Below are 57,671 nucleotides of genomic sequence, written 5' to 3'. Positions count from 1 at the left end.
CAGTGAACTGGCCGCGCAGGCGGAACGCGGAGCGCCGGACGCCGGGCGATGGTCGCAGGCCGAGCAGCTGGCCGCCGCGATCTACGACCGGCTCGGCTGGATCCAGTACGTCCTGGTCCGCGCGAACTTGGACCCCAAGGCGAAGCCGCCGGACCCTCCCGAGCCGCTTCCCCGGCCGGGCGTGACATCGCGGGCCGTGAAGCAGCTGTCGGAAGCGAAAGCCGAGCGGCTGTTCAGGCTGATCAACGGGGGCGCCGTGTAGCGCTGCGAGGGGGTGCCCCGTGGCGATCAGTGTCGGATCCGTCGAGGTCGACATCGTCCCCAACACCCGGGGGATCTACAGCCGCCTCAAGACGGCCCTGGTCGACGCCGGTACCAGGGCCGGTAAGGACGCGGGTGACGCCGCGGGGCGGGCCTTCGGCCCGGCCATGCAGTCCAAGGTCGGCGACATCGGCCTGTCGATCGGTACCCAGATCGGCGAGCAGATCGCCAACCGCGTCAGGGACGCGCTCGCCGACGCCATGAGGAGCGGTGTCACCCTTGGCGGCCAGAAGGCCAAGGGCGCCGCGAGCAGGCAGGGCGAGGAGACCGGCGGCGCCTTCGCCCGCACTCTGCGGGCCAAGCTCGTCGAGGCGTTCCGGGCCATGCCCAAGCTCGACATCAGCCTCGCGGACACCGGCGTCGATGCCGAACTGGCTCGGCTGCGGGCCCGGATGGAGACCCTGTCGGGCAAGCGGATCGGCGTTGACGTCGACGTCGCCGCGGCCGACGCCGAGGTCGCGGACATCTCCGAGCGTCTCCAGCGTCTCGGCGCAGCGCACCCCAACGTCGCCGTCCGCGCCGACACCGCGGCGGCCCGCACCGCCCTGGAACAGATCCGCGAGGAAATCGCACGGGTCTCTGCGCAGCGCGGTGTCGTACGGCTGGAGACCGACGGGTCGTTCGGAGCGCGGATGCGTGCCGCGGTGCAGGCTGCGCAGGCATCGCTGCCGAACATCAACGTCGGTGCCGACACCACCCCGGCGCAGACTGAACTGTCGTCGCTGAGGGCGCAGTTGACGTCGCTGCGGGACCAGCGCGTCGGCATCGATATCGACGCCGCGGCGGCGTCGGCGCGGATCGACGAGATCAGGGCGCGGCTCGGCAGGCTGTCGGCCACGTCCGCGGACATCGCGGTCCGTGTCGACGCGGCCAGGGCCGAGGCTCAGCTCGCCCAGGTTGCGGCGATGTCCGACGCTCTGGACGGCAAGAAGATCAACTTGCACGTCTCCAACAGCGAGGCGTTGTCGGCGGTCCTTCAGCTTGCCATCGCCATCGGCGCCCTGGCCGCGATCCCCGCCATTCCCATCCTTGCCGCCGGTGTGGGCGGCGTGGTCTCCGCGTTCACAGCCGCCGGTGTCGGGGCGGGTGTTTTCGCGGCCGCGGCGATCCCCGCGCTGACCAGCATCAAGGGCGCCTTGGCCGCGCAGAAGGCCGCCCAGGACGCGGCGACCGCTTCGACGGCGAAGGGCGGGCAGACCGCCGCGCAGGCGGCGTCGAAGGCGCTCCAGCAGGCGGGCGCGCAGCAGGCCCTGGCCAGTGCTGAGCGCACCGCCGCGAAGCAGATCGCGGCCGCGCAGCAGCAGGTTGTCCAAGCCAAACGGGCTGTGGGTGATGCGACAGCGCAGGCCGCGCTGCGGCAGGAGCAGGCGGCCCGCGCTGTCGCGAGCGCGGAGAAGCAGCTCGCCCAGGCCCAGAAAGACGCCAAGCAGGCACAGCTCGACCTGACCGCCGCGCGGAAGACCGCCGCGGAGCAGCTGGTCGACCTGAACAACCAGTTGGTCGACGCGCAGCTGTCGCAGCGGCAGGCCGTCCTGAACGTCACGTCGGCGCAGAAGCAGCTCGACGCCGACAAGGCCAAGGGCACCAAGGTCACTGCGGACCAGCTCGCGGCCGATCAGCTCGCGTACGACCAGGCGGTGCAGCAGCTCGCCGAGCAGCAGATCCAGACGAAGCGGCTTCAGGACCAGACGGCGGCGGCGAACAAGGCCGGAGTCGAGGGATCGTCGACTGTCCGGAACGCGCAGAACCAGGTCGCCCAATCACAGCAGAAGGTCGCCGACCAGACGCAGGCGCTCAAGGACGCGCAGGCGGACCAGGCGCGCACGCAGGTCGCGAACGCCCGCGCCATCGCGGACGCCCAGGCGAAGGTCGCCGACTCAGAGAAGGGCGTCGCGGACGCCCAGGCGTCGGCCGCGGACTCGATCGCGTCCGCGCAGCGGCAGATCCAGTCCGCTTCGCTGTCGGCGGCCGCAGGGGTGGACTCCTCGGCGACCGCGGCGGCGAAGTACCGGGAGGCGCTCGCGCAGCTCACCCCGAGCGCACGGGCCACGTTCAACGCGTTCGTGTCGCTGAGGGACGCCTTCAAGGCGTGGTCGGCCGATCTCCAGCCGGACATCATGCCGATCTTCACCCGCGGTATCGACGGGGCGAAGGCGAGCCTGCCCGGTCTGACGCCCATCGTCCTCGGGGCCGCCCGCGGGATCAGCACGCTCCAGGACGACGTCAGCCGCGGCTTCAAGTCCCCGTGGTGGCTGAGCTTCAAGAAGGACTTCGCGGAGTCCGTCGGACCGGCGCTCGTCGGCGTCGGCAGGACCCTCGCCGACATTTTCGTCGGCACGGCCGGGCTCGTCGACGCCTTCCTGTCGCACCTGGACGGCATCGACACCCGGATGAACCGCATCACCAGCAGGTACGCGAACTGGGGAAAGAACCTCAAGGGCAGCCCCGACTTCGAGAACTTCCTCAGCTACTCCGCTCAGGAGGCACCGAAACTCGCCGACGCCCTCGGGGACATCGGCCGCGCCTTCCTCAACGCGTCGAAGGCCGCTGCCCCGCTGTCGGGCCCGGTCCTCGCGGCGCTCGGCGGCATCGCCACGGTCATCAGCACCATCGCGACCACCACGCCCGGTGCGATCCAGCTCCTGTACGGGCTTTTCGTCGCTCTGAAGCTGGTGACGCTGGCGACGGCATCCGCGGCGGGCGCGACCCTCGTCTGGCGGGCCATCACGATCCTCAGCACGCTGGTCACCGAGGGCTGGACAGCCGCGACTCTCGCGTCGAACGCCGCTTTCGAGGCGAACCCGATCGTCGCCGTCGTCACGATCATCGTCGCGGCCATCGCCCTGCTCGTCATCTCGATCATCTACGCCTACAACCACTTCGCCTGGTTCCGGGCCGGGGTCCAGGCGACCTGGCGCGGCATCCAGGTCGGCGCCCTGGTCATGTGGAACGTCGTGCTCCGGCCCACGTTCGCCGCAGTCGTGGCCGGTGCGCTGTGGCTGTGGAGGTACGGAATCAAGCCCGCCACCGACGGGATCGTCGCCGCATTCCGGTTCGTGGCCATGATCGCGACCTGGCTGTGGCAGGCAGTCCTCGCACCGATCTTCAAGATCCTCGTGGTGATCGCCGGGGTCTGGTGGGCCGGCATGAAGATCTACTTCACCGCTGTCATCACGATCGTCCGAATGGTCGCCGCGGTCTCGCTGTGGCTGTGGCACCAGGTCATGGACCCCGTCTTCAAAGCACTCGGGGGTCTGGCCAAGCTGTGGTGGACCGGCGTGAAGCTCTACTTCTCGGCGGTCATGACGATCTTCCGGGCGCTGGCTGACTCCGCGGCCTGGCTGTGGAAGTCGGCCCTCAAACCGGTCTTCCAGGGCATCGGCGAACTCGGCAAATGGCTCTACGAGAAGGCGCTACGGCCCGCGTTCGACGGAATCCGGACAGGAATCCGGGCCGTCGGGGACTCCTTCGTCGCCGCGAAGGACCTCATCGCCTCCCAGTGGTCACTGGTCTCGGACCTGGCCAAGGCGCCGGTCAAATTTCTCGTCGACACCGTCTACAACAAGGGCATCATCGGGATCTGGAACAGGATCGCCGACATCGTCGACGGCCCGAAGCTGAAGCCCGTCAAGATCAAGGGGTTCGCGCGCGGCGGCGTCACCGAGACCGAGGGAGTCCGGCCGGGCTACACCCCCGGCCGTGACACCCACCTGATCGCGGTCGGCGGCGGCGAAGCCGTCATGCGCCCTGAGTGGACCCGGGCGCTCGGCAGCAACTACGTCGACACCATGAACGCCGCGGCCCGCTCCGGCGGCGTCGCCGGTGTTCAGCGTGCGCTGGGCATGCCCGGGTTCTTCGGCGGCGGCATCATCGACACCGTCACCGGCGGCGTGAAGAACGCCGCGGGCAAGGTCAAAGGCGCCGTCGACAAGGGCGTCGACTGGGCCAAGACCGGCATCGACCTGATCGCCCACCCCGGCAAGGTCTTCGACAGGCTCATCGGTCCCGTGAAGGACCTCATCGCGAAGATCGGCACGTCGCAGTGGGCGAAGCTGGTCGAGCGGCTGCCGCTGAAGGCGCTCGGCGACCTCAAGGACAAGGTCCTCGGCCTGGTCGGTCTCGGCAGCGGCGGGGGCGGCGGGAAGATCCCGACGGGGCAGCATGCGCAGATCATCAGCCAGGCCTTGGCCGCGGCGCACGTCCCACCGCCCGGCACGATGGCGCAGTGGCTCGCCGGGATGAACACCCTCATCAGCCGGGAGTCGAGCTGGAACGCGAGCGCCATCAACCTGTGGGACTCCAACGCCCGCGCGGGGCAGCCCAGTCAGGGCCTCGCGCAGACCATCCCCGGCACCTGGGCGCACTACGTCCCGGCGTCGCTGAAAAGCCGCGGCATCCTCGACCCCGTCGGCAACGTCGCCGCGGCGGTGCGCTACATCGTCAGCAGGTACGGCAACATCACCAACGTTCAGCAGGCCAACGCCTCCATGCCGCCCGCCGGTTACGACAGCGGCGGCTGGCTCATGCCCGGCCAGCTCGGCTTCAACGGCCTGACCAAACCCGAAGCGGTCCTCACCCCACAGCAGTTCGCTGACCTGCACGGTGCGGCAGCAGCCGGGGGAGGCGGCAACACCTACCACTACGAGATCAAGCCCCGGACGGCGGACTTCAGGATGGCCGACCTCCAGACGCTCCAGCGTCAGCAGGAGGCCCGGCAACGGGTGGGGAGGCCGTACTAAATGCCCATCCTCGCCAAACCGGTCATCGCACCACCGCCCCCACCCCCGCCTCCTCCTCCGCCCCCGCCACCTCCGGTGGTGCTGCCGGATATCGGCCTGGCGTCGGCCACCTACTACGACCCATCAGGGTTGCCGTGGCCGCTCACCGACAACGGGCCGTCCCGCGGCTGGTTCACCCTCGCAGACGGTGTCTCCGGTCTCGGTGCGGCGCCGATCGCGCTCGCGACCGATCCGTATCCGCGAGGCGGGGCCAGGGTGCGGCACATCCAGCCGCAGCCAAGGACGGTCGTGTGGCCGCTGCTCGTCTACGGCAGCACCCACATGGAGTTCCTGGGCCGGTGGCGGCGGCTGGCACGGGCCCTGACCGACACCTCCCGCTACGGCCCCGGAATCCTGGAGATCGCCCGCCCGGACGGCACCCGGCGCCGCATCCCGGTGTACTACCAGGAGGGCTGGGAGGGGCAGGCCCAGCAGGGGTACGGGCGGGTCATCGACAGTGCGGTGATCACCTGGTTCTGCGAGGACCCGTACTGGACGGACCCGGTGCCGGTCACCGAGCATCGCGAGTCCGGGACCGGAGCGAGCTTCCTCGACCCGTACCCGCAGGTGTCATCGAGTCAGGTCCTGGGGGCGACGACGCTCACCAACCCGGGGGACACGTTGGGCTGGCCGGTCTGGACGATCACCGGCCCGGCGTCGGCGGTCACCTGCACCAACAACGACACCGGGGAGTCGTTCACGCTCACCCCGTCGGACGCCGGCCACGGCAACCTCCTGGCCGGCGAGAAGGTCACGGTCCGCACCAACCCCATGCAAGTCCGCTACCAGAACGGCGACGTATGGACGCCCGCCCTGAACTGGCCCGCGGCGCAGCTGTGGGGCCTTAACCCGGGGCCCAACGCTGTGACGTTCACCCTGGCGGGATCCGGGACCGGGTCCGCCGTCGATGTGAGTTTCGAGGCCCGGTACGAGACGGCGTGACCGGATCGGGGGTGGCCGGTGGCGATCGACCTGCTCGTCACCGACCGGAACCTCAACGTCCTCGGTGATCCTCTGGACGGCTGGACCGACCTCAGCTGCGACATCAACTTCTGCACCCCCGGTTCCGGGTCGGTCGCCCTTCCCGCCAGGCCGCAGTACGCCGAACTGCTCCAGCCCGGCAACCGTCTGGTCGTCATCCGCGACGGCGCCATCTGGACCGCTGGGCCCATGGAGCAGCCGCAGCAGTTCGAATGGTCCGTCGACAGCGAGCAGGACCCAGGGAAGATCGCCGTCGCGTTCTCCGACGACCTCGCCCGCGTCGCCGGATATCTCACCTACCCCGACCCGTCCGTTGCCCTGACCTCGCAGGCCACCGCGACGGACGCGGTGTACCAGCTCACAACGGTCAATGCCGAAGTGGTCATCCGGACGCTGGTGAACCTCAACTGCGGGCCCGGGGCGCTCGCGGGCCGCCGGATCGAACAGCTCGTCCTCGATTCGCTTGCGGGCGTCGGCAGCAACATCTCGATCAGCAGCCGCTTCGAACCGCTCCTGGACTCCTGCCGGACAGCGGCCAGCGGCGACGGCCTCGGCTTTCGCACCTACCAGGACGGCGACCAGATCAAGTTCGCCGTCTACGCCCCAGCCGACCGCACCGGCACCGCCCGATTCAGCCGCGATCTCGGCAACATACGGTCCTTCAACTTCACCCTCGCCGCGCCCACCGCCACGTCTGAGCTGGTCATGGGCGGCGACGAAGCGGCCCGCGAGTACGTCGAGATCACCTCGGGCGCGGCCACCGACTGGTACCGCGTCGAGAAGTTCGTCGACCAGTCCGGCACGACCGACGACAACGGTGAGCTGACGCAGGCCGGGAACCTCGAACTCGGCAACGACAACCCGCAGGCCTCGCTGTCCACCGTCACGGTCGACACCGAAGACCTGAAGGCCGGCCGGGACTTCTTCCTCGGCGACAAGGTGACCGTCGTCCTCGCCCCCGGCTTCGAGGTCGCCGACCTCGTCTACACGATCCGCCTCGAGGCGACGCCCGACAGCGGGGAGCTGGTCACCTCCGTGATCGGCAAGGGCGACCAGACCACCGACACACGCACCGTCCAGCAGATCCGCGCGCTCGCGCGTCGGGTCGGACGCATCGAGACCCGAAGGTGAGTGATGCGCCGTGGCGCAATCGAGTTGGCCGTCTCCGGACACCTCCCGCGTCATCGATGACCTGGCCTACGAGCGGCTGGTCGCCGCTCAGTACGTTGACGGCCTCGTCGGCAGCATCGCCGACAGCGCCTTGGCGTACGCCGACGGCTCCGGTCGGCAAATCTTCCTACGGGCGAACCGTATCGCCCAGGTCCGCGGCCACGGCTGGAGCTCTGGCGGCAGCACACTGACCCTCCCCATCGGTGCCAACACGTCCGGAAGCACCCGCGTCGACCTCGTTGTTCTCGGGCTCGACCGCTCTACCTGGAACGTGACCGCATACGTCAAACCCGGCACGCCCGGCAGCGGTGCGCCGGCGCTCCAACTGGACATCGGCGACACGGGTGTCTACGAGATGCCGGTGGCGGAGGTCACGGTCGGCAACGGCGTGACGGTCATCGCGGCTGACAAAATCACGCCGCGGGCCTGGTACTCCCGCCCCGACGGAGCGGCGGCCCCCGGCTCAACGACCACGACCAGGCCGCCCAACCCGGTCTCGGGGATGTCCTTGTGGCAGGCCGGCGTGAAATACATCTACAACGGCAGCTTTTGGGAGCCGATCTCCGGCCTCACGCCCGCGCAAACAGCCCAGACGACGACCTACCAGGGGACGTCCGGGCCCAGCGGCATCGGCGGAGACGGTGCATGGCACCGCTTCGTCGTGGACTACTGGCCCGTACTGACCTTCACGGTGCCGCCGTCCGGCCGGGTCCACATCACCGTCGGCGGATTCATCGAGAACCGGCTGACAGCGTCCTCCGTGATCTGGCTGAGCTGGGGCGCCAGCGGCGGCGGCCTGGCCAGCACGATCAACGACACGATTCTGGGACCGCGCGGCATCAGCGCCCGCAGCGGGCGGGCGGTCGGGAGCCGCCGCACGCTCTGCACCGGCCTGACCCCCGGGGCGGCCGTCGCGATCACTCCGTACTACCTGTCCAGTGCCGCCAGCCCGTCAGGCGACATCACGAGCCTGCGCGACGGCACTCTGGAGGTGGAGCCCGCATGACCAGGCACGTATTCGGCCAGGGCCCCAGCGACTGGACCTTCAGCGTCGGAGCCGGAAATTCCGCTGTCCTCGCTGGCGGCGTCGGTCTCACCTTCTGGGACAACCCGACCGGCGGCACACAGCTCACCGACCTCCTGGACGCCTCCGGCATGGCCATCACCACCGTCACCACGGCGAACGGCACCGGGTCGCTGCCGCTCGGCACCATCCCCCGGTTCTCCGGTCCGGACGGGGTCCGCGCCCTGTGGGCCGACGGCGGTGGCGGATCCCGCAGCCAGATGGTCGCGCTCGACCTGGGCACGGACATCAGCACCCTCCAGACCTCCACGGCAGGGCACGCCGCCGCGGTCAACCCGCACGGCACGCGCCTTCAGGACCTGCCCGACGTCTACAACCCCAACATCACCGACTACCTGGCCAGCGTCCCGTTCGTCGGCGCCCACCGCGGCTCCGGCGGCGAGTTCCCGGAACACACCCTCCGCAGCTACAGGTCGGCCCTCGCCGCAGGCGCGAAGGCCATCGAGATCAGCGTGCAGCTCACCGCCGACGGTGTGCTGGTGTGCATGCACGATCTGACCCTGGACCGGACGACAGACCACACCGGGCCGCTGTCCGCCTGGACGTTCGGGGCGCTCCGGGAAAAAGTGAAAGTCACTCAGCAGTCACTGCTCGGTGCCGGATGGGGAAACCAGGATATTCCCACGCTGGAAGAGGCGCTGAATGCACTGTACGGGCGCTGCGTAATTTTTCTGGAAGCGAAAAGCAATGACGCGATCGTCCCATTGCAAAATCTGCTGCTGTCTCGGTATCCGGGCTGTCAGCGCTCCGTGATCTGGAAGAATTTTTTCCAGTCCACGAGCTTTTCCTGGGCGCGTACGAACGGATTTTTCATCTGGGGCTATGTCAACGCCGACACGGTTGACGTGGATATGAACGCCGTGGACAGCAAGGTCGACATGTGGGGCGTGCCGATCGCCATGTCAGATGCCCGCATCGCCGCAATTGCGGCACGCGGCAAACCCGTGATGTGCTGGGACGTCCACCGACGGATCGACATCGAACGGCTGACCGGGCTGGGCGTCAGCGGCTTCATGGAGGCGCAGTGGCTCTACCTCAACAACAGTCCCGCGCTGACGAATGACCTGTTCGCGGCGCAGATTTCCCAGCCGGGCACACTGGGAATCGCCAGGTACGACCCCACGTACGCCCTGAAGTACGACGGTGCAGGGGGTGCCTACGTACCGGTGGTGCCGAACTGCGCGGTCATGATGGGCGGGCACCGCGTCCCGAATGCCACTGCCCACACGATTAACTTCTCTATGAAGTTCGACACCGTGCCCGCCTCGACGTTGCATGCCGACGTGGCGTTTTGCAGGGTCAAGGACGATCCGTGGCAGTTCGCAAACAACAACAACGGTTACGGCGCCCTGGCCTCACCGGGCGGGTATCACGCGCTGGTCCGCGGCGACGGCACTATCCAGTTGTATTCGCATGTTGCCGGCTCTACCACCGGTACGCAGCTCGGAACCATGTCGACCGCGGCGCCCGTGGCGGGCACCTTTATGACCTTCCAGATCGTCGTCACGTCGACGCAGATCGTCTTCAAGCGGACCGACGGCGCGGGCTGGACGCTGACCGTCACCAACTCGACCTACCGCGGCCGGTACTTGCACATCGGCAACGGGTCGATCACCAGCCTCACCAACAAGCCGACGTTCAAGGCGATCAGCGTCGCCTGAACCGCCTGCCCCGAGCCCGTTGGCCGGGGCTTTCTCATGTCCGGGAGGGCTCTGTGGTCACCAATATCTCCCATGGCCTGGATGTCTCGTCGTACCAGGGCAAGCAGGACTGGAAGTCCCTGGCCGGGAGCGGCATCACCTTCGCCTTCGCCAAGGCCAGTGAGGGGCAGCATTCCCACGACGAGCGCTTCGGCGTGCACATCGGCGGCATCATCGACGCCGGTCTCGTGCCCGGCGCCTACCACTACGGGTGGCCCAGCCAGGACGCGGCCACGGAGGCCGCCAACTACGTGGCCGCAGTACGGGCGTACGCGGGCCAGGGGTTCGTGCACATCCTCGACCTCGAACGCCGCACCGACGGCGCCAACTACGCAGGCCGCAGCGCCGCCCAGATCCGCGCCTACGCGTACGCGTGGATCGATGCCGTGAAGAGGGCCTTCCCCGGGGAGCGCGTCGGGATCTACACCTCCGCCTCCGACATCGCCGCCGGCCACCTGCCCTCGAATTCGGCCTTCCTGTGGTACCCGGCGTATCCGGCGGGCGCCATGTCGTACGCCGACGCGGAGAAGCGCGCGCGGCCGTCGCCGTCCGGACTGCACCCGCTGTTCTGGCAGTTCACCAGCACCCCGCTGGACCGAAACCTTGCCTATCTCTCCCCGGCCGACCTGCGCACGTGGGCGGCCAACGAACCGGAGGAGGCCGACATGGCACTCACCACCGACGACAGCAAGACCATCTGGTCCTACAGGAACGCCGCCCAGGCCAAGAAGAACCCCCAGCTCCCGGACGCCTACGGCTACCTCCAGCAGATCGCCGCCCAGGTCGGGGCGCTCACCGCCACGGTCGCGCTCCTCGCGAAGGGCGGCCCGCTCACGGTCCAGCAGGTGCAGGCCGCCGCGAAGGCCGGCGCGCTCAGCGCCCTGTCCGAGTCCGTCGTGCACGTCGATGTCCACGTCGACGGCTCCACAGCCCAGAAGGAGTCCTGACCATGACGCGCACCTCGACGAAGTGGGCCATCGAGGCCAAGGTCGCCTGGTCGACGGCATCGTCGGCCGCCGTGGGAATCGCTGCCGCCGTTCTCAACGACGTGGAGAGCGACAGCTCGATGCTCGGCGGCACCCCGGCGTGGGCACAGGCCCTCATCCTGGTGGTGATCCCTCCGGTGGCCACGTTCCTGGCGGGCTATCAGGCCCGGCACACCCCGCGTACGACCCCGGCCGCCCCGCTGCCGCCGACCATTCCGAACGACGCGCCCAGCGCCTGACCCGACAGGGGCGGTAGGTGCCTGATGACCCGACGTTGGGCGAACTGGGCCGTCGGCTGGACGACCGGATCACCGACGTCCGCGACGATATCGCCGCCCTCGGGCGGCGCATCGACGGCAAAGTCGCCGCAGACGTTTACCAGATCCAGTACGACGCCCTGGTGGCGCGCGTGAAGACCATCGAGACGCTCCGCGTTCAGGACGCCGCACGATTGTCAACGACGCGGCGATGGCTGATCGGCGCCGTTGTTGTTCCCCTCGTCGCCGTATTCCTGCCGCTCCTCCTCACCACGATGGGAGGCCACGGATGACGGGCCCCGCGCTGCCCGGGAACGACGCCCGCACGGACGACCGGCGACGCCGCCGCGGTGACTGGGCAACCGTCCTCCTGGCACTCGCCGTCGGCGGATTCCTCGCCTGGGTCATCCTCAGCGTCCAGGGCCTGAGCCACGACCTCCACAACGCCAACAACGCGAGGGACCAGCTGGCTGCCCAGGTGCAGCAGCTCGGCGCGAGCCCGGTCGCGGGACCGCCCGGCTCGCGCGGCGCCCCGGGCACTGCCGGGCAGCCCGGCCAGGCCGGAGCCCCGGGGGCGACCGGGCCCGCCGGTCCTCCGGGTCCCAGCGGGCCGCCCGGAAAGGCCGGTAGTGCCGGCACACCGGGCAAAAACGGTGCGGACGGCTCCGAGGGCGCGAGCGTCACCGGGGCGCCCGGCCCGCCCGGCGCCGCAGGGCCGACGGGCGCGCCGGGCGCGGCCGGTCCTGCCGGCCCCCAGGGGCAGAAGGGGGACAAAGGCGAGCCCGGCCAGCCCGGCCGCGACGGCCAGACGTGCCCGACTGGCTACTCCCTCCAACCCGCTGTCGACGACCCGTACGCCCAGGTGTGCCGGCAGAACGGAGCGCCTTCGCCGACACCGTCTCCTACCACCGGCCAGCCAGCCGTCATCGAACGCCGCCGCAACTAACCGAACCTCGCATTGATGCCCCGCCGCCTCCGGGCGGCGGGGCGATTTCGTGTGCCCACCTCCCGCGTAAACCACGGGCGTTGCGGGCTGCCCGCGGTATGCTTTCACCACAACTTCATGCACCTCCCGGTGCGCAGGCCCGCGGCTACTTCTTGCAACGAAATGTGCCGCAGGCCGTCCTTGATCTCGGGAGGCACAGCATCGGGGGTGCCCGGTGCGCAGGCGCGGGTTACTTCCACTGTTAATGGGGCGGTTCCGGGTTCGAGTCCCGGTCGGCACTTCGGTTCCGGTAGCTCAATCGGCAGAGCACCTTGTCACCCGCACCGATTCTGATCTCGGGCACCCCACTGCTGAGCTTCCCCTCCCACGTGAGGGGCTTTTCTATGTCCAGGTTCAACACTCGGGCGGCCAAGCCGTCCGCCAGCTCGCCCGTGCAGTCAACGGGGGAGCGCACCGTCAACGCAGAGGGCGGCGCTGGCTACCTGCGTGACGCCCGGTCCGAACTCTTCCTGCTGGCCGTCTCCAACCTCGTGGGCACCGACACCTTCTACGAGAAGGGCGGCGACCGCGACGACCGGTACACCCAGCTCATCCACCAGCTCGCCGTCGAGGACCCCGAGTGGACGGCGCAGATGCTGTCATGGCTGCGGAGCGACGGCCACATGCGCACCGCGGCGATCGTCGGCGCGGCCGAGTACGTCAAGGCCCGCCTGGACGCGGCCCAGTCGCGCGAGCGGCGCATCCATGAGCAGGGCGCCGACGCCGAAGCGACCGTATGGTCGGGCGACAGCCTGACCTACTCGGTCGCGGCAAACCGCCGCGTCATCGCCTCCGTCCTGAAGCGCGCCGACGAACCGGGCGAGCTGCTCGCGTACTGGACCTCACGCTACGGGCGCCGAATCCCCAAGCCGGTCAAGCGCGGTATCGAGGATGCCCTCGGCGCCCTCTACAACGAGCGGAACCTGCTGAAGTACGACACCGACTCCAAGGGCTTCCGGTTCGGCGACGTCATCGAGCTGGTGCACCCGGCGCCGAAGGCCGTGTGGCAGGGTGATCTGTTCAAGCACGCGATCGACCGCCGCCACGGCCGTGACGAGGAAATCCCGGACTCGCTCAGGCTGATCGACACCCGCGCGCAGATCGCGAAGTGGCCGATGGACAAGCGGCGCGACCTGCTCAAGCGCCCGGACGCGGCAGAGTTCCTCACCCACGCGGGCATGACGTGGGAGGCACTCGCCGGGTGGCTCCAGGGGCCGATGGACGCCGCCGCCTGGGAGGCAGTGATCCCGTCGATGGGGATTTTCGCGCTGGTCCGGAATCTGCGGAACTTCGACCAGGCGGGGGTGCCTGACGAAGTCGCCGAGCAGGTGGCGGCCCGCATCTCAGACCCGGAGCAGGTGGCGGGCTCGCGCATGCTCCCGTTCCGGTTCTGGGCGGCGTACAAGCACACGGAGTCGCTGCGGTGGGGCCACGCGCTGGACAAGGCGCTGAACCTCTCGCTCGCCAACGTGCCCGCGCTGCCCGGCCGCACGCTGATCCTGGTCGACCGCTCGCCGTCGATGTTCCCCGGCTTCGGCTTCTCCACGCCGAACAGCTCGGATATCACCCTGGCCGAGCAGGCCGCGGTCTTCGGCGCCGCCCTGGCGGTACGCGCTGCTGACCCGACACTGGTCGAATTCGGCATCGCCAACAAGGTGATGCGGGTTCCCAAGGGCGGCAGCGTCCTACGGCTGATCGAGTCGTTCGGCCGGATCGACGGCACGGACATCCCGTCGGCGGTGAAGGCCCACTTCCGCGGCCACGACCGGGTCGTCGTCGTGACGGACGAGCAGACCCGGCCCGGCTGGTTCCCGTCGAACGGCGGCGCCTACGGCGGCATGCAGGAGACGGAGATCGACGCCCTGGTGCCGAAGAGCGTGCCGGTCTATATGTGGAACATGGCTGGCTACAAGGGCGGGGCGACACCGTCCGGGGGTGCCAACCGGCACACCTTCGGCGGGCTGACGGACGCGGCGTTCGGCATGATTCCGCTGCTGGAGGCAGGACGAGATGCCCGCTGGCCCTGGGAGAACTAAGTAGGAGCTGGAGTTGGGCCCCGTCACCTTCGGGTGGCGGGGCCCTTCCGTGTCGTACCCAGGTGAGACGCTTCCAGCACGGTCGCGCCCGTTGCGCGAAGTGGTGTCGGGCCCCACCGCGCGGGCCCGGCATCACCACGTCGGCCGATCTGCGCTGCACCCGCCGGACCGCCCGTGGCGGTGGAACGGTCACTCGACGAGTTCCACCTCCAGGGCCGCATGGACGACAGGTGTGCCATCGTCATCGGCCTGATAGACCGTGGTGACGTCCATGACCCTGACAATGGTGCCGTGGAGGCTGATCTCCTGGCCTACCGCGGGTGCCGAGATGGGACCATTTGCGGCGAAGCGCGCGACCGAGATGCTGCCCCCGGACTCGAAACTGAAGAGGAACTCCACGACGTGCCGGACGTAGGGCGAGACGCGCCGAGGACGCTGCCGCTCGGCGCTGATGATGGACTGGATGCGGCCGGGCAGGTCGTCCACAGGTTCTCCTCGGTGTTCGTGCGCGTCACTCAGCCGGGGACGGTACCGATACTGCGGGGGCGCGCGGAAAGGGCGCGCGATAGCGCGGCCAGGGCGTAGTTCACGGGCGAGCGACGCCGTCCTAGGCGGGCTCATCCAAGACGGGGCCCGCACATTCCGTGCACGCCTCCGCCCGGCCGCTGGCGACCAGGGTGCGGGCCTGGGCCTGGATGTCTCCGCCGGATTGTTCGTCGATGATCCAGGGGACGCGTGGCCGCAGGTCCTCGCGCTGCTCTTGGACTCTGCGAGTGTCGTCCTGGTTGGTGACGTCGGTCCGGTGCCGGACCAGCTCGCCCAGCGTATCGCTGCCCGCGCCCGCCGCGGCGGCGGCACTCTGCTGTCCGCGGGGCCATGGCCGACGGCCGCGCTACGACTGCGCGTGGCCTCGACGGCGTGGGACGGTCTCGGAGCAGGTCATGGGGTGCTGAGGGGACGCCGCGTCAGCGTCGTCACCAGCAGCCGCGGCGTGCCCGCATCCCGTTATGCGCAGGTGTGGCTGCCCGACCGCAGGGGCCACGTCGGTGCGGTCGATGAGCAGGACCTTCTCTGGAGCGGCCAGGGTCGGGCGGCGGGTCATCCGCTGGCGTCCAGGCTCTGACCGTCGAGCGGGCCGTCGGCGTGTGCCCGCTCGACGGTCAGCGGAGGCGGCTTCGGGCTGCGCTCGGAGCGGAGGCCGCACGTCGGCCGCGAGCTGCCCGCCGCGCCCGGCCTGTCCGCCCGGCTTCGGCGGCGGTGCGCGCCTCGTCGGCCTTCCTTATGATCATCGCCAGCAGCGCGGGCGGCACCGGCACCTCGGCGACGACGGCGGCGCACCTCGGGTTCGCGCAGTGAACCGTACTGGCAGTCACACCGGACGCCGGGTACTGCATCGACTCGGGGGGCAGGTAGCGGACTGCGCACGCCATGCACACGTATACGGATCGCATCGCGTCCTCCTTCAGCCGACCTTGCCGCTGCCATGACATGTGCTGCACGACCCGGTCCACGACCGGGTCACCGGCTTCTGCGTGCCATCCGGCTGGGTCTCGACGGTGTGCTCGGTCTTCTCCGTCAGGCCCGTGCCGCTGCAGGCGGAACACGGCAGGGGCTCGGGTTGGCCTGTCATGGTCCCAGGGTGACACGAGGGGACGTGACAGCGCAGCTACGCGGCGCAACCCCTCACCGCAGGGGCCGGGTCAGTTCGAGGTCGGGCCTGCACCGGGCGCACACCGCAATCGCCCCGGTCCGATCGTCCAGGGTGAGCATGGCCTGCTGCCGGTCGAGGAGGGGCTGGCGGGCGGCGTCGACGCAGTCTGCCTGGTGGAGGATCGCGTCGCCGTACCGGTCGGTGGGCTGGAGCCGCCAGGAATGCGTCGGCGGCGTGCCCCGTTCCCGTTCGCGTTCTCGGGCGCGCGCCCCTTGGAGGGCGCGGCCGACGAGGGTGAGGTGGCGCTGGAGGTACGCGTGGATCGCCTCCAGGCTGGCGGCATCGTCCGGCAGAGGTATATCGAGCATGCGTTCGATAGTAGTCGGACTGCTTGGGACCGGCGAAGCCCCCAGCCCCCATGGTCGGAGGTTTCGTCGTTCCCGCTGTCCGGCCCCCCGGCTACGCTGCCCTCATGCCATTCGAGCTGACTGCCTGTTGGGGGCCTCCGCCTACAGCGCGGCAAAGGCCATAGGGCTACTTCTCGTAGGTGCGCAGTGCCAGGCCGATCGCGAAGAACTAGGAGCCCTGCCACGTCAGGATCGAGAGCCCGATGGAGATGAATCCGGCGGTGTAAGCGTGCTCGGCGCGCAGGCCGGCGTCGTGCAGGGACTTGATGATCACGGAGTCCTCCTGTGGCAGGGGTGTCCAGTGCAGCATCAGCCGTGGCGGTGGGCTGTGCCATCGGTGGTGGGCCAGGTGGACGCAGAGCCGCCTCGGGGGCTACTTGCCGCCAGCGTCCCGTGCGCTCGCGCGGATGTCCCGCTCCGTGTCGAATGTGCTGACGATCCCGGCGGCGGCCATGGCATCCCGGCGGGCCTCGGACGCGGCGACCGCAGCGGCGTGGAACTCGGCGTACCGGGCGTTCTCCTCTTCGGTCCACTCGCGCCTGGGCCGGGCGGTGAAAGCGGGCCGCCCGGGCACATCCGGGGTGTCCGCCGCCCGCTCCCGCTCCATCGCCGCCCGCCACTCCGCCTGGAGCCGGGCCAGCTCGGCGCGGGCCTCCGCCGTCCAGGCCGTACGGCCTTCGCTGAGCCGCCGGATCCGCGCGTTCAGCTCAGCCGCGTCAGGGCGCGCGGCAGCAGGGGTACAGGACGGACAGGGCATGACACCAAGCATATTGGCCGATAGGGCCTCTCTCGGCGCAACTTCCGGCCAGACCGGGTCGATCGAGTTCCGGTCGCTCGCGCTCCCAGCGCGACTCCCACCGTGCCAGTGCTGGCGATGTCGGCTGGTCTGGCTTCTGGGCCGCGATGGGACGGTCCCGCCGCGCGGGCTGTGCCTGGTGGGCGGTGCCGCTGCCGTATGAGTGGGCTTGTAACGCCCAGGGGCAGCCGGGAAAGGGGAGTACTTCACCGCGGCGGAGAAGATCTTGACCAGTGCCGCGCCAGTAGCAAAGGTGGCCGGGCGTGTTCTTTCCTTACGTCGATGTGCCTAATGTCGACGGGTCCTGTGAGGTGCGCTTTCGATCGGGACTTTTCCGACAGTCGCCCCACAGCGGGTTCCGGCCCGCGTAGTGTGCTGATCGGCCTGGCGATCCCTGCTTCTCCTGCCGCCGCACATCGCGTGCGGTGTCCGGAGATGGGAGAAGCATGGTGGCAAAGCACCGGAGCCCGAGAAGGGCCCGGCGTCCCGGCCGCTTACGTAGCGCGTGGACTTTAATCCAGATCGTGGTCTGGCTTCACGAGCACTTCAGCGGCCGGTAGCCCGGCTGGCGGGAGCTGTCTTCGTTTGCGGCGGGGGCAGCTCTCGCTCCTTTCGGGTTTGATCCTGTGCTTCCCACATCGAAGAAAGCAACCAAAACGCCAGTATAGGAATGTGACTCTGGCATATGCCAGAGCGAGTGGCATATGCCTTTTGAGGATCCTGGGGCGCGGCTGGAGCTGCTGAACGCCCCCGCTGGCGTCGTGCGAGGTCTGCGCTCGCCTATACACGCCGTGCCTGGCTGATCTGAGTGGTCCAAGGGCGTGCGGGTGAGCACCTGAGGCGGTTGGTCACGCTCCCGCACGGCGCACGGTCACCCGTGCCGTGCACGTCGCCGGACCGCACTCCGGTGCTGATGCCGTCCCGGGGACGGCCGGTGTACGTCATAGGATCGGCCCATGATCCGAGCGGTGGTGTTCGATGTCGGCGAGTGCCTGGTGGACGAGACGCGCGAGTACGGCACCTGGGCCGACTGGCTGAGCGTTCCGCGGCACACCTTCGCCGCCATGTTCGGCGCGGTTATCGCCCAGGGGCGCGACTACCGCGAGGTGTTCCAGGAGTTCCGGCCCGGCTTCGACCTCACCGAGCAACGCGCGGCCCGGGCCGCCGCGGGGCAGCCGGAACAGTTCGACGAGTCCGACCTGTACGCCGATGTGCGCCCCGCCCTTGCCGCGCTTCGCGGCGACGGGCTGTGGCTGGGAATAGCAGGCAACCAGACCGTCCGCGCCGGCCAGATCCTGCGCAGCCTGTTCACCGACGACGTCGATCTGATCGGCACCTCGGACGACTGGGGGGCCTCCAAGCCCGACCCCGCCTTCTTCGCTCGCGTCGCCGAGGTGGTGCCGTTCCCGGTCTCCGAAATCCTGTACGTGGGCGACCGCCTCGACAACGACATCCGGCCCGCCGTCGAAGCCGGGTACGCCACCGCGCTGATCCGGCGCGGTCCCTGGGGCACCATTCAGGCCGGAGACCCGGCCGCCGACGCCCTTCCCATGATGCGGATCGACTCGCTGCTCGACCTGCCGGAGAAGATCGGCAAATTCAACGCTGGAGAGCGCTGACCGTGGTACCCCAGTCGTACAGCCGGTCATCGAGGGCCCGCACGCAGGGTTCGTGCTGCCAAGGCGCGAGCGCGCGGCGTACTTCATGGATGCGATCCATGCCTGTCGCGTACCAGTGGGTCGCGAGCTGATCGAGGGCCTGAGCCGCGTAGTCGCAGGCCGCCTCAGCGTTCCCGACCGCAGTTTCGACGGCTGCGAGGTCACCGAGTACGACCGAGCGCTGCTTCTCCGATGTCAGGGGAAGCCGTTCGAGGACGCCCAGCAACGTGCTGCGGGCCTGCGGCAGATGCCGCGCCTTCAACTGCGTGTTGCCCTTGAACGCTGCGAGCCGTACGGGCGAGAACCAGTCCATCCACTCCGGCAGCTCGCCTTCGCCATCGCCGAGGATGTCTTCAGCGTGGCCGATCAGGTGGAGAGCGGTACGGGTGTTGCCGCAGCGCGTTTCACATTCGGCCTCGACGGCGTCCAGCCATGCCAGCAGGAGCGCCGGGGGGTCGCCCCGTCGGGCATAGGCGCGGGCCGCACGCATGCGCTCGGCTGCGGTCTCGCGGTCTTCTGCCCACCCTGGGATGAATGCGCTGTGCGCGAGGATCGCTGCCCCGAGGAGTGCGTCGTCCGCTTCGGCGGCGGCCTGAAGGGCGCGTACCCACGTGTCGGCCGCAGCTGACGGCTGCTGCTGGTCGAAAAACTGTATGCGTCCGGCGAGCAGGTGGGACTCGGCGAGGGCGGAGGCCAGGATCGCGCGCGGTGCCCCAGCGAGCTGAGGGAGCAGCGCGTGGCCGAGACGGGCGTGTTCCAGCACCGTTGTCAGGAGCTGGTCTGGCGCGACCGACCAGTACAGGCGCCGGTGCGCCCGCGTGATCGCCAGGAAGTCCGCGCCGACGCTCGCGGGTTGAGCTCCGGCCGCGATACGGGGCACCGCTCCGAGACCGGACACCGCAACGGACGCCGTCGACGTGGCGCGGCGGTCCGGGGCATCCGAACCCCAAGGCGGGGTGAAGCCGAGCTCTTCCAGCCCCAGGCCGAGCAGGTGGGTCAGGGCCCGCTGGGCGTCGGGCTGCGGCCAGGGCGGGTCCTGGGACTCCCACCGGCGCACCTGGCGGTCACTCACGACGAGCCCGCGAATGCCGAGGCTCTCCGCAGCCGCGGACATGGCGTCAGCCAGGGCCTGCTGGGAGGTGTAGCCCGCAGCGACGCGGGCGGACTTCAGCCGGTGATTGCCAGTCGTGTTGGTCATCGAGTCCTCCTGCGCACGGTCGGTTCCGCCAGTATGAGACCGCATTTGACGCCCTGTCACCCACACGGTGCATAGAACGTCCGCATTCCGCCACCCTAACGTCCGGTTGGAGTCCTCGTGATGACCTCGGTTCCCGCACACGATGTCCTCATCGGTCGACAACGACGAAGGGCAGCCCATGTCACGCCGCGAGACTCGCGCCATCGACACGGCAGGGGACTGCCAGCTCCAGGCCGCCGGATACACCTGGGACGCGATCCGTGTCCCGCTCGCTGTGGGGACCAAGGCGCTGACGATCCTCGGGCACCGGTCAGGCGCCGCTCTCGCAGATCCCACCGCCAGGTACCTGTACTACTTCGTACGCCCGGGGACCGCTGCCGCATGGGCGCTGTGCGGCACCACCGCTCTCGGACGGGGCGTCAGCGTTGTGGTGCCGCTCGACCGTAAGACGGCCCCGCCCGGGCCGTACTGGCTCGTATGCCCCGGCGACGGCGGCCTCCTGACATCAGCCGACGCCCTGCTCGCCGCTCTGCAAGACGCACTCGACGTGCCCGCGCCTCGTAAGGCGACGGCGTGAGCACGGAGGGCGAGCCGCACCCGGCGCGGGCGATGACATCCACCGTCGGCACCCTGGTCATCGTCGACCGCGCCGGTCAGTCGAGGACGGTGCCCATCACCATCGTCCACCCGCGTGATGTCGCTCCGCTGACCGAACTTACCCACCTCTGTGGCAGCACCTGCGCCCGCCTGCGCGGGCCTGAGACTGCGCCGGCCCGGACGGAGGGCGGCGGATGACCGAGGACACGGACAACCGATCCACCCGAGAGGCAGTTCCGGCCGCCATGCCCGTGGTGTGCGGCGCAGACACAGCCCTCCCGATCGCCACGGTCGCACGTGCACTGGAACTGGTACGCCCTGACCTCACCGAGCCTCGGGACATCCTGGAAACTCCCGTGTGCAGCCTCCAGTCACACGAGACCGGTGCCCACCACGCGTGCGTTCTTGAGCTGGACGCGCCGGACTTGAGCGCCGTATGGGTCCTGTGGAGCGACACGGCCGAACCGCAGGTGCTCGTGCTCACCGACTGCGGGCTGGCCACCCCGGACGGTATGGACGCCTGCGGGCTCTTCGCGGCCCACCCCGGCGGTCACAGCTTCGAACTGCACGACCCGGCCATGGCCCTCGCCCGGCAGGCCATCGCCTATGCCTACGACCCGACTCGGCGAGGTGCTCATGCCGAACCGTCCTGATGGCCGGGTCACTGGTGTCTCCAAAGTTCCTGTCCCGGTCAGCACCCGTGGGGGGCGCGGCCGGGACAGGTTCACCATCCAGGAATATCTCGATGCCCAGCTGGGATCGACCGCCCGGCTCCGCGAACTGGATTTGCTGTGCGGCCAGTTCGAAGCTCGCCACCTGGACGCTACGGTCACCGACCTCCGAGGGGTCCTGAGCGCCACGTCCGTAACCGGAGAGGACTACCGGCGGCTGCACATCTTAATCAGCCACCTATATCACCGGTGCGGCGCGGATGTTCCGCTTACGAGGGCACTGCGGGCAGAGGTGGGCGACGCGCTCGCCCGGCGTATCGCAGCAGCCACCCGAGTTTCTTGAGAGGAGGAAGGCCATGTCGTGTCCCACTGAGGGCTGCCGGAAAGGCGGCTGTTCTACTGAGCCCAAGCAGCAGCAGTCCGGCGCCCCGAAGCGCTGATCCGGACGGTACGCCGCCGAAGGCCGGTGTCTCCTGGCGTCCGGTCGCGTGCTGTTGTAAGTACACGAAGGAAGGTCTCGAATGGCTGACGACGATGACGACCGGGTGTTCGACCAAATAGCCGACCTGGGCGCTGCGATCAATGCGTCGCGCGATGACACGCTGCCGCCGACGATTCAGCAGGCGGCACAAGCGGACGCCGAGTCTCTCGCCGCGGACCTCACGGACGAGCATCGGCCCCGCTGAAACTCAACCCGCGCAGCCCGCTCCGGTCGGCCGTCACCGCCGTGTGGACGACCGGGGCGGTTGCGGCCGCCGTCAGAAGCGGCCCGGCATCTCCGGGAACTGAACCCCCGGCGGGGGACGCTCCCCGCTCGCGACCAGTGAGGCCAGGTCCGCGTCGAGTACGAAAGCGATGAGCACGAGGTCGCTGATGCGCGGGTCGCTCTGCCCTCGCTCAATCCTCTGGTAAGTCGTCCGGTCGATGCCGGTCGACTCGTACACCCAGCGCTGCGTCCTGTTGCGGGCGGTCCGAAGAGCCCGGATCCGGTTGCCGAGACCGCGGCGGTAGTCGAGCACCCAGACGGGAAGTGGATCACGAGGCACGCGCCTGACGATTCAGGGCGCCCGCGCGTGCGTCAGCATCAGCAGCCGTGCTTTTTTTGATCTTGATTCGGGAGTAGCGTCCGCAAGGATGCGGTAGCAAGGTGGCTCCGCCAAGTGCGGGGCCACCTTTGCTGTTCCTGCACGTGGGGGCGCATCGTCCGGGTCCCGTCCCGGTCGGCACCCGTGGGGGGCGCAGCCGGGGCGGGACGCCGGCGTCCCGCCCCAGTTGGTCCTCCATTGCGACCCGGCGTTGGGCTGGGAAAATGCCAGGGTCGTGCCCAATCGAACACTGATCGCACTCTGAGTCACAATCCGATGACAGGGTTGCCCGTCATGTTCGCGACGAAGACCCGGCCCAGCGCCAGATAGCTGAAGGCGTCGACCAGCCCGGTCACGACGGTGAGCCCGAGCAGCAGCGGCGGCAGCGGCCCGTGCCGCCCGCCGAAGTCGGGTACGAGCGTGTCGCGGGCCTCGCGGAGCGTGGAGTTCACGGCGGCCGTCCTCCGATCATGCGTTCCCTGGGCGACCCATGGTCCCGCCCCGCAGCCCGTCAGACCCCCCGCCGCGCGGGACCTTCCGGCGTAAGCGGGCCGTTGCCCGTACGAACGCCGTGCCGCGCCGGTACGAAGATCGGGCTGCGCCCGTATGAAAGTCGGACCGCGCCGGTCCGAAAGCCAGGCCGCGCGGGTCCGAAAGCCAGGCCGCGCCGGTCTGAAGATCGGTCCGCGCCCGTACCGACAAGCGGACCGCCCACAGCCGTGCCGGCGCCCGCTCCCGCGCCCGAACGGGCACGTCAGCCGTGCCGCGCGTGGCATACGGGGGACGCGCGGGCTGTCGGCGCCGTACGGGCCCGCGCCGGTGTGAGACTGGCCCGCGACGTGGCGATCCTGGAGCGCGCGAGCAGCGGCGCGGCATGACGGCACGTCAAGGGGGCAGCCGCGCAAGGGTCGGGCCGTCGGCCCGGCTCGGACCGGGCTGTCGGACCGGCTCACGTCGAGCCGTCGGTACGGCTCATGAAGGAGGGACCCATGGCGTCAGCGCCGGAAGCCGCGTCCGGCGGCACGATCACCACCGACGTCCCCGCGCGCCTCGACCGGCTGCCGTGGTCGCGCTGGCACTGGATGATCGTGATCGGCCTGGGCACCGTGTGGATCCTCGACGGCCTCGAGGTGACCACCGTCGGCAACATCGCCGGGCGGATCTCCGAACAGGGCAGCGGGCTGTCGATCACATCCGCCCAGATCACGGGCATCGCCGCCGCGCTCTACGTGGCGGGCTCCTGCGCGGGCGCGCTGTTCTTCGGCTGGCTGACCGACCGCTTCGGCCGCAAGAAGCTCTTCATGGTCACCCTCGCGGTCTACCTCACCGCGACCGCGATGACCGCGCTGTCCTTCCAGCCCTGGTGGTTCTTCACCTTCCGCTTCCTGACCGGCTTCGGCATCGGCGGCGAGTACGCGGCGATCAACTCGGCCATCGACGAACTGATCCCGTCCCGATTCCGCGGCCGGGTCGACCTGATCATCAACGGCAGTTACTGGCTCGGCGCCATCGGCGGCTCGCTGCTGTCGATCGTCGCGCTGAACACCGACATCTTCCCCAAGGACGTCGGCTGGCGGCTCACCTTCGCCCTCGGCGTCGTCCTCGGTCTGGTGATCCTGGTGGTACGGCGGCACGTGCCGGAGAGCCCGCGCTGGCAGTTCATCCACGGCTACGGCGACGAGGCGGACCAACTGGTCGGCACGGTCGAGCGGGAGATCGAGGAGGAGAAGGGCGAGCGGCTGCCGCGCGCCAAGAACTCGATCACCATCCACCAGCGCAAGAGCATCGGATTCGGGCTGATCGCCAAGACCGTCTTCCACAAGTACCCCAAGCGCGCGGTGCTCGGCCTGTCGCTCTTCATCGGCCAGGCATTCCTCTACAACGCCATCACCTTCGGGTTCGGCTCCATCCTCACCACCTTCTTCGGCGTCTCGACCGGCAAGACCGGCTACTACTTCGCGGTCATCGCGGCGGGCAACTTCCTCGGCCCGCTGCTGCTCGGCAAGCTCTTCGACACCGTCGGCCGCCGGATCATGATCTCCTCGACGTATCTGATCTCCGGCATCCTGCTGTTCGGCACGGCGTGGCTCTTCCACCGGGGCTCGCTGGACGCCACGACGATGACGGCGTGCTGGTGCGTCGTGCTGTTCTTCGCCTCCGCCGGTGCCAGCAGCGCGTATCTGACCGTCTCGGAGATCTTCCCGATGGAGACCCGCGCGATGGCCATCGCCTTCTTCTACGCGATCGGTACGGCCGCCGGCGGCATCAGCGGTCCGCTGGTCTTCGCCGACCTCACCAAGTCCGGTGTCGTGGACGACACCGTGCTGGCCTTCGTGATCGGCGCGTCCCTGATGTGCGCGGCGGGCCTGGTCGCGGCGGTGCTCGCGGTCAAGGCCGAGGGCCGCTCGCTCGAGGACATCGCCACCCCGCTGTCGTCCGCCGAACCGGCGTCCGCCTCCGCCTAGCGGCGGGCCCCGCGGGGCGAATCGAGTGGACGCGGCCGGATTCCGGTCGCGTCCACTGTCTTGTCCGGGGCCCGGAGCCGGTGCTACGTTCACCGCCAATCGAACGAATCGAATCAGTTCGACAGTCGAGGGACTCGGAGTCGGTCATGACGGTGACGATCGCGGATGTGGCGCGGCACGCGGGCGTTTCGCGCAGCACGGTGTCGTACGTCCTGAGCGGCAACCGGACCATCTCGCCCGAGACCATCAGGCGCGTCGAACTGAGCATCGAGACGCTGGGGTTCAGGCCGCACGCCGGGGCGCGGTCCATCCGCACCCGCCGCACCGGTGTGATCGCGATGGCCCTGCCGATGGTCTACGGCCCGCACAACCAGGTGCAGATGCCGTACGTCTGGGCCGCCCTCACCGCGGCCCAGGACAGCGGGCTCAAGGTGCTGATGCTGACCGACGACGACGGTGAGGCGGCCATCAGGGACGCGGTCGCCAGCGCGCTCGTCGACGGCGTGATGCTGATGGAGGTGCAGCGGCAGGACCCCAGGATCCCGCTGCTCACCGAGCTGAAGTGCCCCGCGGTGCTGGTCGGCACGCCGGACGACCCGCACGGACTGCCGCGCGTCGACTTCGACTTCGCGCTGGCCGCGCGGGCCTGCGCGGAGCATCTGCACGAGTCGGGCCACACCCGGGTCGGCTACCTCGGGCAGGCGCCCGAGGCGTTCGGCCGTGACGTGGCCTACGCGGTGCACGCCCGCGAGTCGGTGCTGGCCGCGCTGGAGAGCGGGGGCAGGACCGCGGTCTGGGCCGCGTGCGAGCCCGCTCCCGGCGGGGTGGTCCGCGCGCTGGACGACCTGCTGACCCGCGAGCCCGAACTGACCGCGCTGATCGTCTACAACGAGCGCGTGCTGCCGCTGGTGATGGACCGGCTCGCCGGTATGGGGTGCGCGGTCCCGCGCGACATCTCCGTCATCGCGATCTGTCCCGACGACGAGGCCGAGCGGTGCACCCCGCCGCTGACCTCGGTGTCGCTGCCCGCCGAGGAACTGGCCAGGGCGGCCGTACGCAGCCTGGCCCGGCGGATCAAGGGCGAGGAGCTGCCCGCGAGCACGCTGCTCGCCCCGACGCTGAAGGTGCGCGGCAGTACGGGTCCAGCCCGCTGAGGCGCGTCCACCGGCGCTTACCGCCTCCGCTCTGACCGGGGCGTCACCCCTCTGACTCGGTGTCACCGCACCGACCCGGTGTCACACCGCACCACCCTCTGCGTTTCCTTGCCCACACTCCCTCACGCACGGCGCGGACCGGTGGGCGGTCCCGTGCCCGCGGCGCCACTGTCGAATCAATTCGAAAGGCACGTCGATGAGCCGCTCCCTCCCCTTCCCCCGCCTCTCCCGCACCGCCGCCCGACCCGGCACGCTGGCGGCGCTGGCCGCCGCCGGGGTGCTCGTGCTGGCCGCCTGCGGCACCGGCTCCGGCAGTTCGGGCTCCGGCTCCGACACGCTGACGGAGATCGACTACTACGACGCGGCGCCGCAGAACACCCAACTGCCGCGGATACTCGACGAGTGCGCCGCCAAGTCCGGCGTGCACATCAAGCACCAGCAGGTGCCGCGCGCCCAGTTCATGCCGAAACTGCTCCAGCAGGCATCGGCCCGCACCCTCCCCGACCTGGCGCTGATCGACAACCCCGACCTCCAGCAACTGGCCGCCACCGGGGGCCTGGTGTCGCTGTCGAAGGCCGGACTGACCACCGAGGGCCTGTACCCGTCGATCGTCGCCGCGGGGCAGTACGACGGCCAGACGTACGGGATCGCGCCGGGCGTCAACGGCCTGGCGCTCTACTACAACAAGGACCTGTTCACCCGGGCGGGGCTCACGCCGCCGAAGACCTGGGACGAACTGACCGCCGCGGCGAAGAAGTTGACCAAGGGCTCCCGCTACGGCGTCGCGTTCAGCGCGGTCGGCACCGAGGAGGGCAGCTTCCAGTTCGAGCCCTTCTTCTGGACCGCGGGCGCCAGCCTGAAGGCACTGGACTCGCCGCAGGCCGTCAAGGCGCTCACGCTGTGGAAGGACCTGGTCGGTACGGGCTCGGCCTCCAAATCGGTGGTCACCTGGACGCAGGCGGACGTCAACGACCAGTTCCTCGCCGGGAACGCGGCGATGATGGTGAACGGCCCCTGGCAGCTCCCCACGCTCAACGCGGCCAAGGACCTGCACTTCGGCGTGGTGCCCATACCGGTGCCCGATCCCTCCGCGAAGCCGGTCGTACCGCTGGGCGGCGAGGTCTGGACGGTCGGACACAGCAACGCGGCGCGCGAGGCCAAGGCCGTCTCCGTGGTGAAGTGCCTGCTCGGCCAGGAGGAGAGCCTGAAGTGGTCCAAGGACGCGGGCTACATCCCCAGCAACCAGCAGGCCGCCGCGCGACTGGCGACCAGTCAGCCGCAGTTGGCGGCCTTCGTGGCGGAGGTCGGCACCGCGCGGGCCAGGACCACGGAACTGGGCACCGACTACCCCAAGGTCAGCCAGGCGCTCGCCGACGCGATCCAGGCCGCGCTCGCGGGCGGCACCAGCCCGCAGTCCGCGCTCGCCCAGGCGCAGCGCTCCGCGCGGAACTAGGCGGGGCCGACCGATGTCCACCACTGTCCGCAACGCCCCGGTGGCACGGGCGAAGCCCGTCGCCGCCCGGCAGGACGGCCACGGCCGCCGCCACGGCCGCCGCCACGGCCGCCGCCCCGGGCGCCGCACCGGCCGCTGGGCGGCCTTCGCCTTCATCGCCCCCGCCTGGCTCTACGTCCTCGGCTTCTATCTGTACCCGCTGGCCGGCAACGTCCGGATGGGCTTCCAGAACTACACCGTCTCCTCCTTCTACACCGGCGTCGCGCCGTACGTCGGCTGGGACAACTACACGGCCGTCCTCCACGACAGCCACTTCTCCCGCATCGTCGTCAACACCGTGCTGTTCACGGCCGGTTCGCTGGCCTTCCAGTTCGCCATCGGCTTGGCCCTCGCGGTCTTCTTCAACCGGTCCTTCCCGCTGGGCGGCCCGCTGCGCTCACTGCTGCTGATCCCCTGGCTGCTCCCGCTGGTGGTCTCGGGCACCGCCTGGCGCTGGATCCTCGACACCGACTCGGGCGTGCTCAACCACGCGCTGCTGAGCCTGGGTCTGACGGGTCATCCGATCCCGTGGCTCGCCAGCACCCACGACTCGCTGATCGCCGTGACGCTGGTCAACATCTGGGTCGGCATCCCCTTCAACATGGTGATCCTCTACGGCGGACTCCAGAGCATTCCGGGGGAGCTGTACGAGGCCGCGTCGCTGGACGGCGCGAACGCCTGGCGCCGCTTCCGGCACATCACGCTCCCGCTGCTGCGGCCGGTCACCGCCGTGGTGCTGACGCTGGGGCTGATCTACACCATCAAGGTCTTCGACGTGATCATGATCCTCACCCAGGGCGGCCCCGCCGGGTCCTCGCAAACACTGACCACCTACGCGTACAACCTCTCCTTCCAGCAACTGCTGTTCGGGCGGGGCGCGGCGGTGGGCAACCTGCTCATCGTGGTCGCGGTGGTCTTCGCCGCGGTCTATCTGCGCAGCACCCGTGAGCAGCGGCAGGCGGGACGGTGAGCGCCCCCGCCACCGGCGCGCGCCGGTTCACCCGCCCGCTGAACACCGTGATCGCGCTGCTGATCCTCGCGGTGATGCTCTTCCCGCTGTACTGGATGCTCAACGCGTCGCTGCTGCCCTCGACCGATCTGGTGAAGAGTTCCCCGACCTGGTTCCCGCTGCACGGCACGCTCCAGGGCTACCGCAGGGCGCTGTCCAGCCAGGGCGGCCACCTCCTGGTCAGCCTCGGGGTGTCGGCCGGGACCGTCCTGGTGGTGCTGCTGATCGCGGTGCCCGCCGCGTACGGTATGGCCCAACTGCGGGCGCCCGGCGGCCGGATGCTCACCTTCGCCTTCCTGGTGGCGCAGATGATCCCCGGCGTGGTGATGGCCAACTCGTTCTACACGATGGCCAACAAGCTCCAGTTGCTGAATTCGCCGCTGGCGCTGATCCTGGCCGACTCCACACTGTGCGTGCCCTTCGCGGCACTCATCCTGAGCACCGCCATGCGCGGTGTGCCCGCGGAACTGAGCGAGGCGGCGGAACTCGACGGCGCGTCACGGCTGCGCACCCTGCTGTCGGTGATCCTGCCGGTCAGCAGGAACGCCGTGGTCACCGCGAGCCTGTTCTCCTTCCTCTTCGCGTGGGCCGACTTCCTGTTCGCCGTCACCCTCACCACCCAGGACGACCGGGCGCCCGTCACCGTCGGCATCTACCGCTTCATCGGCGCCCATCTCAGCGACTGGAACAGCGTGATGGCCACCGGGATCATCGCCTCGCTCCCGGCCGCGGTGCTGCTCGTCATCGCCCAGCGCTACGTGGCGGCGGGCGTGACCAGCGGCGCCGTCAAGGACTGACCCCCAACAGCCCTGCCCCGCCCGGCCCCGCGACCACGACCGGACCCTGCGACCCCGCCCGGCCCCGCGACCCCGACCACCGAGGAGAGACCTTGCCGTCCGCGTTCACCCGCTCCCCGAACCGCCTGCGGTGGCGTCACGGCCACCACGTGCTGGAGATCCAGCCGTGGGGACCCGACAGCGTCCGCGTGCGGGCCGGTGTCCACCGCGTCACCGACGGCCTGCCCGGCGCGCTGGAGACCGCGCCCGCACCCTCCGCGTGCGAGATCGACGTCCACGACACGCACGCCACCTTGACCAACGGCCTGCTGCGGATCACCGTCGCCGCCTCCGACGGACTGCTCACGGCCGTACGCGCCGACACCGGCGCGGAGTTGCTGCGCGAGGAGCCGCCGCACTTCTGGTGGCCGGGAGCACGGCACTTCGAGTCGGCGGGCGGCGGCAAGTACCGGATCGAGCAGCGCTTCGCAGCGTACGACGACGAACGGATCCACGGCCTCGGCCAGCACGGCCACGGCCGCTTCGACCAGAAGGGCACGGTCCTCGAACTCCAGCAGCGCAACGGCGAGGTGACCGTCCCCTTCGCCGTGTCCAGCCGAGGCTACGGCTTCCTGTGGAACAGCCCGGCGGTCGGCCGGGTGGAATTCGCCGCCAACGGCACCCGCTGGGTCGCCGACCGCGCCCAGCAGCTCGACTACTGGCTCACCGCGGGCCGCACCCCCGCCGACGTCCTCGGCCACTACGCCGCCGCCACCGGACACGCCCCCGCCTTCCCGCGCTGGGCCTCCGGACTGTGGCAGAGCAAGCTCCGCTACCGCGACCAGGACGAACTCCTCGCCGTCGCCCGCGAATACGCCCGCCGCGGCCTGCCCCTGTCGGTGATCGTCGTCGACTACCTGCACTGGCGCAATCTCGGCGACTGGGACTTCGACCGCCGCGACTGGCCCGACCCGCGCGCCATGGTCGAGGAACTGCGCGCGCTCGGCGTCGAGTTGGCCGTCTCCGTCTGGCCGTCGGTCAGCCCGCTGTCCACCGGCTACGCGGCGCTGCGGGACGCGGGCCAGCTCGTCGCCACGTACAACGGCGTGACCTCGCACGGCGACTGGCCGGACACCGAGGACGCGGCCGAGGGCATCGGCGTCGCCTTCTACGACGCCACCGACCCCGCCGCCCGCGCCGCCCTGTGGGACCGGCTCCAGGAGCACTACTACAAGCTCGGCGTCCGCGCCTTCTGGCTGGACGCCTGCGAACCGGAGATGCGCCCCGGACACCCGCACAATCTCAGCTACGCGGCGGGCCCCGGCAGCGAGGTCGCCAACCTCTACCCGCGCGAACACGCCCGCGGTGTGTACGAACACCTCGCCGAGCAGGGCGAGACGGAGATCCTGTCGCTGGTCAGATCCGCGTGGGCGGGCTCGCAGCGGTACGGCGTCGCGCTCTGGTCCGGCGACATCCCCGCGACCTTCGACGCGCTCGCCGACTCCATCAGGGCCGGGCTCAACGTCGCCATGAGCGGCATCCCGTGGTGGACCACCGACATCGGCGGCTTCCACGGCGGCGACCCGGACGACGAGGACTACCGCGAGCTGATGGTCCGCTGGTTCCAATTCGCCGTGTTCTGCCCGCTGTTGCGGCTGCACGGCCACCGCGAGCCGCGCGTCTTCCACGGCCCGATCGGCACCGCCGGCGGGCCCAACGAGATCTGGTCCTACGGCGCGGTCGCCGAGCGCGCGATGACCGGCGCGCTGGCCCTGCGCGAGCGGCTGCGCCCCTACCTGCACGCCCAGTTGGACGCGGGGCGCGAGGACGGGCTGCCGCTGCTCCGCCCGCTGCTGCTCGCATTCCCCGACGACGCCACCGCCTGGTCGGTGGACGACCAATTCCTGTGCGGACACGACCTGTTGGTGGCTCCGGTCACACGCCCCGGCGCCCGTGAGCGCCGCGTCTACCTCCCCGCGGGCGCCGACTGGACGCACCTCGAAGGCGCCGGGACCCCGGACCACCCCACGACGCCGACACCGACGCGGTACGCGGGCGGCCGGTGGGTCACCGTCCCCGCCCCGCTCGACGCCGTACCGCTGTTCGTGCGCGACCGCGCCGAACCGCTCGGCCCACCTGCTGACGTACCCCCCACCCCACCTGTCAAGGAGGACAGATGAACCCGTCCACGGCACGACCCCGGTGGCGCGCCACCGCACTGGCGGCGGCGGCGCTGGGCGCCGCCGTCCTGGCCTGCGCCACCCTCGGCCCGTCCCCGGCGGCCGCGGCCGACACCACCGTCTCCGTCGACCTCGGCAACCAGGGCGCGGTGCCCAACCAGGCCGGCTCCGGCTTCCTCTACGGCCTCAGCCAGGACGGCTCGGGGCCCGCCGACAGCCTGCTCCAACCGCTCAGGCCCACCCTCTTCCGCGGCGGCGGCGCCCGGATCGCGGGCGGCGGCTGGCTGGGCGACGGCTACACCGCGGGCTCCGGCTACCGGATACGCGTCGACTCCGCGCTGTCCCAGGCCCGCCGCGTCACCGCCGCGCCCTACCGCGCCACCTACCACCTGCTGGTCTCCGACGTCTGGGGCGCCGACACCACCCAGCCGTCGAACACCGTCTACCCCTGCGACAACGGCGACTGCTCCAACTGGGCGGCCTTCATCGACCGGCTCGTCGCCGACGTCCAGGCGTCCGGGGTGCCCGTCAGCTACGACATCTGGAACGAGCCGGACGGCACCGGCTTCTGGCAGCGCGGTGTCAACAGCGCGCAGTACTACCAGATGTGGGACACGGCGGTGCGCGAGATCCGCCGCCTGGTGCCCTCCGCGCAGATCGTCGGCCCCTCCTACAGCGGCTACAACCACGGCTGGCTCGACGACTTCCTCGGCCGTACCAAGGCCGACAACACCCTGCCGACCGTCGTCAACTGGCACTTCGGCAACGACCCCGCGGCCGACGCCGCCGACGCCCGCGCCCTGCTGTCCGCGCACGGCATCGCCCCGCTCCCGCTGACCATCAACGAGTACCTGTTCTCGCAGCAGCAGAACGCCGCGTACACCGCCTGGTTCCTCGACCGGCTCTCCGCCTCGGGCGTCGCGTCCGCCGCGCACGCGATCTGGACCGACTGCTGCGGGGCCGGGACGCTCGACTCCCTGCTCGTCGGCGGCCAGCCGACCGGCCAGTGGTGGGTCTACCAGGCGTACGCGCGGATCGGCGGCCATCTGCTGGGCACCACGGGCAGCGGCGGTATCGCCGTCGCCGCGGGCGCGGACACCACCGCCCACCAGGTCCTCGCGCTGATCGGCAACAACTCGGGCCAGGGCGGCACCACCACGGTCACCTTCCAGAATCTGTCCGCCGCCTCCTGGCTGCGCGGCGGCAACGGCAAGGTGCACGCCAAGATCCAGCGCATCCCCGACCAGTCCCCGCTCGGCGCGCCCGCCACCGTCCTGGACTCCGACCTCACCCCAGACGGCAACACCCTGCGCGTCCCCGTCACCCTCACCAGCGGCACCGACGCCTACACGGTCACCCTGACCGCGGGCAACGGCTCCACCGGACCCGTCGACCCGGTGACGACCGTCGTGGACGGCACCGCCACCAACTCCGGCGACGCCAACTACTTCCAGTACGGCGCCAACTGGGGCGTCGCCAACGGCATCACCGACATGTACCAGCAGACCGCCAACTGGACGTTCACCGCGGGCGCCTCGGCGACCTTCCACTTCCACGGGAGCACCGTCGCCCTGCACGCCGTCCGCGACACCGACCAGGGCATCATGTCGCTCTCGGTCGACGGCGGTTCACCCGTCAGCGTCGACAACTACGCGGCCGCCCGCAACGCCTCGGGCACCGTGTGGACCAGCCCCGCGCTCCCGTCCGGCAGCCACACCCTGACCATCACCAACACCGGCGCGCGCAACGCGCACAGCACCGGGAACAACATCGCCGTCGACCGCGCGGACGTCTCGTAGTCCCGGACGCCCCCGCGGCGCACACCGGCCCGTCCGCGACCCCCGGCCTTCCGGCCACGGGGCCGCGGACGGGCACCGATCACACGGCCTCGCCGCCCACCGGCTGCCGAAGGACCAGTCGCAACGCGTAAGCGGGCTCCGTCTCCTGGCGCGCCCAGCCGACCGAGGCGACCGTGTAGGAGGGCCCCTCGCGCAGCCAGTCCGTGGCGGCCTGGAAGAGCTCCGCGGCGTCGCCACCGGCGAGGATCAGCACCCCGTCGTCCTCCACCGTCACCCACATGTCGACATGGCTGTTCACGAACGCGCCCGCCCGGTCGCGCAGTTCGTCCGACACCGACTGGCTGTCACTGGCAATGGTCATGGACCGCACCCCTTCGTCATCCGTCATCCGGATCCCTCATCCCGCAATCGTCAACTACCCCTCGCATTCCCCGTTCACTGTCCGTCACACACTTCACGTGTCGCGCAATCGACGGGGGAGCGGTACGGGCAGGCGTGAACGGCTGAGGGGCCTCCCGGTCCGGGAGGCCCCTCAGCCGTTCGTCGTGTTCGCTGCCTGCTTCCGGCTGCCTACTTCTGCGTCATCAGGCCCGCGCGCAGGCCGGCGATGGTGCGGCTCAGCAGCCGCGACACGTGCATTTGCGAGTAGCCCAGCTCCTCGCCGATCTGCGCCTGCGTCATCTCCTCGCCGAAGCGCATCTGGAGGATCTGCCGGTCGCGCTCGGGGAGCTTGGCGATCAGCGGGGCCAGGCTCTGGAAGTTCTCGATGAGGTCCATCGCGTAGTCGCACTCGCCGAAGGTGTCGGCCAGCGTGCGGCCCTCGCCGTCACCGCCGCTCTCACCGTCGTTGTACGGCGTGTCCAGCGAGCCCGCGGTGTAGCCGTTGGCGGCGACCAGGCCCTCGATGACCTCTTCCTCGGTCAGGTCGAGGTGCGCGGCCAGCTCGGCCACCGTCGGGTCGCGGTCCAGCACCAGCGCGAGCGCTTCCTTGGCCTTGCTCAGCTCGACGCGCAGCTCCTGGAGGCGGCGCGGCACGTGGACGGCCCAGGAGGTGTCGCGGAAGAACCGCTTCATCTCGCCGACGATGTACGGGATGGCGAAGGTGGTGAACTCGTTCTCCCGCGACAGGTCGAACCGGTCGATGGCCTTGATCAGGCCGATCGTGCCGACCTGGACGATCTCCTCCATGTCGGTGGCCGGCCGGTTGCGGTAGCGCCCGGCGGCGAAGTGCACCAACGAGAGGTTCATCTCGATCAGCGTGTTGCGGGCGTACTGGTATTCACGGGTGCCCTCCTCGACGGCCTGGAGCCGGTCGAAGAAGAGCTTCGACAGCGCCCGCGCGTCCTTGGGGGCTACCGCCGTGGCGTCGTCGATCCGCGGAAGTTCACCAATCAAGCCGCCCTCGGATCGCGGTGATGCCTCAAGCGTCGCCGTTTCGTACGCGCTGTCCGACTGCTGAACCTGTGTGGTCACGTCATCGCCTCGCCTCGGTAAGACTGTCCACAAGCCGCATGCCCGCTGTCGAACGTCCTATGCCAACTTTTTTTCGAGCAATTTTTCCGGGCCCCGAACGGGTCCGAGCGGCGGCCTGTTTCGCGTCCTTGTCCGTGTTCTGCCGGGTCCCGTCGCGCGTCCCGTCTCCGGCCGCGCGCCGCGACTACTGCCCCGCACGGTAGCGCAATCCGTCCATGAGCAGGTCCAGCAGGCGTCCCGCCTGCGCCCTGCGCTCCGGACCGGCCGCCGACAGCGCCACCCCGCCGAGCCCGACGAGCACGTCTTCGGGGTCGGCGTCCGCCCGCAGCGTCCCGGCCTCCGCGCCCGCCCGCAGCAGGGTGCCGACCGCGCCGAGCAGCGCCTCACGGCTGTGCGCGAAGGGGTCGCCGCCGGACGCGATCACGGCGCGCAGCGCGTCGGCCATGCCGCGCTTGGTCGTCATGTAGTCGATGAAGTGGTCCATCCAGGCGCGCGCCGCCACGTCGGGGGGAGCGGCGGTGAGCAGCCGGGGCGCGGCGTCGCACAGCCGGGTCAGCTCGTTGCGGTACGCGGCCTCGACCAGCGCCTCGCGGGTCGGGAAGTTCCGGTAGAGCGTGCCGATGCCGACCCCCGCGTCCTTGGCGATGGCCTCGAGCGTCACCTCGGGCCCGTCGTGGGCGAACGCGCGCACGGCGGCGGCCAGCAGCCGGTCGCGATTGCGCTGCGCGTCGGCGCGCAGGGGGCGGGGTGAGGTGCCCGGCACGGTGTCTCTCCTCGGTGGGACGCGGATCGTCGGGGTACGGGGGCCCGGCGAATTTGCAAGCGGAGGTTCCTCCACTTACGGTGGATCTGAGCGGAGGTTCCTCCGGTTTTTATCGTACCGGCAGTGCCATGCCCTCCGCGCTACCGAGGAGACGCACGGATCATGACGTCAAACCCCCTCATCACCACCCCCTTCACCAGGGAGTCCACCGCCGCCGACGTGCTGGCGGGCATCGATCTGACCGGCCGCCGCGCCGTCGTGACCGGTGGCGCGTCCGGCATCGGTGTCGAGACCGCCCGCGCCCTGGCCGCCGCCGGGGCCGAGGTGACGCTGGCCGTACGGGACGCGGAGGCAGGCCGGCGGACCGCCGAGGACATCACGAGGACCACCGGGAACGAGCAGGTGCGGGTCGCTCCGCTCGACCTGGCCGACCAGGCGTCCGTCGCCGCCTTCGTCGCGGACTGGCAGGGCCCGCTGCACATGCTGGTCAACAACGCCGGAATCATGGCCTCGCCCGAGATGCGCACCCCGCAGGGCTGGGAGATGCAGTTCGCCACCAACCACCTGGGCCACTTCGCCCTGGCCACCGGCCTGCGCCCGGCGCTCGCCGCGGCGGGCGGCGCCCGCGTGGTCGCGGTCAGCTCCAGCGCCCATCTGCGCTCGCCCGTCGTCTTCGACGACATCCACTTCCGCGAGCGGCCCTACGAGCCCTGGTCCGCGTACGGCCAGTCCAAGACCGCCAACGTGCTGTTCGCCGTCGAGGCCACCAAGCGCTGGGCGAGTGACGGCATCACCGTCAACGCGCTGATGCCGGGCGGGATCAGGACCAAGCTCCAGCGCTATGTGTCCGACGAGGAGCTGAACCGGCTGCGCGCCGAGCGCGGCCCCGACCTCCCGCGGTGGAAGACCCCGGAGCAGGGCGCGGCGACCTCGGTGCTGGTCGCGGCCTCTCCGCTGCTCGACGGCGTCGGCGGCCGGTACTTCGAGGACTGCGACGAGGCGGCGGAGAACCGGCCCGGCGCCCCCGACGGCGTCGCGGCCTACGCCCTCGACCCGGAGGCGGCGCGGCGGCTGTGGGAGGTGTCCGAGGCGACCCTGGCCGCCGGATAGCGCGGCGGGGACATCTCCGGGGACAACGGCTACGGACATCTCCGGGAACGCACGGAGACTTCCGTATATACGGTGGCGCCGCGGTACGTCACGCACCGCGGCGCCCGGCCGATGGCCGCTCACCCGCGCTTCTGACCGCCTTCGCGCCCGGTGCGGTCGGGGTCGGTGGTGCACCCGCCTTTACGGCAGTTCACGTCGGAGCATGACATCGTGGATCACCTCCTCTCGTCCGGCTCGGTCCCCGGCAGGTCGCCGGGGACGCAGTCCAGCAGGAGTTTGTCGACGCGCCTGCCCTGCCACAGCGCGGCGCTGCGCAGCCGCCCGGCGTCACGGAAACCGGCCTTGAGGTAGGCGTGCACCGCGGCGGTGTGCGGAGCGAGTACCTCCAGCCACACCGCGCTCAGCGACGCGATGGTGAAAGCCCAGTCGAGGGTGAGTGCGGTGGCCTCGGCGGCGTAGCCCAGGCCGCGGTGCTCCGGGGCGATGACAAGGGTGTACTCGGCGCTGTTGGCCGACTGGTCGACGCTCAGCGCGGTGGTCCCGACCGGAATGCCACTGTCCGTGGTGATCACTTCGAAGAGTTGGTAGTGGGTGGAGGTATGGCCACTGTGGAAACGAGCCTGGAAGACTTCCCAGGACACCGGCCAGCGGGCCCCGAATCCGACGACGGTCGCCGGATCGGTCTCCCACCGGTGGTAGTCCTGCATCATCTCTTCCCTCGCCAGTGCCAGCGCCAACCGTGCCCCGCTGCGCAGCGGAACGGGTGCGGCGGAGCGGCTGTTGGTCATCACGCGCGGTCTCTCCTCCGTGTGCCCTGTCCGGCTCCGGACAGCCGTCCGTAAAGCGTCATTCCACTTTCCGCGTCACCTGGGCAGATCCGCTGTATTGGCCATCGCCCGGTGGGCCGTGTGCTTGCGCCCCCGGCACGCGGGCGGCCCGGCCGGCCCCGGCGCACGTCGGCCGGGCGGCCCGCCGGATCTGGCGGGAAAACGATGCACCTGTTCCGCGCACGCCCGCCTGCGCGTGCCCCTGCGTCGTACGCGGTGCGGGTGACCGGTGTGACGCGTGGTCCAGTGCGATCCGGACGATTTCCCGCAGAACGGCCGCACCGCCGTCCGAGGCCCGCGCGACGCACGCCCGTTCGGGGGAATGCCGGGCCAGGGGCTCGCGTTCGCGGATACGGAGAACGGGCCGGCCGCTTGGCTAAGGTGACCGGTGGGACCCGTATTGACCACATCTGTCAGGAGCGGTGAATGAGCGACGGCGACGACTTCAATGCCCGGATCACGGCCGAGTTCCGGGCCAACCACGGGAAGGTCGGCGGCCCCTTCGAGGGCGCGCCGATGGTGCTGCTGCACACCCGCGGCGCCCGTACCGGCATCGAGCGCGTCAACCCGCTGATGTACATGGCCGACGGGGACCGCTATCTGGTGTTCGCCTCGAAGGGCGGCGCCGACACCCACCCCGCCTGGTACCTCAACCTCCTCGCGCACCCCGACATCGACATCGAGATCGGCGACGAGACCATCCCCGTGCACGCCGAGGAGCTCAAGGGCGCCGAGCGCGACGAGAAGTACGCCGAGCAGGCGTCCCGCTTCCCCGGCTTCGCCGACTACCAGAAGAAGACCAGCCGGGTCATCCCGGTGATCGCGCTCAGCCGCCGCTAGGACCGCGCGCGGCGGGTGCGACCTGCCGTCGGACCGCGCGGGCGGCGGAATTACGTCACGCTCCCGCGCGGTAGGCCGCGTCCAACCGGGGAAGGCAACAGGGGCACACGGTTGTCGACGGCAGGAGGTCTCGGTGAAGGTGGGTCTGTTGACCCGGGAATATCCGCCGGATGTATACGGCGGAGCCGGGGTCCACGTGGAGTTCCTGGCCCGTGAACTGCGCTCATTGGTGGATGTCGCCGTGCACTGCTGGGGCGACGGGGCGGACAGCCCCGACACCGGGGTGACCCGGCACCACGCCCCGTCCACGCTCGACGGCGCCAACGACGCGCTGCGCACCTTCTCCGTCGACCTGGCCATGGCCGCCGGTCTTCAGGGCCGCGACCTCGTCCACTCGCACACCTGGTACGCCAACCTCGCGGGCCATCTGAGCAAGCTGCTCTACGGCATACCGCACGTGCTCACCGCCCACTCGCTGGAGCCGCTGCGGCCCTGGAAGGCGGAGCAGCTCGGCGGCGGCTACGCCCTGTCGAGCTGGGCCGAGCGCACGGCGATGGAGTCGGCCGACGCGGTGGTCGCGGTCTCCGACGGCATGCGCGGCGACATCCTGGGCTGCTATCCGGCGCTCGACCCCGACCGGGTGCACGTCATCCGCAACGGGATCGACACCGCCACCTACCGCCCCGACCCGCGCACCGACGTGCTCAGCCGGATCGGCATCGATCCGCAGCGCCCCTACGTGCTCTTCGTCGGCCGGATCACCCGGCAGAAGGGCGTGCCCCATCTTCTGCGGGCCGCCCGCGAACTCGACCCGTCCGCGCAGCTCGTGCTGTGCGCGGGAGCGCCGGACACCCCCGCGCTCGACCGCGAATTCCGCGCGCTCTTCGACGAGCTGAACGCGGTACGCGACGGCGTGCACTGGATCCCGGCGATGCTGCCACGCCCCGCCGTGGTCCAACTCCTCACCCACGCGGCGGTGTTCGCGTGCCCTTCGGTGTACGAGCCGCTGGGCATCGTGAATCTGGAGGCGATGGGCTGCGGCACACCCGTGGTCGCCTCCGCGGTCGGCGGCATCCCCGAGGTCGTCGAGGACGGCGTCACCGGGCTGCTCGTGCCCTACCGCGAGGAGGACCCCGCCGCGTTCGAGGCGGGACTCGCGCGGGCGCTCAACCGGGTGATCGGCGACCGCGCCGAGGCGGAGCGGATGGGGGCGGCGGGCCGGGACCGCGCGGTGCGCGAATTCGGCTGGGACACCGTGGCACGGCGTACGGCGGAGCTGTACGCGTCGGTGCTGGCGCAGGGCCGGTAGGCGGAGTGAGCCGGTGAACGCCGGAACACGGGACCGGGATCAGGCACGAGAACGGCACGAGGAGCAGATATGAGCGGCAGAGACGACAAGGGGGGGTCTCGATGCGTGGAGGACCTTCGGTACTGGGCATAGTGCTGGCCGGTGGCGCGGGAAAGCGGCTGATGCCGCTGACCGCCGACCGGGCCAAACCAGCGGTGACCTTCGGCGGCACGTACCGCCTGGTCGATTTCGTCCTGTCGAACCTGGTGAACGCGGACATCCTGCGGATCTGCGTGCTGACGCAGTACAAGTCCCACTCGCTCGACCGCCATGTGACCACCACCTGGCGGATGTCCAGCCTGCTGGGCAACTACGTGACGCCGGTACCGGCACAGCAGCGGCTCGGCCCGCGCTGGTACCTCGGCAGCGCGGACGCGATCCTTCAGTCCCTCAATCTCGTGCACGACGAACAGCCGGACTACATCGCGGTGTTCGGCGCCGACCATGTGTACCGGATGGACCCCCGGCAGATGCTGGCGCAGCACATCGAGCACGGCGCGGGCGTCACCGTCGCGGGAATCAAGGTGCCCAGAGCCGACGCGGCGGGCTTTGGCGTGATCTCGCCCGCCGCCGACGGCATACAAGTGGAACGCTTCCTGGAGAAACCCCTCGACCCGCCGGGGCTGCCCGGCGACCCCCAGCATGTCTTCGCCTCGATGGGCAACTACCTGTTCAGTACGAAGACCCTGATCGACGCCCTGCACGAGGACGCGGAGGACCCGCAGTCCGTGCACGACATGGGCGGCAGCATCCTGCCCCGGCTCACCGACCAGGGCGTCGCCCAGGTCTACGACTTCGACAACAACCACGTGCCGGGCGAGACCGCCCGCGACCACGGCTACTGGCGCGACGTCGGCACGCTGGACGCGTACTACGACGCGCACATGGACCTGATCTCCGACCAGCCCGCCTTCAGCCTGCACAACCGGCGCTGGCCCATCTACACCCATTCCGGGCAGCTCCCGCCCGCCAAGATCGCCGCGGGCGGCATCGTGGGCGAGTCGGTGGTGAGCCCCGGCTGTGAGATCCGCGGGCAGGTCACCCGCTCGGTGCTGTCGCCCGGCGTGGTCGTGGACACCGGCGCCGTCGTCCAGGGCTCGGTACTGCACGACAACGTACGGGTCGGGCGCGGCGCCATCGTCAGGGGCGCGGTGCTCGACAAGAACGTCGACGTGCCGCCGGGCGCCACCATCGGCGTCAACCCGGACCGCGACCGCGAGCTGTACACGGTCTCCGCGGCGGGGGTGATCGCGCTGGGCAAGGCCCAGTTGGTGCTCTGACACGCACCGCCCGTACGCGGAACGGCGGCCACCCCTCGCACCGAGGGGTGGCCGCCGTTCCCGTGCGGCCGGGGGAGCGCCGCCTAGCTGCCGTACACCTCCAACTCGTAGATCCGCGCCGCCGGATCGGTGTTCTGGGTCGGCGTGATCACGCTGAGCCGCACATAACGGGCCGTGGCGCTCACCGCGTTGGTCGTGGAGTCAGCGGTGTTGCCGCGGACCTGGGCGACCGTGGTCCAGGTGCTGCCGTCGGCGGAGACGGCGAGATCGAAGTCCTTGGTGTTCCAACTCGGGTCCTCACCGCCCGCCCCGGCGTGCCGGACGGTCAGCGAGGACAGCGCGTGCGAGGCGCCGAGGTCGACCTGGAGGGTCTTGGTGCCCGACACCTTCGAGCACCACTTGTCGCTGTTGCCGCCGGTGTAACTGCCGTTGACCGCCTTGTCGGGCGTCTCGGTGGTGCCGCACGCGTCGGAGCCGGTCGCGGTGCGGCCGAGCGCGAGATCGGCCTGGCCGCCGCCGTACACCTCCAGTTCGTAGAGCCTGGCCGCCACGGTCGAGCCGGCCGCGTCGTTGACCGGCGAGGAGATGGCGACCTTCACATAGCGGGCCTGGCGCGCCGAGACCGGGTGGTAGGTACGGCTGGAGCGCGAGCCCGTGACGGTGGCCGCGGTGGTCCAGTTGGCGCCGTCGGTACTGGTCTGGATGGTGAACGCGGCCGTGTTCCAGCCGGTGTTCTCCCCGCCGAGCCCGGCGTGCTTGAGCACGAACGACGACACGGTCTGCACCGAGCCGAGGTCCACCTGGAGGGACGGATTGGCCACCGTGGAGCACCACTTGCTGTTGTCCTTCAGCGTGCCGTCCACGGCCTTGTCGCCGGATTCCGCGGTCGCGCACGGCGCCGAGGCCGTCACCGGCTTGCCCTTGGCCAGGTCCGTGCCCAGTTCGGGCGCGGCCGGCACCGGGGTCGCTCCGTCGGTGAAGGACGGCGGGACGTCGCCCGCGCCCGTTCCCCAACTCGCGCTCGGCGTACCGCCCATGGTGAAGTTCAGCGTCCCGCCGCCCGCCACGTCCGGGTAGCGCAGGTAATTGTGGCTGGTGGCCGTCCCGTTGACGCTGACGCCCTGCACATAGCCGCCGCTGCCCGAGGAGTTGATGGTGATGTTGCCGCCGGGCCGCTGGAGCAGCACGGACGGGAACTGCGGGCCGTGGATCGCCAGTGTGTCCGCGCCGGGCGTCGCCGGGTACACCCCGAGCGCGGCCCACACGTACCAGGCCGAGGTCGCGCCCAGGTCGTCGTTGCCCGGCAGGCCGCCGGGGCCCGTGGTGTACGACTCGGTCATCACCTTGCGCACCGCGTCCGAGGCGCCCGCGGGGTCACGCGCGTAGTTGTACGCCCACGGCACACCGTGCTCCGGCTCGTTGCCGATGTAGTAGTACGGCAGGCTCTGGCCCGCGTTGACCTGCGTGAAGTGGTGGTCGAGGCGCTGCACCGCGGTCTGCCGGCCGCCCATGTCGTTGATCAGGTCGGAGAAGTCGTACGGCACCATCCAGGTGTACTGCGACGCGTTGCCCTCGGTGAAGTTGTTCTGGCTGGCCGGATTCAGCGGCCACGCCCAGCTCCCGTCGGAGTTGCGCGGCTGCGTGTAGCCGGACTCGGTGCTGTACGTGTTGCGCCACCACTGCGCGCGCGTCATGTGCGTGGAGTAACTGGACGTGTTCCCCAGCGCCTTGGCGAACTGCGCGACCGCGAAGTCCGACGCGGAGTATTCGAGGGAGTCCGAGGGCGCGCCGGGCAGATAGTGCAGGTTGGTGTACGTGCCCTGATTGCCGCGGATCGGCGAGCCCTGCATCGTGCCGCCGTTGGACGCCTTCTCCATCAGCGACAGCGCGCTCGCGGTGTCGAAGTCCCTGGCCCCGAAGGCGTAGAGACTGCTGACGATGATCGGACCCGGATCGCCCGTCATCACGAAGTCCTCGTTGGTCTGCTGCGACCACTTCGGCAGCAGACCGCCCTGCTGCCCGTCCAGGACCATCGACTTGGCGATGTCGCTCGCCTCGGTCGGCGCGATCAGCGCGACCAGCGCCGCCCAGGACCGGTAGATGTCCCAGCCCGAGTAGTTCTGGTAGACCGGCCGGGTCGAATTGTGCAGCGCCCCGTCGAAGCCCCGGTAGTCGCCGTTGACGTCACTGGAGACGTTGGGGCTCTGGAAGACGTGGTAGAGCGAGGTGTAGAACTTCTTCAGGTCGGCGGTCGCGCCGCCGGTGACCTGCGCCCGGTTGAGGATCTGGTTCCACGAGGTGTCGGCGGCCGTGCGCACCGCGCCGAAGTCCCAGCCGTTGTTCTCCGCCACCACGTTGGCCTGCGCGTTCGCCACGCTCACGTAGCTCAGCCCGACCTTGAACTGCACGGCCGCGTTGCCGGTCGTGTCGAAGGTGACGTACGCGCCGGTGTTGGTGCCGCTCGCGCCGGACGAGTCGTCGGTGACCGTGCCGCCCGACCAGGTGCCGTGCCCGGTCGGGGCGCGGTCGAAGCGGATGTCGAAGTAGATCTGGAAGGTCTTCGTGGAGCCGCAGAAGCCGCCCGCGGTGACGCTGCCGGTCACTTCGGAACCGTTGACGTTCACCGTGCCGCTGCGGTTTCCCGTCGCGCTGCGACTGGTGTTGATCAGCAGCCGGGAAGCCGTGGACGAGGGGTAGGTCAGCTTCCCCATGCCGGTACGGGTGGTGGCCGTCAGCTCGACATTGGTCGCGTACTTGTCCAGCCGGTTCTTGTAGTAGCCGGGAGCGGCCGACTCGTTCGCCTTGGTGTAACCGGACGCGTAACTCGTCCAGTTGGTGCCCGGTGAGCTGCTGACCGCGCCGGTGACCGGCATCAGCGGCAGGTCCTCGTTGTTCGGGCAGCCCGCGCCGTCGAAGTGCGTGAGGCTGAAGTCCTCGATCGAGGTGTCGGAGTAGCGGTAGCCGGAGGGCGAGGCCGTCGGGGTGTCGGGGCTGAACTGCACACCGCCGAAGGGCACCACCGCGCCCGGATACGTACTGCCGCCCGCGCCGCCCGGCACGGGGTTGGGGGCCGAGCTGTCGTCGGTGCCGACGAACGGGTCGGCGTACTGCGTCAGCGGCAGCGTCGCGGCGTGCGCGGGGGCCGCGGCCAGGCCGCCGACGCCGAAGGCGGCCAGTAACAGGGCGCTCGCGGCGCCGACGGTTCTGATGCGGAACGGAGTGGGGGGCACGGAGGAGACCACCTTCTCGCGGAGGCGGCGCGCCGTCGTCCTTGCGGGCCGCCTCGGGGCACGGGGGGCTGCGCGAAGTGCATGTGAACGTTACCAAGCAGAACCGAATTGTTGAGGTGTACCTGACTGGATGTCAAGGGTGCGGACCAGGCCGGGACATCGGGTGTTTCCGGCCGTACGAGGCCCGTGCGGAGCCGCCGACGAGGTCCACGCGAAAGCGGCGTGACGATGCGTCGGGTCGAACGCGCGAGGGCCTGACATTTTGTGTACGTTACCAAGCACTCCACCACGGACGATGGTTGTCCGCGCCGTGGCCTGACATCATCGACACCAGCCCGTACGGCGGTCGGCCCGAAGCACGCCGAGGAGGAGGCCCGTGAAGCGCCCGACGATGAAGGACGTGGCCCGGACCGCGGGGGTGAGCCCCATGACGGTCTCCCGCGTCGTCTCGGGCGAGCCGGGCGTCTCGCCGGACACCGCCGCCAGGGTCGAGCGGGCGGTCAGGAAGCTCGGTTACCAGCGCAACGACAACGCGCGCAATCTGCGCCAGAAGAACCTCGGCACCTCCACCATCGCGCTCGTCGTCGACGACCTCGCCAACCCCTTCTACGCGCTGATGGCCCGCTCGGTCGAGGACGAGGCGCACCGCCGCGGCTACGTCGTGCTCGTCGGCAGCACCAACGACGAACCGCGGCGCGAACGCGAGGTCATCGCCGCCTTCACCGCCCGTCAGGTGGACGGCCTGATCATCGTGCCGACCAGCGGCGGCCACGGTTTCCTCAAGCAGCCCATGGAGGGCGGCACCCAGGTGGTCTGCGTGGACCGGCCCGCCAAGGGCCTCGCCGTGGACACCGTCACCGTCGACAACCGCGCGGGCGCCGAACGCGCGGTCAGCCACCTGCTCGGCCACGGCCACACCCGTATCGCCTACCTGGGCGACCGCTACGGCATCTGGACCCAGCGGGAGCGCCACCTCGGCTACCTCGACGCGCTGGCCGCGCACGGCATACCCGAGGACCCCGACCTCGTCCGGCACGAACTGCGCTCCCACCGCGAGGCGCGCGGCGCGCTCGCCGGGCTGCGCGCCCTGCCGGACCCGCCGACCGCGCTGTTCGCCAGCAACGACCTGATCACCATGGGCGTGCTCGACGGCCTCGACCACCCGGCCCCGGTGGCCATCGTCGGCTTCGACGACCTGCCGCTCGCCGAACGGCTCAGCCCGCCGCTGACCGTGGTCAGCCAGGACCCGGTGGCCATCGGCGGCACGGCGGCCAATCTGCTCTTCGCCCGGATCGGCGGCGACCGCTCCGCACCCCGCTCCGTGGTGCTGCTGACCCGTCTCGTGATCCGCGGCTCCGGCGAATTCCGCGGCCTCCGGCCTCCCCAACCCGCCCCGGATCAGCGGTGATTACCGTCAGCAGCGGAAGTCCACTGTCGCGTCATTGACATGCACACCATTCCCCATCAGGGTGAGAGCGCTCTCAGAACCGCTGCGGAGGAACGGATTCCGCGATGTCCGGCGACGTCTGTCCTCCGCGGTGCCCCAACTGATGAGGAGTACAGAGCGTGTACATCACCAAACGGAAGCTGTTCGTACCGCTGGCCGCGGCCACGCTGATCGGCGGCGGACTGACCGCCGCGGGGCTCGCGTCGACCGCCTCGGCCTCGGTGCCGGACACCATTCCGCTCACCTTCACCAACAACTCCGGCCGCGGCGACCAGGTCTACGTCTACGACATCGGCACCAACCTCGCCACCGGAGAACAGGGCTGGGCCGACGCGGACGGCGCCTTCCACGCGTGGCCGGCCGGCGGCAATCCCCCCACCGAGGCGCCCGACGCGTCCATCGCGGGCCCCGCCGACGGCCAGTCGCTCACCCTGAAGCTCCCCAAGTTCTCCGGCCGGGTGTACTTCTCCTACGGCCAGAAGCTGGTCTTCAAGCTGACCACCGGCGGCCTCGTCCAGCCCGCCGTGCAGAATCCGGACGACCCGAACCACGACATCCTGTTCAACTGGACCGAGTACACGCTCAACGACTCGGGCCTGTGGATCAACAGCACGCAGGTCGACATGTTCTCCGCCCCCTACGCGGTCGGCGTGAAGACCGCGGACGGCACGACGAAGACCACGGGACACCTCAAGCCCGGCGGCTACAACGGGTTCTTCGACGGCCTCAAGGCGCGGCCCGGCGGCTGGGCGGGCCTGGTCGAGACCGCGCCCGACGGCAGCGTCCTGCGCGCGCTCGCGCCCGGCCACGGCATCGAGTCCGGCGCGCTGCCCGCCTCGGTGATGGACGACTACATCAACCGGGTCTGGGACAAGTACAGTTCCTCGACCCTGACGGTCACGCCCTTCGGCGACCAGCCGGACACCAAGTACTTCGGCCGGGTCTCCGGTGACGTCATGAACTTCACCGACTCCTCGGGCGCGGTCGTCACCAGCTTCCAGAAGCCGGACTCCGACAGCGTCTTCGGCTGCTACAAGTTGCTGGACGCGCCGAACGACCAGGTGCGCGGCCCCATCTCCCGTACGCTGTGCGCCGGTTACAACCGCACGACGCTGCTGACCAACTCCGAGCAGCCCGATGCGGACGCGTCCGGCTTCTACCAGGACGCGGACACCAACCAGTACGCCCGCGAGATCCACGAGCAGATGGCCGACGGGAGCGCGTACGCCTTCGCCTTCGACGACGTCGGCAACCACGAGTCGCTGGTCCACGACGGCGACCCGCAGGAGGCGTCGATCACGCTCGACCCGTTCGACTGAGCCGCGTCAGCGGCCCGGTGGGGTGACGACGACGGCCGCGGCGGCGGGTGCTGTCGCCGCGGCGTTGTCGTCGTTGTTCCCGTTCCAGTCGGTCACGGTGTCGCCGACGATGTGGCCCGCGAGACCGACCGCCAGGAAGACCCCGACGAGGACCTTCGCCGCGGTGCTCATCAGCAGCGGCCGGGTGGCGGAGGCGAGGGCGCCGGGAACGGCTCCGGGCACCGCCCCGTAGGTGTCGCCCGGCACGGCGCCCGGCATGCCCGGCCGCACCGCGCCCGGTACGGCCCCAGGCGCGTCGCCGTCGCCGAAGAGCCGCTTGGGGTAGGCGGAGGTCAGCAGGAGCACGTAGGCGCTGAACCGCATGCTGTAGCGCAGCGTCGCGGCGCTCGCCTCGAACAGCGGCCGGGGCATGCGGCCGAGCACCAGCGTGATCAGCCAGATGATGAAGGCGAGCGCGTACCAGCCGGAGGTCACCAGGCCCTGCACGATGCCGGCCGGGATCATCAAGATGATGCGGAAGAACACCGCGAGCCGGTTCAGCGGTCCCGGCCGCAGCTCGATCCGCACCGGATAGTGCTCGGCGGGCCGCAGCGCGAACGGCGGATACCGGTCGACCAGCAGCATCGCGCTGGCGTGCACACGCGTCTCGTACGCCAGGAACGCGCCGAGGTAGCGGGCCACGCCCTCGGGCAGGTGCCCGGTGAACAGCGCGGCGAACCAGCCGACGATGACGGTGAAGAACGCGCCGACGCCGAGCACGAACACCACGATGAACTGCGGGATCAGCAGCAGCCAGCGCAGCAGCACCGTCAGCCGCCGCTGGCGGCCCGGGTCCGGCATGTCCAGTTCCGGCAGCCACTCCACCGGCTCGGCCCCCTCGGGCCTCGCCCACATCGGTTGCGTCATGCCCGGCGCTCCGTCCCGGGGCGTCCACGAAGACGCCCTCGTGGACGAACCTCGCAGTACGGAGCACCCCTCGCATGTCCAGCAGGGCGGCCGGGTGACGCCCGGACGGGCCGCACCGCCGTGCGGGCGCTCCCGCGGGCGGTGACCATGGAGCGCGAAGGGGGGCTTCCGTGTAGGCCCGCACGTGCCGGGCAGGCGCGGGAACAGGGGCGCCGCGCGTGACCCGCGGGCGCCGCCGCAGCGATGACGACGACCGAGAGGTGCGAGCCATGCCCAGGGGATCGAGTGCCAAGCGCGAGCGCCAGTACGAGCACATCAAGGAGAGCGTCGAGGACCGCGGCGGGTCCGAGAAGCGGGCGAAGGAGATCGCGGCGCGCACCGTCAACAAGGAGCGCGCCCGCTCCGGCGAGGCGCGCACCGCGAGCCGCAGTTCCACCCACGACATGTCGTCGGGCCGCCGCGGCGGCCTGCGCTCGCACTCCGGCGCGCAGGGCCCGACGAAGGAACAGCTCTACAACGAGGCCAGGCAGCGGAACATCAAGGGCCGCTCGTCGATGACGAAGGCGGAGCTGTCCAAGGCGCTCGGCCGCTGACGCCCGTCCGCTGACGCCCACCGGGCGTCGGACGACTCGGGTCCAGGTCCAGGTCTAGGTCCAGGTCCAGGTCCGGGCTCAGGCTCGGGCTCAGTTGAAGGTGTCCGGGTCGGGGCCCGTGCGTTCACCGCGGTCGAGTGCGGTGATGGCGGCCATGTCGGCCTCGGGCAGTTCGAAGTCGAAGAGCCGGAAGTTCTCCTCGACGCGGGCGCGGGTGACCGACTTCGGGAAGACGATGTCGCCGCGCTGGATGTGCCAGCGGAGTGTGACCTGGGCGGGTGTGCGGCCCAGCCGTTCCGCGGCGGCCACCAGCACCGGGTCCTTGAGCACGTTGCCCTTGGCGATCGGGGACCACGCCTCGGTCGCGATCTCGTGCTCGGCGTTGAAGGCCCGTACGTCGTCCTGCACCAAGTACGGGTGCACCTCGATCTGGTTGACCGCGGGGACGACCGTGCACTTCTGGAGCAGGCGGCTGATGTGCGGCGGCTGGAAGTTGGACACCCCGATGGCCTTGGCGCGGCCCGAGGCGTAGATCTCCTCCAGCGCCCGCCAGGTCTCGGTGAAGTCGCCCACCGCGGGCCTCGGCCAGTGGATCAGGAAGAGGTCCAGATACGGCGTGGCCAGGTCGTCGAGCGAGCGGGCGAAGGCCGTGAGGGCGTCGCCGTACGCGTGGTAGGAGTTGTCGAGCTTGCTGGTGACGAAGACCTCCTCGCGCGGCAGGCCCGATGCGCCGACGGCCTGGCCGACTTCCTTCTCGTTGCCGTACATCTCGGCGGTGTCGATGTGGCGGTAGCCGATCTCCAGGGCGGTGGTGACCGCCTCCCGGGTGTCCTTCGGCGGGATCTGGAACGTCCCGAAGCCGAGCTGGGGGATGGCGACGCCGTTGTTGAGCGTGAGAGCGGGCACAGCAGACATGTGCGCGACTTCCTTGCGTGTCTCGGCGGATGATTCCCGGTGGAGCCGCCTGACCTGCGGCGACGAGCCCGGAGTGACAGGGCGGCCTTCACCCACCGTAACTTCTGCCGACGTATCCGGCCTGCCGACGGCAGACCCCGGCGCGCGGACCCTGAGCGGGTCATGAGGGGCGCCCAGCCGATACGACCGGACGACGGGGGGGGATGCCGCCGGCCGTATCGGCTTGTGAGGCGGGGGGGTGCCTCAAAGGTTCGGGTGCCCGGGTCCCGCACCGCCAAACACCCCGAATCCGGGAGCGTGCCTAATTCGCTTCGGAGAGCGCTCTCTCGGGAGGGGTGTAACCCGTTACGCTGTGCCTGTTCCGTGCCACGCCGCCCCGCGTGAAGGAGACGTCCCTTGTCCGACCCGAGCTTCGCGCCGCGTCCTACGCTGGAGGCCGTCGCCGCGCGGGCCGGGGTGTCGCGTGCCACCGCCTCGCGGGTCGTGAACGGGGGAGCGGGAGTACGGGGACCGCTGGTGGAGCGGGTGCGCAAGGCCGTGGACGAGCTGGGGTATGTGCCGAATCAGGCGGCGCGTACGTTGGTGACGCGGCGCAATGACGCCATCGCGGTGGTGGTGGCCGAGCCGGAGACGCGGTTCTTCACCGACCCGTTCTTCGCGCAGCAGGTGCGCGGGATCAGCAAGGAACTCACCGCGCGGGACAATCAGTTGGTGCTGCTGCTGACCGAGGGGGCCGCGGATTACGAGCGGGTCGGCCGCTATCTGGCGGGCGGTCACGTGGACGGCGCGCTGATCTTCTCGCTGCACACCGACGGTTCGCTGCCCGTGCTCTCCAGCAGGGGAGACGTGCCGATCGTCATCGGCGGCCGTCCCACCTGGTCCGATCAGGAGTCCGGCCGCCGCGCCCTGTACGTGGACTGCGACAACCGGGGCGGTGCGCGGGACGCGGTACGTCACCTGCTGGGCATCGGCCGCCGCCGGATCGCCCACATCGCGGGGCCGCTCGACCAACTGGCGTCGGTGGACCGGCTGGACGGGTTCCGTGACGTGCTGCCGGAGACCGACCCGCGGATGATCGCCGAGGGCGACTTCACCCCGGAAGGCGGCGCCCGCGCCATGGCCGAACTCCTCCAGCGCTGCCCCGACCTGGACGCCGTCTTCGCCGCCTCCGATGTCATGGCCTCCGGCGCCCTGCGCGTCCTGCGCACCTCAGGACACCGCGTCCCCGACGACATCGCCGTCGTCGGCTTCGACGACATGGTCTCCGTCGCCGAATGGACCGACCCGCCCCTGACCACCGTCCGCCAGGACATCGAGGAAATGGGCCGCCTCATGGCCCGCCTCCTCCTGCGCGCCCTGGAGCCCGCGCTGGCCGCCGAGGCCGTTCCGGCGCTGTCGTCCATCGTCACCCCGACCCGGCTGATCGTCCGCGCCTCCGCCTGAGGCCGCCGGACCGGATCAGCCGGACCGGATCGGTCGGACAGGATCAGACGGGCCGGACCAGTCGGGCTCGCTCGGCCGGGCCGGGATCCGACGGACCGGATCGGCCGGATCAGACGCGTCGGACGGACTGGTCCCGCTCGGCCGGGGCGGGATTCGACGGACCGTCACCACTCCACCGCGCGGGCCGAATTGCGGCACTCCTCCCGTATTCGTCGTGCGACGGCTCTTGACGAGGGGTCGCCGGAGCGGGCACGCTCCTTCTGGTGGCCTGAGAGCGCTCTCAGACGGAGCGGCCCCCCGACTCTCGGCGCACCGAACCCGCCCGTTCCGCCCGACCGTCGCGTATTCGCGACCCACCCGCTATGGGAGCGCTTCCAGATGACCGCTGTCGACGACCACGCCACTGCCGAGGAGCTGCGGTTCCCGGCCGGATTCCGGTGGGGGACGGCCACGGCCGCGTATCAGATCGAAGGAGGCGCGACGGAGGACGGGCGGACACCGTCGATCTGGGACACCTTCAGCAGCACGCCGGGGCGGGTGCGCAACGGGGACACCGGCGACATCGCCGCCGACCACCGGCACCGGATGCCCGAGGACGTCGAGCTGATGCGCGAACTCGGCGTCACGGACTACCGGTTCTCGGTGTCCTGGCCCCGCGTCCAGCCGACCGGCCGGGGCCCCGCGGTGCAGCGCGGCCTGGACTTCTACCGGCAGCTCACCGACCGGCTGCTGGAGGCGGGAATCCGGCCGGTGGTCACGCTCTACCACTGGGATCTGCCGCAGGAGCTGGAGGACGCGGGCGGCTGGCCCGAGCGCGACACGGCGGCGCGGTTCGCGGACTACGCGGAGCTCGTCGGCGAGGCGCTGGGGGACCGCATCCCGCTGTGGACGACCCTCAACGAGCCCTGGTGCAGCGCCTTTCTGGGCTACGGCTCCGGCGCGCACGCGCCCGGCAGGACCGACCCGGCCGCCGCGCTGCGCGCCGCGCACCACCTCAACCTCGGGCACGGCATGGCCGTCGGCGTCCTGCGCGCACTGCTCCCCGACACGGCCGCGGTCTCGCTGGTGCTCAACCTGGCGGCAGTGCGCGGCCGTTCCGACTCCGCGGCCGACCGGGACGCGGTGCGCAGGATCGAGGCGCTGGCCAACCGGATCTTCCTCGACCCGGTCTTCCACGCGCGCTACCCGCGCGACCTGATGGAGGACACGGCGGCGCTCACCGACTGGTCGTTCGTACGGGACGGCGACCTCGCCGAGATCTCCCGGCCGATCGACGTACTCGGCCTCAACTACTACAGCCCCACCGTGGTCGCCGCCGCGGCGGCCTCGCCCTCCGCCGTGCCCGGCCGCCCCTCCCCGGCGGAGCCCTCGCCGTGGCCGGGCACCGACGGCGTCGTCCGCTTCCTGCCCGCGGAGGGCCCGCGCACCGCGATGGGCTGGCCGGTCGACGCCGAGGGCCTGACCGGACTGCTGCGCCGCCTGGGCAGGGAACTGCCCCGCGTGCCGCTGATGATCACCGAGAACGGCGCCGCGTACCACGACTACGCCGACCCGTCGGGCGCCGTCCACGACCCCGAGCGGATCGCCTACCTGGCCGGCCATCTGGCCGCCGTGCTGGAGGCGGTGCGCTCGGGCGTGGACGTCCGCGGCTACTTCCTCTGGTCGCTGCTCGACAACTTCGAGTGGTCCTACGGCTACAGCAAGCGCTTCGGCATCGTGCACGTCGACTTCGCCAGCCAGCGCCGCACCCTCAAGGACAGCGCCCGGTGGTACGCCGACCTGATCGCGGCCAACCGCGCCGCGCCCGGCGCGCCGGGACCGCGCCACCCGCACCGCCGCCGTGCCGGAGTCCGCGCGGTGTGAGGCGGGCGGTGCGCGCGGGGGTCGGTCAGCGCGCGGCGGGCCCGGCCGGGTCGACGCGGTGCCGCTGTACGTGCTCGTACGCCATCGTCGTCTGCACATCGGCGATCTCGCGGCGCTCGGTGAGCCGGTCGATGACGAAGGCGTAGACGCCGTTCACGTCGGGGACCGCGATGTGGATCAGGAAGTCGTGCGGGCCCGAGGTGACGAACAGGCCGATCACCTCGGGCAGCGTGGCGGCCCACTCGCGGAAGCCCTCGATGACCGGCCGGGCGGGCGGCCTGACCCGTACCGCGATCAGCGCCTGCACCGGGCGGCCGATCGCTTCGAGGTCCAGGGTCGCGTGGTAGCCGGTGATCACCCCGCGGTCGCGCAGCTGCTTGACGCGTTCGAGCGAGGTGGAGGGGGAGACGCCGGTCTTGGCGGCGAGATCGCGGTTGGTCTGCCGTGCGTCGTGCTGCAATTCCCCCAGCAGAGCCTGGTCCAGAGCATCAAATTCCACGAGAGTCCCTATCTGCCTGATGAAGTTCGGTAGCTCTGGGAGAGGGCGGCACGTGTGCCTAGTCTAGGCGGCGGATTCCCGATCGAATGGAGGGCGCCGCATGGACGTGCGCACGGACCTGTCGACCCGGCAGGCGAAACTCAAATGGGTCATCGTCGTGGACGAGGAGCTGCCCGCCGGGCGGCTGGTGAACGCCGCCGCCTGCATGGCCGCCTCGGTCGGCAAGGAACTGCCCGACCTGGTGGGGCGCGGCGGCGAGGACGCCTCGGGCGCCGTGCACCCCGGCCTGCCCTGGGCGGGCTGCTCCGTCCTCGCCGCCGACGCCGGCACGCTGCGTGAGCTGCGCGGCAAGGCGGCGGCCAAGGACGGTGTCCTGGTGGTCGACATGCCCGAGGCGGCCCAGACCTCACGGGTCTACGACCAGTATCTGGACCAGCTCGCGGGCACCAAGGGCGAGGACGTGGCGTACAGCGCGATCAGCCTGGTGGGCCCGCGCAACGTGGTGGACCGGCTGGTCGGCAGGCTCCCGCTGCTGCGCTGAGCGCGAGTACGGGCCGCGGGCGCGTACGCACGGGCCGCCGCGTATCCGCCGGTAGGTGTCCGCGCGTGCGTCCCGTAGCCGCGGTGTGCGTTCCGTACCCGCCGGTACGCACTCGTCCCGGCGCTCCCGGCGCTCCCGACGCGCCCGTCGGCGCCAGTCGAGCGATGATCGAGGGATGAGGCGTACCGGTCGCGAGATGGGCGTCCCCGAGCTGGAGCCCGAGGTGTTCGACCGTGCCATCGTGTCCGTGGCCCTGACGTCGGGGCCCGAGCACCGGCTGGTGTACTACAACGACGCCTTCCACGACCTGTTCGGACCGCGCCCGCTCGGCGTCCCGGCGGGCGAGGTGTTCGACGAGCCGCACGAGTCGCCGTACCTCGACCTGCTCGACGTGGTCTACACCGACAAGGCGCCGCGCCAGGTGACCACCCCGCGCACCACGCGGGGCAGCACGCCCGGCGCGCCCGGGCGGCGGCATTTCGTCTACAGCCTCTCGCCCGTGGTGTCCCGGCACGGCCCCGGCGTGCTGACCGTCGCGATCGACACCACCGCGCACATCGAGGCCGCCGAGCGGGCCGAGGAGCTGTCGGAGGAGCGCCACCAGGCGTTGCAGCGCTACGAGGCGCTGATGTCGGCCGTCTCGCAGATCGTCTGGCTGATGCGGCCAGACGGCGCGATCACCGAGCTGGTCGGCGGCTTCGAGGAGTTCACGGGGCTGCCGTGGCGGTCCAGGATCGACGAGGTGTGGCTGGAGTCGGTGCACCCGCACGACCGCGCCGGGCTCCTCCAGACCTTCCAGGAGGCGGCGACCGGGCCGGCCACGATGTTCGTGTGCACCTTCCGGATGCGTACGGCGACCGGCGCGTACCGGCGCGTGCAGTCGCGGGCGGTGCCGGTCGTGCGCGACGGCGAGACCGTCGAGTGGATCGGCACCACCTCCGACGTCGAGGACCAGTGGCGCAACCGGCTGCGCGAGCGGCTGCTGGCCCGGGTCGCCACCGTCACCGCCGCGCAGGACGTGGCTCAGGCGTTCGCCGCGACGGCCTCGGCGGTCGTACCGGAGCTGACCGACGCCTGCGTGGTGTTCCTGCTGCCCGCCGTGGGGCTGCCTCCCGGTCCCGGCGGGGCGGCCACCGCCACCCGGATCGCCGAGACTGCCAGGGCGGGACTGCCCGACCTGCCGCCGCTGAACGACCAGCCGTACCAGGTCGGCCCGGTCGTCCAGCAGGTGATCGAGAGCCGCAGGCCCCGGCTGGTGACCTTCCCCAGCGGCGAACCGCCGCCCGGCATCGTCCCCGACGCGTCCACCGCCTGGCTGCGCAAGGTCAGGGCCACCAGCCTCACCATCGTGCCGATCGTCATCGACGCGGCCGTGGTCGCCTTCGCCGTCGCGGCGGCCTGCGCCGACAGCCCGCCGCCGGGCCCCGCCGACCTCGCGCTGCTCGGCGAGATCCTGCACGAGGTGCGCGACCCGCTGCGGCAGGCGCTGGAGCTCCAGCGCACCCGGCACACCGCCCTCACCCTCCAGCGGGCCCTGCTCACCCCCACCCCGCGCGTGCCGGGCGCCGAACTGGCCGCGCACTACCAGCCCGCCAGCAAGACCGCCGAGATCGGCGGCGACTGGTACGACGCGCTGCTGCTCCCCGACGGCTCCGTCGCCCTCACCATCGGCGACATCGCGGGCCACGACCTGGAGGCGGCCACGTCGATGAGCCAGCTGCGCAGCATGCTCCGCGTCATCGCCTACGACCAGGTCCACCCCGGCACGCCCGCCGACAGCCTCGCCCGGCTCGACCGCGTCGCCGACGGCCTGGGCATCGCGCCGCTGGTCACCGCCGTCCACGCACAGCTCACGCCGGGGCCGGGCGGCGGCTGGCACGCGGCCTGGTCCAACGCGGGCCACCCGCCGCCGTTGCTGCTCCCGGTCTCAGGGGCGCCGCGCTTCCTCCAGGGCGAAGGGCCCGACCTGCCGCTGTGCGTCGACCCGGCGCTGCCGCGCGCCACCTGGCACCACGAACTGCGCCTGGGCGACACGCTGTTGCTCTACACCGACGGGCTGATCGAGGTGCCGGGCACCGACCTCACCGAGGGCATGGCGCATCTGGCCGCGCACGCGGAGGAGGCGCAGTCCGACGGGGTGCCGCTGGCCGCGCTCTGCGCCAGGCTGCTGGCCGCCGCCGACTCGCGGCGCGACGACGCGGCCGTGATCGGCTTCCGGCCGACCGCGCAGGGGCGGGTGTGGGAGGGGATGTGGGGCTGAGGACGGGCCGGGGCATCGGCCGCGGTCACCGGCGGTTCCTCAGAGCCGCACCACCATCACCACGCCCAGCGTCACCATCGTGACGGCGATGACCCCGTCGAGGACCCGCCAGGAGCCGGGCCGGGAGAACGGCCGCCGCAGCAGCCGGGCGCCGAAGCCGAGCGCGCCGAACCACAGGACGCTGCCGGACGCGGCGCCGACGGCGAACGGCCAGCGGCCACCGCCGTACCCGTTGGCCACCGACCCCAGCAGGAGGACGGTGTCCAGGTACACATGCGGATTGAGCCAGGTCATGGCGAGGCAGGTGAGGACGGCCGCGCGCAGGGTGCCGCCGCTCGCGCCCGCCGGGTCGAGGTGTTCCGGGCGCAGCGCGCGGCGGGCGGCGAGCACGCCGTAGCCGACCAGGAAGGCGCCGCCGACCCAGGCCGCGACCGTGACGGCCGAGGGCCAGGCGTGCACCACGGCGCCGATCCCGCTCACGCCGAGGGTGATCAGTGCCGCGTCCGACAGCGCGCAGATCGCGACGACCGCGGCGACGTGCTCCCGGCGGATGCCCTGCCGGAGGACGAAGGCGTTCTGGGCGCCGATGGCGACGATGAGCGACAGGCCGGTACCGAGACCCGCCAGAGCCGCGAGAAGGGCTGCGTGCATGGTGACGAGGCTAGGAGAGCCACTGTCATCAATCCAGCTAATGATTCTTAGGTAGCATAAGGGATCGTGATGATCGATCTCCCGCTGGACCAGGTCCGCACGCTGCTCGCCGCCGTCGACGAGGGCACCTTCGAGGCCGCGGCGCAGACCCTGCACGTCACGCCGTCCGCGGTCAGCCAGCGCGTCAAGGCGCTGGAACAGCGCACCGGACGCGTCCTGCTGCTGCGCACCAAGCCGGTACGGCTGACCGAGTCCGGCGAGATCGTCGTCCGTTTCGCACGCCAGCTGACCCGGCTGGAGCGGGACGCCAGCGCCGAACTGGGGCTGTCCGACGAGACCGCCGGCACGACGGCGCTGCCGATCGCGGTCAACGCCGACTCGCTCGCCACCTGGTTCCTGCCCGCCCTCGCCGAGGTCCCGGCGGGGCTGCCGGTCTGCTTCGACCTGCGCTGCGACGACCAGGACCACACCGCCGGGTGGCTGCGGCAGGGGCTGGTGATGGCGGCGGTCACCTCTTCGCCGGAGCCCGTGCAGGGCTGTACGGTCCGCGCGCTCGGCCGCATGCGGTACCGCGCCATGGCCGCGCCCGCCTTCCACACGCGGTGGCTGTCGGGGGCGCCGCTGCGGGAGGCGCTGCCGGACGCGCCGCTGGTGGACTTCGACCGCAAGGACGACCTCCAGGACCGCTTCCTGCGCGCTCTCGCGCCGCGCCGCGCCGCGAGCACCCCGGTCGCGGGCCGCGCAGCGAGCACCCAGGTCACCCGGCGCGCCCGGCACTACGTCCCCTCCTCCGACTCCTTCGTGACGGCCGTCGCGGCGGGGCTCGGCTGGGGCATGATCCCCGAGGTGCAGGCCGTGGGGCACCGCAGGGACGGGACGCTGGTCGACCTCGCCTTCGAACGGCCCGTCGACGTCCCCCTCTACTGGCAGCAGTGGAAGCTCGACTCCCCGGCGCTGGCCGCCGTCGCCGAGGCCGTGGTGCGGACGGCGGCGGTCGCGCTCAAGGACACCGACGGCGCGCGGGCGGCGGGCTGACGCGGACCGGGGGGGGGGGGGGGGGGGGGGGCACCCCCCCGCCCCCCCCCCACCCCCCCCCCCCCCCCCTCCCCCCCAAACCACCTTGGCCA

At 70.7% G+C, this 57,671-nt stretch carries 49 protein-coding genes, 1 tRNA gene and 1 pseudogene (1 of these 51 only partly in view); 35 read left to right on the top strand and 16 right to left on the bottom strand.

Features of this window, described 5'->3' with window-relative positions; all coding sequences use genetic code 11:
- The 12 genes from ACZ37P_RS18280 to ACZ37P_RS18225 all read left to right on the top strand — a co-directional run.
- A protein-coding gene (locus ACZ37P_RS18280; RefSeq protein WP_467347345.1) for a hypothetical protein crosses the window boundary here: on the top strand, positions 1–262 show its 3' portion. It extends 86 nt beyond the left edge of the window; only the last 262 of its 348 coding nucleotides appear in the window; its start codon lies off the left edge, out of view; the stop codon is at positions 260–262.
- A gap of 19 nt (positions 263–281) precedes the next feature.
- Positions 282–5,060: a hypothetical protein gene (locus ACZ37P_RS18275; protein ID WP_467347343.1), complete on the top strand. Its 4,779-nt coding sequence runs from the start codon at positions 282–284 to the stop codon at positions 5,058–5,060.
- Positions 5,061–5,138: 78 nt separating this feature from the next.
- Positions 5,139–6,041 (top strand): phage tail family protein, encoded by a 903-nt coding sequence (locus ACZ37P_RS18270; protein ID WP_467347341.1) that lies wholly within the window; start codon positions 5,139–5,141, stop codon positions 6,039–6,041.
- A gap of 18 nt (positions 6,042–6,059) precedes the next feature.
- Positions 6,060–7,211: a siphovirus ReqiPepy6 Gp37-like family protein gene (locus ACZ37P_RS18265; RefSeq protein WP_467347339.1), complete on the top strand. Its 1,152-nt coding sequence runs from the start codon at positions 6,060–6,062 to the stop codon at positions 7,209–7,211.
- 10 nt (positions 7,212–7,221) lie between these two features.
- Positions 7,222–8,256, top strand: a complete 1,035-nt coding sequence (locus ACZ37P_RS18260; protein ID WP_467347338.1) for a hypothetical protein — start codon at positions 7,222–7,224, stop codon at positions 8,254–8,256.
- Positions 8,253–9,995 (top strand): glycerophosphodiester phosphodiesterase, encoded by a 1,743-nt coding sequence (locus tag ACZ37P_RS18255; protein WP_467347337.1) that lies wholly within the window; start codon positions 8,253–8,255, stop codon positions 9,993–9,995. Before ACZ37P_RS18260 ends, ACZ37P_RS18255 begins: the two co-directional genes overlap by 4 nt.
- A gap of 53 nt (positions 9,996–10,048) precedes the next feature.
- The gene (locus ACZ37P_RS18250) at positions 10,049–10,981 is read left to right on the top strand and encodes a glycoside hydrolase family 25 protein (protein ID WP_467347335.1); all 933 of its coding nucleotides are present in this window, start codon (positions 10,049–10,051) and stop codon (positions 10,979–10,981) included.
- 2 nt (positions 10,982–10,983) lie between these two features.
- The gene (locus ACZ37P_RS18245) at positions 10,984–11,259 is read left to right on the top strand and encodes a holin (protein ID WP_467347333.1); all 276 of its coding nucleotides are present in this window, start codon (positions 10,984–10,986) and stop codon (positions 11,257–11,259) included.
- A 17-nt stretch (positions 11,260–11,276) separates the two neighbouring features.
- The gene (locus ACZ37P_RS18240) at positions 11,277–11,570 is read left to right on the top strand and encodes a hypothetical protein (RefSeq protein WP_467347331.1); all 294 of its coding nucleotides are present in this window, start codon (positions 11,277–11,279) and stop codon (positions 11,568–11,570) included.
- A complete protein-coding gene (locus ACZ37P_RS18235; protein ID WP_467347329.1) occupies positions 11,567–12,223 on the top strand; it encodes a collagen-like protein in 657 nt (218 codons plus the stop codon). Before ACZ37P_RS18240 ends, ACZ37P_RS18235 begins: the two co-directional genes overlap by 4 nt.
- 207 nt (positions 12,224–12,430) lie before the next feature.
- Positions 12,431–12,503 (top strand) — tRNA-OTHER (locus ACZ37P_RS18230).
- 103 nt (positions 12,504–12,606) lie between these two features.
- A complete protein-coding gene (locus tag ACZ37P_RS18225; protein ID WP_467347328.1) occupies positions 12,607–14,298 on the top strand; it encodes a TROVE domain-containing protein in 1,692 nt (563 codons plus the stop codon).
- Between the two features lie 189 nt (positions 14,299–14,487).
- Here the strand turns inward: ACZ37P_RS18225 and ACZ37P_RS18220 are convergent, their stop codons facing one another.
- The 4 genes from ACZ37P_RS18220 to ACZ37P_RS18205 form a co-directional block, all read right to left on the bottom strand.
- Positions 14,488–14,784, bottom strand: a complete 297-nt coding sequence (locus ACZ37P_RS18220) for a hypothetical protein (protein WP_467347326.1) — start codon at positions 14,782–14,784, stop codon at positions 14,488–14,490.
- Between the two features lie 976 nt (positions 14,785–15,760).
- Positions 15,761–15,928, bottom strand: a complete 168-nt coding sequence (locus ACZ37P_RS18215) for a hypothetical protein (protein ID WP_467347324.1) — start codon at positions 15,926–15,928, stop codon at positions 15,761–15,763.
- A 53-nt stretch (positions 15,929–15,981) separates the two neighbouring features.
- Positions 15,982–16,317 carry a DUF6233 domain-containing protein gene (locus tag ACZ37P_RS18210; protein WP_467347323.1) on the bottom strand — a complete coding sequence of 112 codons (336 nt, stop codon included), beginning with the start codon at positions 16,315–16,317 and terminating at the stop codon, positions 15,982–15,984.
- Positions 16,318–16,729: 412 nt separating this feature from the next.
- Positions 16,730–17,113 carry a hypothetical protein gene (locus ACZ37P_RS18205; RefSeq protein ID WP_467347321.1) on the bottom strand — a complete coding sequence of 128 codons (384 nt, stop codon included), beginning with the start codon at positions 17,111–17,113 and terminating at the stop codon, positions 16,730–16,732.
- 995 nt (positions 17,114–18,108) lie between these two features.
- Here ACZ37P_RS18205 and ACZ37P_RS18200 point away from each other — a divergent pair.
- The gene (locus ACZ37P_RS18200) at positions 18,109–18,771 is read left to right on the top strand and encodes an HAD family hydrolase (RefSeq protein WP_467347319.1); all 663 of its coding nucleotides are present in this window, start codon (positions 18,109–18,111) and stop codon (positions 18,769–18,771) included.
- Here the strand turns inward: ACZ37P_RS18200 and ACZ37P_RS18195 are convergent.
- On the bottom strand, positions 18,752–20,008 hold the full coding sequence (locus ACZ37P_RS18195; protein WP_467347317.1) for a transcriptional regulator: 1,257 nt from the start codon (positions 20,006–20,008) through the stop codon (positions 18,752–18,754). The genes ACZ37P_RS18200 and ACZ37P_RS18195 overlap by 20 nt on opposite strands.
- Before the next feature lie 178 nt (positions 20,009–20,186).
- On the opposite strand from ACZ37P_RS18195, the gene ACZ37P_RS18190 reads away from it, so the two are divergent.
- The 3 genes from ACZ37P_RS18190 (at position 20,187) to ACZ37P_RS18180 (ending at position 21,962) form a co-directional block, all read left to right on the top strand.
- A complete protein-coding gene (locus ACZ37P_RS18190; protein WP_467347315.1) occupies positions 20,187–20,585 on the top strand; it encodes a hypothetical protein in 399 nt (132 codons plus the stop codon).
- Positions 20,586–20,799: 214 nt separating this feature from the next.
- Complete coding sequence (locus ACZ37P_RS18185; protein ID WP_467347313.1) at positions 20,800–21,258, top strand: hypothetical protein; 459 nt, start codon at positions 20,800–20,802, stop codon at positions 21,256–21,258.
- A gap of 539 nt (positions 21,259–21,797) precedes the next feature.
- Positions 21,798–21,962 carry a hypothetical protein gene (locus ACZ37P_RS18180; RefSeq protein WP_467347311.1) on the top strand — a complete coding sequence of 55 codons (165 nt, stop codon included), beginning with the start codon at positions 21,798–21,800 and terminating at the stop codon, positions 21,960–21,962.
- Between the two features lie 72 nt (positions 21,963–22,034).
- On the opposite strand, the gene ACZ37P_RS18175 is transcribed toward ACZ37P_RS18180, so the two are convergent.
- Both ACZ37P_RS18175 and ACZ37P_RS18170 read right to left on the bottom strand, forming a co-directional pair.
- The gene (locus ACZ37P_RS18175; RefSeq protein ID WP_467347309.1) at positions 22,035–22,322 is read right to left on the bottom strand and encodes a helix-turn-helix domain-containing protein; all 288 of its coding nucleotides are present in this window, start codon (positions 22,320–22,322) and stop codon (positions 22,035–22,037) included.
- Between the two features lie 317 nt (positions 22,323–22,639).
- Positions 22,640–22,813 (bottom strand): annotated as a pseudogene (locus ACZ37P_RS18170) (DUF1275 family protein); the annotation flags it as partial.
- Between the two features lie 537 nt (positions 22,814–23,350).
- Between ACZ37P_RS18170 and ACZ37P_RS18165 the strand changes: the two are divergent.
- From ACZ37P_RS18165 to ACZ37P_RS18135, 7 genes are all read left to right on the top strand, one after another.
- Positions 23,351–24,826, top strand: coding sequence for an MFS transporter (locus tag ACZ37P_RS18165; protein WP_355345865.1), 1,476 nt, complete (start codon positions 23,351–23,353; stop codon positions 24,824–24,826).
- Between the two features lie 146 nt (positions 24,827–24,972).
- Positions 24,973–25,980, top strand: coding sequence for a LacI family DNA-binding transcriptional regulator (locus tag ACZ37P_RS18160; protein WP_391052369.1), 1,008 nt, complete (start codon positions 24,973–24,975; stop codon positions 25,978–25,980).
- 196 nt (positions 25,981–26,176) lie between these two features.
- Positions 26,177–27,433 (top strand): ABC transporter substrate-binding protein, encoded by a 1,257-nt coding sequence (locus tag ACZ37P_RS18155; RefSeq protein WP_467347306.1) that lies wholly within the window; start codon positions 26,177–26,179, stop codon positions 27,431–27,433.
- 13 nt (positions 27,434–27,446) lie between these two features.
- Positions 27,447–28,442, top strand: a complete 996-nt coding sequence (locus ACZ37P_RS18150; protein WP_467347305.1) for a carbohydrate ABC transporter permease — start codon at positions 27,447–27,449, stop codon at positions 28,440–28,442.
- A 74-nt stretch (positions 28,443–28,516) separates the two neighbouring features.
- Entirely contained in the window at positions 28,517–29,278 is a 762-nt protein-coding gene (locus ACZ37P_RS18145) for a carbohydrate ABC transporter permease (RefSeq protein ID WP_355346068.1), read from the top strand.
- Between the two features lie 92 nt (positions 29,279–29,370).
- Complete coding sequence (locus ACZ37P_RS18140; RefSeq protein ID WP_467347302.1) at positions 29,371–31,437, top strand: glycoside hydrolase family 31 protein; 2,067 nt, start codon at positions 29,371–29,373, stop codon at positions 31,435–31,437.
- The gene (locus ACZ37P_RS18135; RefSeq protein ID WP_467347300.1) at positions 31,434–33,236 is read left to right on the top strand and encodes a beta-xylosidase; all 1,803 of its coding nucleotides are present in this window, start codon (positions 31,434–31,436) and stop codon (positions 33,234–33,236) included. The genes ACZ37P_RS18140 and ACZ37P_RS18135 overlap by 4 nt, the downstream gene beginning before the upstream one ends.
- Before the next feature lie 79 nt (positions 33,237–33,315).
- Here ACZ37P_RS18135 and ACZ37P_RS18130 read toward each other — a convergent pair whose 3' ends face one another.
- The 3 genes from ACZ37P_RS18130 to ACZ37P_RS18120 all read right to left on the bottom strand — a co-directional run bounded on the left by ACZ37P_RS18130 (position 33,316) and on the right by ACZ37P_RS18120 (position 35,472).
- Positions 33,316–33,597, bottom strand: a complete 282-nt coding sequence (locus ACZ37P_RS18130) for a hypothetical protein (RefSeq protein WP_355345883.1) — start codon at positions 33,595–33,597, stop codon at positions 33,316–33,318.
- 209 nt (positions 33,598–33,806) lie between these two features.
- The gene (locus tag ACZ37P_RS18125) at positions 33,807–34,709 is read right to left on the bottom strand and encodes a SigB/SigF/SigG family RNA polymerase sigma factor (protein WP_391052386.1); all 903 of its coding nucleotides are present in this window, start codon (positions 34,707–34,709) and stop codon (positions 33,807–33,809) included.
- Between the two features lie 184 nt (positions 34,710–34,893).
- On the bottom strand, positions 34,894–35,472 hold the full coding sequence (locus tag ACZ37P_RS18120) for a TetR/AcrR family transcriptional regulator (protein WP_355345886.1): 579 nt from the start codon (positions 35,470–35,472) through the stop codon (positions 34,894–34,896).
- Positions 35,473–35,634: 162 nt separating this feature from the next.
- Here ACZ37P_RS18120 and ACZ37P_RS18115 point away from each other — a divergent pair, with 162 nt between their 5' ends.
- Complete coding sequence (locus ACZ37P_RS18115) at positions 35,635–36,582, top strand: SDR family NAD(P)-dependent oxidoreductase (protein ID WP_467347299.1); 948 nt, start codon at positions 35,635–35,637, stop codon at positions 36,580–36,582.
- 215 nt (positions 36,583–36,797) lie between these two features.
- Here ACZ37P_RS18115 and ACZ37P_RS18110 read toward each other — a convergent pair whose 3' ends face one another.
- Positions 36,798–37,370: a GNAT family N-acetyltransferase gene (locus ACZ37P_RS18110; protein WP_391052393.1), complete on the bottom strand. Its 573-nt coding sequence runs from the start codon at positions 37,368–37,370 to the stop codon at positions 36,798–36,800.
- A 465-nt stretch (positions 37,371–37,835) separates the two neighbouring features.
- Between ACZ37P_RS18110 and ACZ37P_RS18105 the strand changes: the two genes are divergently transcribed.
- The 3 genes from ACZ37P_RS18105 to glgC all read left to right on the top strand — a co-directional run bounded on the left by ACZ37P_RS18105 (position 37,836) and on the right by glgC (position 40,877).
- Positions 37,836–38,249: a nitroreductase family deazaflavin-dependent oxidoreductase gene (locus ACZ37P_RS18105; protein ID WP_355345895.1), complete on the top strand. Its 414-nt coding sequence runs from the start codon at positions 37,836–37,838 to the stop codon at positions 38,247–38,249.
- A gap of 133 nt (positions 38,250–38,382) precedes the next feature.
- Complete coding sequence (gene glgA / locus ACZ37P_RS18100; RefSeq protein ID WP_391045618.1) at positions 38,383–39,558, top strand: glycogen synthase; 1,176 nt, start codon at positions 38,383–38,385, stop codon at positions 39,556–39,558.
- Between the two features lie 101 nt (positions 39,559–39,659).
- Positions 39,660–40,877 (top strand): glucose-1-phosphate adenylyltransferase, encoded by a 1,218-nt coding sequence (glgC, locus tag ACZ37P_RS18095; protein WP_355345901.1) that lies wholly within the window; start codon positions 39,660–39,662, stop codon positions 40,875–40,877.
- A gap of 83 nt (positions 40,878–40,960) precedes the next feature.
- On the opposite strand, the gene ACZ37P_RS18090 is transcribed toward glgC, so the two are convergent.
- Positions 40,961–44,107 carry a GH92 family glycosyl hydrolase gene (locus ACZ37P_RS18090; protein ID WP_467347296.1) on the bottom strand — a complete coding sequence of 1,049 codons (3,147 nt, stop codon included), beginning with the start codon at positions 44,105–44,107 and terminating at the stop codon, positions 40,961–40,963.
- Between the two features lie 376 nt (positions 44,108–44,483).
- Between ACZ37P_RS18090 and ACZ37P_RS18085 the strand changes: the two genes are divergently transcribed.
- Together ACZ37P_RS18085 and ACZ37P_RS18080 are read left to right on the top strand one after the other, a co-directional pair.
- The gene (locus tag ACZ37P_RS18085; protein ID WP_391045613.1) at positions 44,484–45,515 is read left to right on the top strand and encodes a LacI family DNA-binding transcriptional regulator; all 1,032 of its coding nucleotides are present in this window, start codon (positions 44,484–44,486) and stop codon (positions 45,513–45,515) included.
- 158 nt (positions 45,516–45,673) lie between these two features.
- Positions 45,674–46,873: a glycoside hydrolase family 64 protein gene (locus ACZ37P_RS18080; RefSeq protein WP_391162165.1), complete on the top strand. Its 1,200-nt coding sequence runs from the start codon at positions 45,674–45,676 to the stop codon at positions 46,871–46,873.
- Positions 46,874–46,879: 6 nt separating this feature from the next.
- Here the strand turns inward: ACZ37P_RS18080 and ACZ37P_RS18075 are convergent, their stop codons facing one another.
- Entirely contained in the window at positions 46,880–47,779 is a 900-nt protein-coding gene (locus tag ACZ37P_RS18075; RefSeq protein WP_402712070.1) for a DUF4389 domain-containing protein, read from the bottom strand.
- Positions 47,780–48,048: 269 nt separating this feature from the next.
- Between ACZ37P_RS18075 and ACZ37P_RS18070 the strand changes: the two genes are divergently transcribed.
- Positions 48,049–48,372 carry a plasmid stabilization protein gene (locus ACZ37P_RS18070; RefSeq protein ID WP_355345913.1) on the top strand — a complete coding sequence of 108 codons (324 nt, stop codon included), beginning with the start codon at positions 48,049–48,051 and terminating at the stop codon, positions 48,370–48,372.
- Positions 48,373–48,462: 90 nt separating this feature from the next.
- On the opposite strand, the gene ACZ37P_RS18065 is transcribed toward ACZ37P_RS18070, so the two are convergent.
- Positions 48,463–49,287 carry an aldo/keto reductase gene (locus ACZ37P_RS18065; RefSeq protein ID WP_467347293.1) on the bottom strand — a complete coding sequence of 275 codons (825 nt, stop codon included), beginning with the start codon at positions 49,285–49,287 and terminating at the stop codon, positions 48,463–48,465.
- 396 nt (positions 49,288–49,683) lie between these two features.
- Here ACZ37P_RS18065 and ACZ37P_RS18060 point away from each other — a divergent pair, with 396 nt between their 5' ends.
- Positions 49,684–50,730, top strand: coding sequence for a LacI family DNA-binding transcriptional regulator (locus tag ACZ37P_RS18060; protein WP_355345918.1), 1,047 nt, complete (start codon positions 49,684–49,686; stop codon positions 50,728–50,730).
- 378 nt (positions 50,731–51,108) lie between these two features.
- On the top strand, positions 51,109–52,593 hold the full coding sequence (locus tag ACZ37P_RS18055; RefSeq protein WP_467347292.1) for a GH1 family beta-glucosidase: 1,485 nt from the start codon (positions 51,109–51,111) through the stop codon (positions 52,591–52,593).
- A 25-nt stretch (positions 52,594–52,618) separates the two neighbouring features.
- Here ACZ37P_RS18055 and ACZ37P_RS18050 read toward each other — a convergent pair whose 3' ends face one another.
- Positions 52,619–53,092, bottom strand: coding sequence for an Lrp/AsnC family transcriptional regulator (locus ACZ37P_RS18050; protein ID WP_355345924.1), 474 nt, complete (start codon positions 53,090–53,092; stop codon positions 52,619–52,621).
- 100 nt (positions 53,093–53,192) lie between these two features.
- Here ACZ37P_RS18050 and ACZ37P_RS18045 point away from each other — a divergent pair, with 100 nt between their 5' ends.
- Together ACZ37P_RS18045 and ACZ37P_RS18040 are read left to right on the top strand one after the other, a co-directional pair.
- A complete protein-coding gene (locus ACZ37P_RS18045; protein ID WP_467347289.1) occupies positions 53,193–53,633 on the top strand; it encodes a DUF2000 domain-containing protein in 441 nt (146 codons plus the stop codon).
- A gap of 175 nt (positions 53,634–53,808) precedes the next feature.
- Positions 53,809–55,893, top strand: a complete 2,085-nt coding sequence (locus tag ACZ37P_RS18040) for a SpoIIE family protein phosphatase (protein ID WP_355345930.1) — start codon at positions 53,809–53,811, stop codon at positions 55,891–55,893.
- A 39-nt stretch (positions 55,894–55,932) separates the two neighbouring features.
- Here the strand turns inward: ACZ37P_RS18040 and ACZ37P_RS18035 are convergent, their stop codons facing one another.
- Positions 55,933–56,544, bottom strand: coding sequence for a LysE/ArgO family amino acid transporter (locus tag ACZ37P_RS18035; protein ID WP_391045594.1), 612 nt, complete (start codon positions 56,542–56,544; stop codon positions 55,933–55,935).
- Between the two features lie 69 nt (positions 56,545–56,613).
- On the opposite strand from ACZ37P_RS18035, the gene ACZ37P_RS18030 reads away from it, so the two are divergent.
- Positions 56,614–57,579 (top strand): LysR family transcriptional regulator ArgP, encoded by a 966-nt coding sequence (locus ACZ37P_RS18030; RefSeq protein WP_467347696.1) that lies wholly within the window; start codon positions 56,614–56,616, stop codon positions 57,577–57,579.
- Positions 57,580–57,671: the final 92 nt, after the last annotated feature.

The organism is Streptomyces sp. NPDC024632, assembly GCF_055559175.1.
Note: the sequence above shows the minus strand (reverse complement) of the source record. Positions and strands in the feature narration are given on the sequence as shown.

Bases quoted from the DNA above. Each gene is read 5' to 3' on its own strand.
- ACZ37P_RS18195 (WP_467347317.1), bottom strand. From the start codon at position 20,008: ATGACCAACACGACTGGCAATCACCGGCTGAAGTCCGCCCGCGTCGCT.
- ACZ37P_RS18070 (WP_355345913.1), top strand. From the start codon at position 48,049: ATGCCCAGGGGATCGAGTGCCAAGCGCGAGCGCCAGTACGAGCACATC.
- ACZ37P_RS18130 (WP_355345883.1), bottom strand. From the start codon at position 33,597: ATGACCATTGCCAGTGACAGCCAGTCGGTGTCGGACGAACTGCGCGAC.
- ACZ37P_RS18190 (WP_467347315.1), top strand. From the start codon at position 20,187: ATGTCACGCCGCGAGACTCGCGCCATCGACACGGCAGGGGACTGCCAG.
- ACZ37P_RS18115 (WP_467347299.1), top strand. From the start codon at position 35,635: ATGACGTCAAACCCCCTCATCACCACCCCCTTCACCAGGGAGTCCACC.
- ACZ37P_RS18045 (WP_467347289.1), top strand. From the start codon at position 53,193: ATGGACGTGCGCACGGACCTGTCGACCCGGCAGGCGAAACTCAAATGG.
- ACZ37P_RS18255 (WP_467347337.1), top strand. From the start codon at position 8,253: ATGACCAGGCACGTATTCGGCCAGGGCCCCAGCGACTGGACCTTCAGC.
- ACZ37P_RS18215 (WP_467347324.1), bottom strand. From the start codon at position 15,928: ATGACAGGCCAACCCGAGCCCCTGCCGTGTTCCGCCTGCAGCGGCACG.
- ACZ37P_RS18185 (WP_467347313.1), top strand. From the start codon at position 20,800: ATGACCGAGGACACGGACAACCGATCCACCCGAGAGGCAGTTCCGGCC.
- ACZ37P_RS18030 (WP_467347696.1), top strand. From the start codon at position 56,614: ATGATCGATCTCCCGCTGGACCAGGTCCGCACGCTGCTCGCCGCCGTC.
- ACZ37P_RS18210 (WP_467347323.1), bottom strand. From the start codon at position 16,317: ATGCTCGATATACCTCTGCCGGACGATGCCGCCAGCCTGGAGGCGATC.
- ACZ37P_RS18225 (WP_467347328.1), top strand. From the start codon at position 12,607: ATGTCCAGGTTCAACACTCGGGCGGCCAAGCCGTCCGCCAGCTCGCCC.
- ACZ37P_RS18235 (WP_467347329.1), top strand. From the start codon at position 11,567: ATGACGGGCCCCGCGCTGCCCGGGAACGACGCCCGCACGGACGACCGG.
- glgC (WP_355345901.1), top strand. From the start codon at position 39,660: ATGCGTGGAGGACCTTCGGTACTGGGCATAGTGCTGGCCGGTGGCGCG.
- ACZ37P_RS18075 (WP_402712070.1), bottom strand. From the start codon at position 47,779: ATGACGCAACCGATGTGGGCGAGGCCCGAGGGGGCCGAGCCGGTGGAG.
- ACZ37P_RS18155 (WP_467347306.1), top strand. From the start codon at position 26,177: ATGAGCCGCTCCCTCCCCTTCCCCCGCCTCTCCCGCACCGCCGCCCGA.
- ACZ37P_RS18165 (WP_355345865.1), top strand. From the start codon at position 23,351: ATGGCGTCAGCGCCGGAAGCCGCGTCCGGCGGCACGATCACCACCGAC.
- ACZ37P_RS18035 (WP_391045594.1), bottom strand. From the start codon at position 56,544: ATGCACGCAGCCCTTCTCGCGGCTCTGGCGGGTCTCGGTACCGGCCTG.
- ACZ37P_RS18055 (WP_467347292.1), top strand. From the start codon at position 51,109: ATGACCGCTGTCGACGACCACGCCACTGCCGAGGAGCTGCGGTTCCCG.
- ACZ37P_RS18205 (WP_467347321.1), bottom strand. From the start codon at position 17,113: ATGCCCTGTCCGTCCTGTACCCCTGCTGCCGCGCGCCCTGACGCGGCT.
- ACZ37P_RS18040 (WP_355345930.1), top strand. From the start codon at position 53,809: ATGAGGCGTACCGGTCGCGAGATGGGCGTCCCCGAGCTGGAGCCCGAG.
- ACZ37P_RS18200 (WP_467347319.1), top strand. From the start codon at position 18,109: ATGATCCGAGCGGTGGTGTTCGATGTCGGCGAGTGCCTGGTGGACGAG.
- ACZ37P_RS18110 (WP_391052393.1), bottom strand. From the start codon at position 37,370: ATGACCAACAGCCGCTCCGCCGCACCCGTTCCGCTGCGCAGCGGGGCA.
- ACZ37P_RS18150 (WP_467347305.1), top strand. From the start codon at position 27,447: ATGTCCACCACTGTCCGCAACGCCCCGGTGGCACGGGCGAAGCCCGTC.
- ACZ37P_RS18135 (WP_467347300.1), top strand. From the start codon at position 31,434: ATGAACCCGTCCACGGCACGACCCCGGTGGCGCGCCACCGCACTGGCG.
- ACZ37P_RS18105 (WP_355345895.1), top strand. From the start codon at position 37,836: ATGAGCGACGGCGACGACTTCAATGCCCGGATCACGGCCGAGTTCCGG.
- ACZ37P_RS18065 (WP_467347293.1), bottom strand. From the start codon at position 49,287: ATGTCTGCTGTGCCCGCTCTCACGCTCAACAACGGCGTCGCCATCCCC.
- ACZ37P_RS18160 (WP_391052369.1), top strand. From the start codon at position 24,973: ATGACGGTGACGATCGCGGATGTGGCGCGGCACGCGGGCGTTTCGCGC.
- ACZ37P_RS18245 (WP_467347333.1), top strand. From the start codon at position 10,984: ATGACGCGCACCTCGACGAAGTGGGCCATCGAGGCCAAGGTCGCCTGG.
- ACZ37P_RS18180 (WP_467347311.1), top strand. From the start codon at position 21,798: ATGGCTGACGACGATGACGACCGGGTGTTCGACCAAATAGCCGACCTG.
- ACZ37P_RS18145 (WP_355346068.1), top strand. From the start codon at position 28,517: ATGCTCTTCCCGCTGTACTGGATGCTCAACGCGTCGCTGCTGCCCTCG.